Genomic DNA, 56372 nt, shown 5'->3' on the forward strand with positions numbered 1-56372 from the left:
CGCCTCCCCTGAGGCACAATTCCCACTCCGGCATGCGACACCACATGCGGCGCCTTGGCGGTGACGTCTTTGCCATCCACCCGAACGTGGCCGTCCATGGCAGTCACCATCCCCATGATGGTTTCAATAAGCGTGGTCTTACCGGCGCCGTTGCGCCCCAAAAGGGCCACCGCCTCGCCAGCACCGACCGACAGTGACACTCCGTCCAACACTCGGCTACCGGCATAGCCGGAGACCAGGTCCTCGACCTCGAGCAGCGGCCGGCCGGTCATGATGCCGTCCCGAAGAGAGCCTCGGTACTGGTACTACCCAAATAGGCTTCCTGGACGGCTTCGTTGGTGCGCACTTCCTCTGGCGTCCCATCAGCGATGAGCCGTCCGGCCGCCAGCACGCTGACGCGCTCGGCCAGGCGGAAGACAATATCTAGATCATGCTCGACGACGACCACGGTGACCTTTCTTGGTAGTGATTCCACGATCTCAGCGAAGCGGTTGGTCTCGGCCACGGACATTCCTGCTGTCGGCTCATCGAAAAGGACCAACCGAGGCTCACAGGCCAGAACCATGGCCACCTCGACCTGGCGCCGCTCGCCGTGGGAAAGCGTGCCGCACAGCGAGGAGGGCCGGTCCAGGAGTCCCACACTCTCCAAATGGGTCATGGCGGCATCGGTCACCGCACGGTCCGCGCGTCGGCTTGGCCAGGGCCGCTTTGGCTGGCTCGTGGTTCGCTCCACCGCGAGGCGGACATTGTCCAGCACGTTCATGTCGAGGAAGAGGCTGGAGTGCTGGAAAGTGCGCACCAGTCCGCTTCGTGCTCGGCCCGCCTCGCTCAGCCCCGTGACGTCCTGCCCATTGAAGAAAATTTGCCCGCTGGTGGGACGAAGACGCCCGGCGAGTACCCCGAAGAGCGTGGACTTGCCCGCACCATTGGGGCCAATGAGCGCGTGGCGTGCGCCCTCATTCACCCGCAACGTGACTCCGTCCACGGCCGTGAGCGAGCCGAAGGACAATGTGAGATCGCGGATATCGAGTATCGCGTTATCCGATGTGTTCGTCATGATTCACTCGACTTTCGTCGCAGAGCGCGCCATTTGATGCCCGCCACGCCCCTGGGTAGGAGATAAACCGCAACAACAAAGACAACCCCGAGCAGAAGTGTGCCGCGGCCCTCAATGTAGCCGCCCAACCAGTCGCGGACAAAGATGACCAGCCCGGCGCCAATGACCGGCCCCCACAGGCTCCCGGCACCGCCGAGAACAACACTGAGGAGTGCAAACGCGGCCATATCGAAGCCCAGATCGCCGGGCGAAATGAACTGTGTTTGAGCGACCCAGGCCGTCCCGGCAGCCCCCGCGACGCCGCCGGCGATGGTGTAGGCGATGAGCTTGATTGAGTAGGTGTTCTGCCCCAGAGCTCGCAGCCGGAGTTCACCGTCTCGTACCCCGCGCATCGAGCGGCCCAGGGGCGAGCGATTGACGATTGTCGCAGCAACGAAGCCAATGACGAACACCGCCAGAACCCACCAGTAGATGTAACCGGGCACGATCAGAGGTTCGCCGCCGGGGAGCACACTGACCGGCGGGATTCCTGCCAGGCCATTACTCGCGCCGACCACGCTGAGAGAGCCCACACTGATATGAGCCAGTTCGCCGATGGCAAGGGTGATCATGAGGAACACGATGCCCGCTGTCCGAACGGCGACGGCGCCGGTCACCAACGCAAGCGCCGCTCCTGCCAGCGTGCCCACGGCCAACTGAACCAGCCCACTGCCGGAGACATGGATTCCGACCAGGCCCGCGGTGTAAGCACCGGCACCAAAGTAGGCCACCTGGCCAAGAGTTGGCATGCCCATCACCCCCGTGAGCAGATCGACGCTGACCACGAGCAAACCGAAGGCCAGTGCCCGCCCTGCGAGGCTGAGTGGATACGGCGCCAGGACGAACGGCAGCGCCACCAGGACCACGAGGATGATCACGGCCACCGCCAGCCGCAGCATCGGGTGCTGCGCACTGGGGTGCAATAGTTTTTGTGTTCCTAACCGTCCAGCGGTCATGCCCGAGACCGTGTTTGTCGCGCTCATGTGTGCGCTCCCTTTCGTGCTGGAAGTAAGCCCTGCGGCCGGAACAGGAGAACCGCCGCCAGTGCTGCGAAGAGCAGGAAGGATGCGAACTCGTTGACCATGGACACGCCAATAGTTTGTACTTGCCCCACCACGAGGGCACCGAGCAACGCTCCGCGCAGGGACCCGAGGCCACCGATGACCACGATGACGAGAGCGAGCAGGAGAATCTGATTATCCAGCCCGGGCTGAGCGCCCAGGATGGGTGCGGCGAGCAGGCCGCCGACCGCGGCCAATGCAGCGCCGCCGCCGAAGACGAGGGCAAGCACCACCTTGGTACGAATCCCAATGGCCTCGACCATGGCTCGGTCCGCAACCGTGGCCCGAACAATGGCTCCGGCACGGGTGCGTTCCAGAATGATGTAAAGCAGGATCGCCACAACAATGCCTGCGGCGACCATGGCAAGCCGGTACACCGGGTAAGGATTTCCTAGCATTGACACCGTGCTGGACAAGAATTCCGGCACGGGCACAGAACGTACGTCTGCGCCGAACATTTCCTGAAGAAGCTCAGCAATGATCAGCGCCATGCCTAGGGTGAGCAGAGCTTGCCTGAGGTGGTTCCGCACCGGAGAGACCATCGCCGCCAGTATGCCGCCAGAGGCGAAGCCCACACCGGCGGCGATAGCTATCGCCAGAAGGAACATGCCTGTCGAGGGAGCGGCGCCGTACAGCGCCACCCCCACGTAGGCACCCATCAACGACACAGCCCCGTGCGCCAGATTCAACACATCCATCGTCCCAAAGACCAGTGACAGCCCGACGGCGATGAGGAACAGTACTGAACCTAACGCCAAGCCGTTGAGGATGGTTGCGGTGTTCGCATCGAACCATGCCAGCATTTTAGATTGCCCTTCAGTCCTGGAGCTCGCGGAGAACCACATTCGCGAGCTTGCCGTCTACGTCCTGCACCTCGCGAAGGTAATAATTCTGCTCCGGGTCATGGTTCTCGTCGAAGCTCCACGGACCGCGCGGGCTATTGGTGAACTCCCCGACCTCCGACAGTGCCTCGGCGATCCCCGGTCCATCGGCTGACTTGGTCGATTCCAACGCGGCCTCGATCGCAGCTGCCGCGTCATAGGCCTGCATGGCATACACGGTGGGGACCTCGTCATAGGCTGCCTTGTAGTCCTCGACGAATTTGTTATTGACCTCGGAGTCAATCAAGTGGCTGTAGTTCAGCGAGGTTTGGATGCCGAGTGCGGCTTTGCCCTGAGCCTCCAGCACATCGCCTTCTACAATGAATCCGTTGCCATAGAGCTGAGCCTCTTTTGCCAAACCGAAGGTGGAGTACTGCTGGACAAAGTTTGCCGCTTCCGAGCCTGCATAGAAGGCGAAGACGGCTGACGCCCCGGAGGCACGGATCTTGCTGAGGTAGGGCTGCCAATCGCTCGTTGTACCGAAGGGCGTGAAGGTCTCACCGGCGACCTTGCCGCCAGCGGCCTCGAACTCCTCCCGGAACCCGTCAACGTGCTCTTGTCCGGCGGCGTAGTCGGCGGCAATGAGGTAAACGGAACCATCTCCGACCTCCTCCGCGACGTGCTTGCCGATGGCGCCGCTGACCGCGCTGTTGCGGTACGAGGTGCGCCAAATGTAGGGGGAGGGCTCAGCAGTGATGTCATCCGCGCCAGCATTGGCAATGATGAGCGGTACCTCGGCCTGCACAAAAATGTCCCGCACTCCCAGCGCGGTTGCGGAGCTGACGATCCCGGTGACGACGTCGGCCTTTTCCTGCTTGATGAGACGTGAGACAGCTGGGATGGCTGTCTGGGGGCCCTCACCAGTGTCACCACTGACCACCTTGATGTCGTAGCCGCTGAGCTTGTTATCTGCCTGGTCCAGGTAGAGCTCGAAGCCCTGCGTCATGTCCTCGCCCAGACCTGCGTACACGCCAGATTGGGGGACAGCCAGGCCAACAGTCACGGTATCGCTGGAGCCGGTTGCCCCGCCGTCGCCGCCCTCGCCGTCGTCGGTACCAAGGCTCCCGCCACCGCAGGCGGTGAGCATCATGAGTGAGCCAGCTAATAGGGCGGTGGTGCGGCGTGCCGCGCGGCCACCCCGGAAGAAGGTTTCAGACATTTTTACATCCCTTCTGGGCACACAAAGCGCGTGCGTTTGGGTGAATGAGATCTCGCCGAGGAACCTTTGAGGGCTGCTGCGCCGAGTGCACGCTGGTTCACGGTGTTGTACTTCCCCAACCGCGTGCCATGCATTTTTGCCCTCGTCCTCATTGATGGGTCTTACGCAGATCAGCATCGCACAATCGAAGACGGTATACAACGGTATTGACGACCGTAATCAAACAGTGATACCCACCGAGGGCAGCGGTGTGGGCATCCCTGTGCCGGTTAGATCGCAAACGAAAACACCACCACACCCTTGAGGATGTGGTGGTGTCGGTGGGGATGGTGGGGCTAGAGGCCGCGTGCTACGGAATGGGCTGCCGCTTATTTGTCTCCCGCTTATTTGTCACCCCAACCAAGGTTCCTTGCCATCCGTTCGAGGACGGCAACAGTCGTCTCATAGTCCGCGTGAGTGACGCCCTCGGTAACTTGGGCCCGATTCTCTGCGACCACTTCACTGAGGACGGCCATACTGTTGCGGCCGAGTTCTTCCAGCGAGTACGTGCCATCAGATTGAGAGACCCAGCCGCTTTCGGTCAGTTCTTCCAGGTGCTCGGGAATGGTTTCTCCGCCCGGCAAACTGAGGAACGGCTCGAGCTCGGACTCCAACTCCGCTACCGTCGTCGGCCTCTCCGCCAACAGGTTCAGGAGCTGCCACTGCCGGCGAGTCACGCCGTGCTCCTCCAACATGGACTCAAACCTCGAATCCACGAGTCCATCAACGAGCTTCAGCCAAAAACCAATAGGTCGATTGTGTTCCATGACACAACCCTACAAGGGACTGTTGTTCCTCAGACGCGTTACCGCTATCCCAAGGCGCCCATGAGTTGCTGGAAGGTGCTTCGATTACCCGTGTGCCCGTTGCTCGTCATGGAATGAATCATGGCCCTGGTTAGCCACTCTTCGGGCAGCCAATCTCGTCCGATCAGTTGAGGGTGAGTAGGGCTGCACGTCGAGGCCCAGAGTAGGAAGACCAGTTCTGCCCAGTCTGAATTGAGCACCCACGACACGGGGCCCGTCGCCGATTGTCCCTGAATGTTCAATGACGAAGGGCCAGCGAGCGACGCCAAATGGACGCTCGAGAAGTCCCAAGCGAGGATTGCGTGTGGAGTATGCATGTAAAACCCGTAGTTACCCACGTTCAACGTACCCTGATCAATTTGCATCCACTGTGGCTGGGCCATAGCCCGTGCTCTTGAACGGCGGGAAGCATTTCCCATGGCTCGTACTGCCGCGAAACCGACCATAGCCGGAAGTGCTCCCCGGCCAACGGCAACGAAAGAGCTCGAGTTGTGCATGTAGTAGCCGTCTTCAGGGGCTCGCCACTCAAGAAGTTTGAAGGGTCCGTGAGCAAAGATCCTTTCGTCGGTGCCGCCAAACTGCATCGAGAACGGAACTGCTTTTGGAACGCGCAAATGCAGTTGCCCGCGCTTGAGTAGAACACCTATTTCCGCCGTAGCCCAAAGGGCGTCGTCCCTGGCCGTCCAGTCTTCATTGTCGGATTGTTTCTTATTTCTCATGGAGTCAACGTTGCCCAAGCCAAAAACCAATAGGTCGATTGTGTTCCATGACACAACCCTACAAGGGACTGTTGTTCCCCCGAGCTTGTTGCCCCTCGACGTCGGCCGCAACCATGGCAATACTGGACAGTGTCGCCAATCCATCCGGCGAACGGAGGGGCCATGAACCTGAACAGAGACGAACAGGCACGCAAAATGCAGCGGGCCGCAGAGTATCGTGCCGCGCGGAAAGCCGGCTGGGAGCCCGACGGCGAGGCAACCACTCCTGGTCCGGCGTCGCACTATGTGGGTGACGTTGCCGCCAAAGCTGAGGTCGCCGTTCAGGAGGCACAGGCCAGCGGGGCATTCGACAACCTCGAATACGCCGGTAAACCCCTTCCGGAACTGACCCGGAGTCTGGACCCGGATTGGTGGGTCAAAGGGCTCATCGAGCGTGAACAACTCACAGGTCTTGCGCCGGCACCGTTCCTGCTGCGCAAAGAAGACGCCGAACTCGACGAACTCCTGGACAAGCAGTACTCAGAGGCGAGAGTCCGCGAAACCCTCGAAGAGTTCAACGCGCGCGTCATCGAAGCCCGCCGACAGCTACTGGGTGGCCCACCCGTGGTGACCAAGCTGCGCGACCTTGAGCAGGAACTCATCCGCTGGCGGGAAAGACGCGCAGCGCGCAACGCTGCAACCAGCCCGCCCGACCAAAAGAGCCCGGAACGTCGTCGCCCCTGGTGGCGGCGTCGTGCGTCGTGTGTAAACAACAGGACCGCACGGAACCTGTCCCACTTTGAGCCGGCCGTCCGGCGAGTCGCGTCGCTGACTAGGGCAGATGCCCGCCCACGGATCCAAAGTGGGACGGACGCCGTGGCCACAGACAATGGGACAATTGAGGAGTATAGTTTACGTGTAAACAACTCTGAGTGAGGTGCATGATGACTGTTGCTGTGAGATTGACGGTTGAACAGCAAGACCGACTCGACGCTCTGGCCGCACGAACAGGGCGGTCCAGGTCGTTTTACGTCAAGGAGGCAATCGAGCAACATCTGGATGAGCTCGAAGAGCGGTACTGGGCCGACGAGGTTGTTGCGCGGTACGAAGCCTCCGACAAAAAGACCAGACCATGGAATGACGTCAAGGCAGAACCGGATCTGTGATTCCATGGCAGTTCGAAACAACAGCCGACTTTGACAAGGATCTGAAGAAGCTCGATAAACCCGTGCGACGACGAGTTGTGGCTACCCTGGATGACATTCTTACTTTGAACGATCCTCGGGACCACGGAACCTGTCCCACTTTCAGGCTGCCATCCGGCAAGTCGCGCCGCTGACTAGGGCTAATGCCCGCCAGCAGATCCAAAGTGGGACGGACGCCGCGGAAGTCGGCGGCCAAGGGCTCCCACTCGACATCGCCGAGCGGTCCGCTCCTGGGAACCGCGAGTTCAAGCGCGCGGCACAGCGGGGGCCCCGACACTGGAGCAAGACCTACCCAAGCCGCTGCTTGAGATACTTGGCCGTCGCGCCCGTTTTCGATGCGGCAATGTCCGACGGCGTCCCCTCGGCCATGAGGCGTCCGCCCGCGTCGCCACCTGAGGGCCCCAGGTCGATGACCCAATCCGCTGCCACAATAACGTCCATGTCGTGCTCCACCACAACCACGGTGTTGCCCGCATCCACCAACCGGTTCAGCTGTTTGAGTAGCAACACCACATCGGCAGGGTGAAGTCCCGTGGTGGGTTCATCGAGCAAATACAGGGTGTGTCCGCGCCGGGCACGCTGCAGTTCGGTAGCCAGCTTGATGCGCTGCGCTTCACCGCCGGAAAGCTCCGTCGCAGGCTGTCCGAGCCGCAGGTAGCCGAGCCCGACTTCGCGCAGTGTTTCCAGACTCCGAGCAGCGGCCGGGACGTCGGCCAAAAAGGTAGCGGCGTCCTCAACACTTAGGGCCAGCACGTCCGCAATAGACTTCTCGCGGTACGTGATCTGCAGGGTTTCCTCGTTGTAACGGGAGCCGTGGCAGGTAGGGCATCGGCCGTAACTGCCGGGCAGGAACAGCAGCTCAACGGCCACGAAGCCTTCACCCAAACAGGTCTCGCAGCGTCCACCGGCAACGTTGAAGGAGAACCGCCCGGCGCCATAGCCGCGCGCCCTGGCCTCATCCGTGCCAGCGAAAACCTTGCGCACGGCGTCGAACAATCCCGTATACGTGGCCAGGTTGGACCGGGGTGTGCGCCCGATCGGCTTCTGGTCCACCCGCACCAAACGGTCAATACTGTCCAAGCCCTCAACACTGTTGACGGCGGTCACGTCCACGTCGTCCGAAGCCGCAGAGGGGTCGGAATCCGCGCCGCCCGCAGCAGAGTCGGTGACGTCGGGCGTGGTTTCGATGAGGGAGGGAACATGACGGCCAACGACATCGGGCAGCACATGGCTGACCAGTGTGGACTTCCCGGAACCAGACACGCCGGTGACGGCGGTCAGCACGCACAGCGGGACGTCGACGTCGAGCCCCTGCAGATTGTGCCGGGTGATGCCGGTGAGACGAAGCCAGTTTTGTGGCGACCTGAGCGTACGTTCAGGCTCGGAGTGCGCCGCATCCGGGAACAGGAACGGCCTGGTCGCCGAAGCGGATACCTCCGCCAATCCGGCAACCGGCCCACTGTAGAGAACGCAGCCGCCACCGGTACCAGCGCCTGGGCCGACGTCGACAATCCAATCCGCCCGCGCCACAACGTCCATGTTGTGCTCCACCACGAAAACTGAGTTCCCGGACACCTTGAGCTGATCCAGCACGGCGAGCAGCGGTTCCGCATCCGCGGGGTGCAGGCCAGCGGAGGGCTCGTCCAGCACATAGATCACGCCGAAAAGCCCCGACCTCAGCTGGGTGGCAATGCGCAGCCGCTGCATTTCGCCGGGGGAGAGGGTGGGAGTGGCACGGCCCAGACCCAGGTAGCCCAGGCCAAGTTCCAGCAGCACCTCAATGCGCTGCAGTAGATCGCGCGCGATGGCCGCGGCCACGTCGGTTCCCTCACCGGAGGAAGCCGATGCCCACGCGGTCTCCGTCTCGACCAGCTCAGCCGTGGGACGCAGAATATCCGCGAGGTCGGTCATGGAAAGCTGGTTGAGCTCAGTAATGGTGCGCCCGGCGAAGGTGACGGCCATAGCCTCCGGTTTGAGCCCGTTCCCTCCACAAACGGGGCACGGACCTGAGTGCATGTAGGCAAGGGCTTTGTTGCGCAGATTCTGGCTCTTGGTATCGGCCAGAGTGTGCAGGACGTTGGCCTTTGCGCTCCAGAATCGGCCCTTATACGGTTTGGCGATTCTGTCCCGCTGCGGCGTGACCTCAACAACGGGCTGCTCATCAGAGAACAGGATCCAGTCCCGGTCCTTCTGCGGCAGCTCCTGCCAGGGGAGGTCGATGTCGTAACCGAGAGTGGCGACAATGTCGCGCAGGTTCTTTCCTTGCCACGCACCCGGCCAGGACGCAATGGCCCCCTCCCGGATCGTGAGCGTTGGATCGGGAACGAGTGAGGACTCGGTGACGGTATGCGCCGTGCCCGTCCCATGGCATTCCGGGCAGGCGCCCATCGCTGTATTGGGAGAGAAGGAGTCTGATTCCAGCCTTCCTTCAGCATCCTCTGGGTAGGTTCCGGCCCGCGAATACAGCATGCGCAGCGAGTTGGAGAGCGTGGTCACCGTACCCACGGTTGAGCGGGAACTGGGCGTTCCCCGGCGCTGTTGAAGGGCGACGGCGGGTGGTAGTCCGCCAACATATTCCACCTTGGGCGTGTGCCCCTGTTGGATCAGGCGCCGCGCGTAGGGCGCCACCGACTCCAGGAACCGACGCTGAGCCTCGGCAAAAATGGTGCCGAAAGCCAGCGACGATTTCCCGGAGCCAGACACCCCGGTAAAGGCGACTATCGCATCCCTGGGGACGTCGACGTCGACGTCGCGCAGGTTGTTTTCACTGGCGCCGCGGACCTGGACAAAACCGTCCTTGACCTTGGACTGATTTTTTTGGGAAGGCATCCCTCCAGTCTAGTTGTGACCTATGGTGTTGCGCTCTCCGACCGCGCCGGCTGCTCAGGCTGCCAGGTAGCCGTTGGGATTCAGGACGTACTTCGTGGCCGCTCCGGCGTCGAACTCCGCGTAACCGCGAGGCGCGTCCTCGAGGCCGATTGCCTTGGCATTGACGTTCTTTCCAATACTCACCCTGTCATGCAGGATGGCTTGCATCAGCTGCCGGTTGTACTTCATCACGGGACATTGGCCGGTGGTGAACGACAGCGATTTCGCCCAACCAGTACCCAGACTCAAAGACAGCGAACCCTTCTGGGCGGACTCATCCTCCGCGCCCGGATCACCAGTGACGTACAGACCCGGAATCCCCAGCCGGCCGCCTGCGGCAGTAATGTCCATCAGCGAATTCAGCACGGTCGCGGGGGCCTCTTTCGCATCCGCGCCGTGTCCCTTGGCCTCAAAACCGACTGCATCCACACCGCAGTCCACCTCCGGGACTCCGAGGAGCTGCTCAATCTGATCCTTCGGGTCTCCCTGTGAAACATCAACCGTCTCGCAACCAAAGCTGCGTGCCTGCTTGAGCCGGTCCTCGTTCATATCGCCGACAATGACGACGGCGGCGCCCAGCAATTGCGCGGCCGTTGCCGCAGCCAGCCCCACCGGGCCTGCCCCGGCGATATAAACAGTAGAACCCGGCCCGACTCCCGCCGTGTAAGCACCATGGAAACCAGTAGGGAAGATGTCAGAGAGCATGGTCAGGTCCATGATCTTCTCCAGGGCCTGATCCTTGTCCGGGAATTTCAGTGCATTCCAATCCGCATAGGGCACCAGCACGTACTCGGCCTGCCCGCCGATCCAACCACCCATATCCACGTAACCGTAGGCGCCACCGGGCTGAACAGGATTGACGTTCAGGCAAATACCGGTCTTCTGCTCCTTGCAGTTCTTGCAGCGGCCGCAGGAGATGTTGAAGGGAACAGAAACCATGTCTCCCTTCTTGATGAATTCCACGTCACGGCCAACCTCAACCACCTCTCCGGTGATCTCGTGGCCCAGAATGAGGTTCTTTGGCGCATTGGTGCGACCCCGGACCATATGTTGATCCGAGCCGCAGATGTTCGTGGCCACGGTTTTCAGGATGACGCCGTGATTCACCTGGCGGCCGACGTTGTCCGGGTGGACTCCCGGACCGTCCTTGAGTTCGAAAGTGGGGTAGTCGATGTCGATGACCTCGACCTTCCCGGTTCCCTTGTACGCAACTGCTCTGTTCCCGGACATCGGTATGCCTTTCAGTTTCAGTTGATCCCGGCCGGATAACCGGGGCCGTTACTCAAAGTCTGACTCCGCCCAGGACACTCCAGAAGGAATAGCCACGGGTGGGTAGGGCTTGCCCTCACGCTACACCGAAGCTTCATGATTGTGTATGGAAATTCTTTGGATAACCGCGCTCCTTGTAAGACTGTTCCCGGCAAAAGAAATTGCGGTGAGGCCACACACCTGAACACCAATGAGATGGAGCGAGCATGAATTTCCTTGCCCGAACAATGGGTACTGTCCTGGCCTACTCCCTGCTGCACCCCAAACGCAGGAAGCCCCACAGAAGTCCTTCTGACTTCGCCGTCGAGATATGGGACAGAAAAACGGTGCCAACCTCGGATGGCAAAAAGCTCAGCTGCTGGTTGCTGCACGGCGAACCGCAGAAACTGGCCGTCGTAGGGCACGGAATCGGGCTCTCAAAGTCGGCGTCGCTCGGCCAGGCCGCGTACTTGAATTCGCAGGGTTTCACGGTTCTCATGTTCGATCACCGCAACCACGGCGAATCGTCCTTGGACTTCAACGCCATGGACATGGCACGCAGATTCACGCTCGACGTCGAATCCTGCGTCTCATGGCTCCGAACCAACGCCGGTGAACCGGATGCCAAGATGGTGGTCTTTGGCTACTCCTTTTCAACGTTCCCCAGCGTGTACTCAGCCTCGCGAGGGCTGGTGGACATCGACGCCGTCGTCTGTGACAGTGGCCCCGGGCTGACTCTTGAGTCACTTTTCCAGGGGTTCATGAAGGCCGGCAAGTTCCCCCGAATCCCTGGCTTCACGTCTCCATCCTCGGAAGCGGCGCTCAAAGAATCTACTGCGGCAGCGGCGGTCAAAATGCTGGGGGCAACGTGGCCACCCCCTCCGAACGCAGGGTTGATGTCTACCATCCCCATGATGTTCATCTCAGGAGCCTCAGACGTCGTGATTGAGCCGCAGGAGGTTCAGGCGCTCGCGGACCACTACCCGAACGTGCAGGTCGCCGTACTTGAGGGAGCGCACCTGGGTGCTTTCAAGGAGAGCAAGGACGCTTACCGTCAGACACTGTCGCAGTTCCTACAGGCGGTCAACGCGTGACAACTAGTTCGCGGGATTCCCTTCCGCGGCGAGCTCCCTGGTGGTGGTACCCGGACGCATCCTCTGAGGGCCCTACTCCGCGGGAATTCGAGGTTGTTAGCCCGGGGCAGCACTGGGTCAGGGCCATCGACGTCGAGGCGACGCCAGAGGGTCTGTTCGCCTGGGTTACACAACTACGCAGGGCGCCCTACAGCTACGACTGGATCGATAATTTCGGCCGGCGCAGTCCACAATCTCTTGACCGCAGCATGGTCAACGTTTCCGTTGGCGACTCCGTCATGACCATTTTCACGGTCATCGCGGTGGAGCCTGGAACGTCGATGACCGTCAAAATGAAGGCGGGACGGCCAACCTCACTCTTTGGTTCACTGACGGTGCACTACGAGGTCGAAGCCAGGGGAGGGAAGTCCCGTCTCATCGTGGAGATGGTTGTTCCGCAGTCTCCAGGACCGCTGAAAACAATGCGGCGCTACGTACTCGCGTGGGGTGACCTCCTCATGATGCGCAAGCAGTTGAAGGAGCTGAAGCGGCTCGCGGAGTCGACTGCGCTCTTGAGTTGAGCTGAGCTGACGCAGCCGACGCCGGTCACACGCTACGCGGCAGCCTCCAGCTCCTCGTAGGTTGCATCGTCGATCACTACGTCCAACGCGCCCATGTTATCTTCCAGATGCTCCACGGAGCTGGTCCCCGGGATCGGCATGATGACGGGAGACCGGCGCAGCAACCAGGCCAGGGCCACCTGCGACGTCGTCGCACCGAGCCGTTTCGCGGCGGCGTCCAGCGGGCCACCTGGCTGAGCAAGTTCACCCGCGGAGATCGGCGCCCAGGGGATGAACCCAATGCCGTTTTCGGTGGCGTAGCTCAGCACGTCTTCGGACTTACGGTCCGTCAGGTTATAGCGGTTCTGAACAGTAGACACGGTGAAGAACTTTTCGGCGTGCTTCAGCTGCTCCACGCTGACTTCGGACAGGCCAAGTGCTTTAACCTTGCCCTCCTGCTGCAGATCGCGCAGAACGGAGAACTGTTCCTCGGCGTCGACCTTGGGATCAACGCGGTGGAGCTGCAGAAGGTCCAGCGAATCAACTTTGAGTTTGCGCAGGCTCAATTCTGTCTGCTGCCGCAGATACTCGGCGCGGCCCACCGGAACCCAGTCGCCCGGCCCGGTGCGCGTGAAACCCACCTTCGTTGCAATCCGCAGACCGTCTTTGTACGGATGGAGCGCCTCAGCAATGATTTCCTCGCTGATATTGGGGCCATAGGAATCCGCGGTGTCGATGAAATCGACACCCAACTCGACGGCGCGGCGGAGCACCTTGATGGCCCCGGCCCTGTCCTTGGGCTCGCCCCACACTCCCTCGCCGACAATGCGCATGGCGCCGAATCCGAGCCGGTGCACCTCGCCCAGGTCCTTGAGAGTGATGGTCGCGGGGGCAGTTGCTGTGTTGTCTTCGCTCATGGTGGCCGTAACCGCGGTCTCATTGGAGTTATTCCGCCGTCATCTCTCACCCTTCGCCTCTCACCCCACGGCGCGAGATCGGGGTTTGCCGCCGAGGTCACCCCCTGCATGGGATATTTCGTCGGCACGGGGTGACGTCGGCCAGACGGTGCCGCGCTACCTCACCGTGACCTGCCCGCCGTCGACGTCCCACCGCGAATCCAGCCGGACATTCTCAAGCAGCCTGCGGTCGTGGGTGACCAGTAACAGTGTGCCCGAGTACTCCTCAAGCGCCTCCTCCAGCTGCTCGATGGCGGGCAGATCCAGGTGGTTGGTCGGCTCGTCAAGAACCAGCAGATTTACCCCGCGCGCCTGCAACAGGGCCAGCCCTGCACGAGTGCGCTCGCCGGGAGAGAGGCGGCCCACCAGTGACCTCACCTGATCGGCCTTCAATCCGAACTTCGCCAGCAGCGTTCGTACCTCTGCTTGCGCCAAGTCAGGCACCGCAGCCTCGAAGGCCGACGCCAGATCCTGGCCCTCGGCCAGCTGCCCACGCGCCTGGTCAATCTCGCCCACGGCCACATTGGCACCCAGCGCGGCGCCGCCGTCGTCCGGGGCCTGATGCCCTAAAAGCAGCCGCAGCAGTGTGGACTTACCAGCACCATTTGGCCCCGTGATACCCACGCGCTCGCCGGCATTGACCTGCAACGACACGGGTCCCAGCGTGAAATCTCCCTGCCGGGCCAGAGCACCGTTCAACGTCGCTACAACCGAGCTCGAACGCGGAGCACTGCCGATCGTGAACTGCAGCTGCCATTCCTTCCGCGGCTCCTCCACCTCATCCAGCCGGGCAATCCGGGACTCCATCTGCCGCACCTTCTGCGCCTGCTTCTCGGAAGACTCGGCGCTGGCCTTGCGGCGGATCTTGTCATTGTCCGGGCTCTTCTTCATCGCGTTCCGCACGCCCTGGGAACTCCACTCACGCTGCGTCTGCGCTCGCGATACCAGATCCTGCTTCTTGTCCGCGAACTCCTCATAGGCCTCCCGGGCATGGCGTTTCGCCACGGCACGCTCCTCCAGGAAAGCGTCGTACCCGCCGTCGTACACGTCCACCTTGTTCTGGACCAGGTCCAACTCCACCACGGTTGTCACACAGCGGGACAGGAACTCGCGGTCATGCGAGACCAGCACAGCGCCGCCGCGCAGGTTCCGCATGAACCCTTCCAGCCTGGCCAGTCCATCCAGATCCAGGTCATTGGTTGGCTCATCCAGAAGCACGACGTCGAACCGGCTCAGCAGGAGCGCAGCCAGGGCCACGCGGGCCAACTGTCCGCCCGAAAGGCCGGTCACTTCCGTGCCGGGATCAATGCCGGGGGCGACGTTGGCCAGTACCGCCGGCAGACGATCCTCCAGATCGGCGGCACCGGAAGCGAGCCAGTGATCCAGCGATGCGGCATAGTGGTCTTCGGCCATTTTGGTTCCGGACGCCAGGTCTTCCGCAGTGGCCTCCATGGCCGCGGTAGCCGCCGTCGAACCCGTACGACGCGCAATGTATTCGCCGACCGTTTCGCCGGGAATGCGCTCGTGTTCCTGCGGAAGCCAGCCGACAAAGGCGTCTCTGGGAGAAGCCATCACCGAACCGGCAAGCGGTTCATCCACGCCAGCGAGCAGCCGAAGTAGCGTCGTTTTCCCGGCACCGTTAGCGCCGACCACCCCAACGACGTCGCCGGGGGCAACAGTGAGATTGAGGTTGGCGAAGAGCGTGCGGTGGGCATGGCCGCCAGAGAGAGCCTTGGCCACGAGAGTTGCAGTCATTGGACCAGTTTAGGAGAAGCAGCTGCCGTCCCGAATCCAGCAACATTGACATCAAGTCGGCGCAGAATTGCGGTGTGTCGTGGCAACACTCCCAGAGGGCCGGTTCAAAGTTGCTGGTTAAGGGACGGCTACCCGCGGGGGATGTTGCGGATGTTGCTGCGCGCCATACTCACGGCTTCGCCGGCCCCCCGGTTGAGCACCACCTTTGACATGGCGGAGGCGAAGCCCATCACTTGTCCGCCGGAGATCTTTGGCGGAATGGAAAGGGCATTGGGGTCCGTGATGAGTTCCACCAAGGCCGGCCCCTTGTGTGCAAAAGCCTTCCGATAGGCCTTCTCGATGTTTCTGGGATCCGTGACGCGTTCGGCGTGGAAGCCCATGGCGGTCGCGACGGCGGCGTAGTTGGTGTCCGGGACGTCCACGGCAAAATCGGGAAGCCCATCCACCAGCATCTCGAGTTTGACCATGCCCAGCGTCGAGTTGTTGAACAGCACAATGGTGAGCGGCAGTTTGTAGGCGGCGGCCGTGATCATTTCGCCGAGCAGCATCGACAGCCCACCATCACCGGAAACCGACACAACCTGCCGTTTGGGGTAGGCCAGCTGGGCGCCGATGGCCTGGGGGAGCGCGTTGGCCATGGAACCGTGGAGGTAGGAGCCAATCAGCCTGCGGCTACCCAATGGGTTGATGTAGCGGGCCGTCCACACATTGCACATACCGGTATCCGCCGTAAAAATGGCGTCATCATCCGCCACCTGATCTAGTAGCGATGCCGCGTATTCAGGATGGATGGGCGTGAGCTTCTCGGCCTTGCGCGTGTAGGCGCCCACGGCCTTGTTCATCAGCCGATCGTGCTTCTTGAGTATCTGATCCAGGAACCGGGTGCTCTTCTTCGCCTTGATCAAAGGCATGAGCGCAGCGAGCGTTGGCAGCACATCGCCGTGAACGGCAACGTCCACGTCTGTTCGCCGGCCAAGGACCGCAGGGTCCCTGTCCACCTGTGCCGTGCGGGTAGAGGGGAGGAACTGGTCGTACGGGAAGTCGGTGCCCAGCAGGATTAGCAGGTCCGCGTCCTCGATGCCTTCCGCGGCGGCGCCATAGCCCAGTAGCCCGGTCATGCCGATGTCGTACGGGTTCTTGTACTGAATGAAGTCCTTGCCGCGCAATGAGTGACCAATGGGCGCTGAGATCTTCTCCGCCAGCGCGATCACCTCATCATGGGCGCCCTTCACGCCATAGCCAGCGAAGATAGCGACCTTTCCAGCGTCGTTGATGGCGTCGGCGAGTTCCTGGAGGCTCTCCGGTGCCGGCGTCACACTTCCCTGGGTAACGGGGGAGTACAGCGGCGAGTCCGCTTCTGCGTCCAGGTTCGCTATGTCACCGGGCAGGGTCACGACGGCGACGCCGCCCCGTCCGACAGCGTGGCGCATGGCACTGTTGACAACGCGCGGGGCCTGTTCAGCGGTGCTGACCATCTCGGAGTAAACGGAGCACTCATTGAAGAGACGGTCCGGGTGGGTTTCCTGAAAGAAGCCGCTGCCGATCTGCTTACTGGGGATGTGGGAGGCGATGGCCAGTACCGGCGCTCCGGAGCGATTGGCGTCATAGAGCCCATTGATCAGGTGGAGGTTTCCCGGACCGCACGAACCTGCACAGACGGCGAGTTCCCCGGTGAGTTGTGCTTCTGCCGAGGCAGCGAAGGCTGCAGCTTCCTCGTGCCGGACATGCACCCAGTCGATGCCGCCCTTGCGTGATCCACCGGAGCGTCTGACGGCGTCGACTATTGGATTGAGGCTGTCGCCGACAATGCCGTAGATGCGGCGGACGCCTGCGCTGTGTAGTTGTTCAATCAGCTGGGTGGCGAGTTCCTTGGCCATGTTTGAGGCTCCTGACCTGTCGAGGGAAGGGCAGCATGCTTAGGGCGTGTTGCCGTCAGTCTAGCCCGACGGTGCCGGGCCCGTTTTGTCTTCTTTGATAGTGCGCCGTTACAGCCGCACGTACGCCCACGTTTGCCACTGGCGTTGCGCCAAGTGCGCCACCGCAGCAGGCACCGACACGACGCCGGGGAGTAAGTCGGACGGATTTATCTCGGAGGTCCTCATGCTGTTTCCGCAACCAACAACAGCTATCCCACCCTCGATCGTTGCGCCGATAACCTCGGCCATAGCGCTGTTGTGAGCCAGGAGCGCCACGGCAGGGCCTTGAACGACGACTTCTATTGCAGCTTCAGGCATCGCGACGAGCGCATTCTGGGCGCTTCGGAAAGCTGGCGCTAGTTTCTCTTCATCCGCGGCTCCGAAATAATGAATGAGTAGACCCTGCCCGGCAACTGATTTCGAATTCAACGCCTAACTGGCCTTACTCAGAGCTGAGCCCTTGTGCATCGCCAAGTGATCGGTCTTATCGCTCTTGATCTCATATTGCGGTTCATCCTCGCTGCAGCGACGAGTGCGGCCCTTGAACTCGGTGTCTTTGGTATAGACCTTGGTGATGGTCCCCTCGACGTGGCCAGCCTCGGAGTTCCACCGGACGTGGTCGCCAACCTTGAAGTTACTCAACTGCTGCTCCTCTACATCGTGAAGTGCTCGTGGGAACAGTCTTGCACTGCGCCGAGCCACAGACCAGACTCGTGCTATCTAGAGTTAGGAATTCACGATGACGTTTTCGGTGCCGCTACCGTCTGATTTGCGGGCTGAGGGCTTGCACCTACGGGCGCTGGAGGACACTGGCTGGCGCCTAGAGTACGACCTCAGTCGTGTTCCAGACGTGCCCCGCTGGACTTTTTATCCCGTGGACATCGATGAGGAAACCGCTCGTCGTCGGATTGTCCGCAGCAAGGAGCGGGATCGGGAGCGTGTGACAGCCAGATACGCGGTGATTGTCGACGGCGTTGCGCTGGGGACGGCGGGTATGGCGTGCGTGGAAGACGCAGAACCCGAAGTGCTTTACGTGTTGTCGCCCAAGGGCGGGATTTCAGCGCGCAGGATCGTCGTCGGGTAGTCAACGGCGCGAGGCGGTTGTGCTGAACCGCTGGATCTGCAAAGCCTCAGAAGGCCGAGCCGGCGATCAGCCGACGATTCGCTTGGCCCGATGAACCGCGTTGCTCAGTTTTGATTGCATGGCGTTCCTGGACATGGCTTGCCTTCCTACCCCGGGTGCATCGAGGACGGTGGCACGCGGTACACGGCCACCAAGGTGGCTCGTTTTCCAGGCCTGCTGTACGTCGGCGCTACTCAGGATGACAACTTCTAGTCGCGGCAGTAACCGAAGTACTGGTCCGAGCGCCTTGATGCCCGCCATTTTATCGCCGGCGGTTGCTTTCCCCTCGACAAAGTAGGGAATCATATTCCACATGAGGACGCCATCGCACAGTCCCGCTTCGTTGCGCTCGTGCCAGCACCGCTCCGCTGCATTGTCCGGGTTATCCACGGAAACGAACCCCGTGCCATCGGATGCGACGACGGCGGCAGGGGGCTGATCCAGGAGCCACAAGACACGAGCCTGGTCACCGGCGTCGGCTGGATCGAAGTTGGGGATGGAAACTGAACGAGTGGAAGCATAGTCCGCTCTCCACTCCTCCAGGCTCTGAATGTGGGGGGCTGTTTCCAGCATTGACCGGCGATTAGCTAGCTCGTCTTCGGATTTCAGGCTTTGGGGAATCGTTGCAAACATATATTCAACACTACCCCGGCTGCGTTATCAGACAATTTCGTAGGGCGGAAGACTCGGGCGTGAACGAGACAGAAATTCTGCGGTGCCCGATCGCGGTTCAGCCATGAATCCAGTCTAGGAGTATCGGTCTGCAGCCCGTGGGCGGCAACAGAACCCGATTTTGTCGGGCAGATCACGGACCTTCTGGTGCCACGCGGGCACTTGATCTGCACGATAGGCGGGGTTCCGGGCGGGTGGGGCCCTTGATCTGCACGATAGGAGGGGTTCCGGACGGGTGGTCACCCGCATAGGTGCTCAACGTCACCGCCACGTCCTATAGTTGTCGATCATCGAACGAAGGACGGAACTGTCATGGTTAAGGTAGTGCTGTTTCATCATATTCAGGGGCTCACGCGGCACGGTCGGGTTTTCGGAAACCATGGAACGCGGAGTCCAGCTGGCAGCTGAGCTACCGGACGACGTCGTCTACGCGGGCTTTTCGCTGGGGGTGATGCCCGCGCAGCAATTGGCGCAGACCAGTCCGGGTGCGCAAGGCGCACTCCTTTTTCATGCGTGCGCTCCGACCAGTGAATTCGGCACTTGGCCAGAAGGAATGCCGGCGCAGATCCACGGGATGAACGCGGATCCGTTTTTCGCCGACGGGGGAGACATTGACGCCGCCAGAGCGCTCGCGGCGGAGGAATCGAACGTCGAGTTGTTCGTGTATCCGGGAAATCAGCACCTTTTTGCAGACAGCTCGCTGGCAGTTTACAACAAAGAGGCAGCGGACCTCGTGAAGCAGCGAATCCTGGCCTTCCTCGATAACCTGTAGATCCGCGACATCGGTCTAGTCAGATGAACGGTGCAGGACAAAAATCCCACCATATGCGGGCTGATCAGCTCGCTGCTTGTCGCTGTCGGTGTAGTCGCTCAACACCTGGTGGATGCGGCCTACGACGTCTTTGAGGTCTTCCTCAGAAAGATGCAGTACAAAGCGCGAAAGGCTCGCGAGCGCGTCCGGTCCAGCGTTGTTCAGCTCTTCCCGAAACGCCTCGACCGGCGCGAGTGGCCCGCCAGAGTTGGCCTTACCGAGGGCGCCCCTGAGATTCCAAGACCGTCCCGTGGACCGGTAGGGTTTCTCCAGGGCCCCGCTGTCTCCCTTGCGGATGTCGGCGGGTTCAAGGAAGCCTGTAGCGAGCAACTGCCGTACGTGGTAAAGCACCGTGCCTGGATCCTGCTCCAGGCGGTCGGCGAGTTGCTTGTTGGTGAGTTCGTGGAGTCCGCACAGGCGCAGGATGCGCAGACGCAGTGGATGCGACAGGGCCTTGATCTCCTGGGCGTTCGCAGTGGGGTTGCGGATCGCTGCGTCCTTCGGTTCCTTAGCCGTCATGCAGCCAAGCGTACGCTGATTTACTGAATTCCATCACCTTGAAAATACTAAATCACTGTGCAAAGGTTCATTTATGACACATAGCGCTGCACGGGCAGCAGTCCAGACTCGTGAGCCTCTCGGGACCCCCTATTGGAAACTGTGGTCGGCTTCCGGGCTATCCAACCTCGCCGATGGCGTCTTCAAGATCGCGCTGCCGCTGATGGCCATTCAGCTCACCCAGTCGCCCACGCTGATTGCCGGCTTGTCCTTCGTGGCATCGCTTCCGTGGCTGCTCTTTGCGTTGACTGCCGGCGCAATAGCTGACCGGCTGGACCGGCGGAAGATCATGCTGGTGGCCAATCTCAGTCGCGCAGTGCTGCCAGCGCTACTGATGGCGGTGATCCTGCTGGATCTCGGCTCTCTCTGGGCCCTCTACGTTGTCGCGCTGATGGTGGGTGTGGCCGAAACGCTCTATGACACGTCCGCACAGTCGATCCTGCCGCAGGTGGTACACCGGGACCAGCTGTCGCGCGCCAACGGCAGGCTCTACGCCGTCGAGCTCACCACCAACCAATTCGTAGGCCCGCCGCTGGGAGGACTGCTGGTGGCTACCGGCGTCGTTGCAGGCCTTGCAGTACCAGCCGCCCTGTGGCTTGCAGCGGTCGGCGCCCTGTTCCTGGTTCCGGGGTCTTTCCGCATAGAGCGGATGGAGAAGACCACGCTGCGGTACGACATTGCAGAGGGGCTACGTTTCCTCTGGAACCAGAAGGTCCTGCGCACCTTGGCGGTGATGACGGGGACCATCAACTTCGCCACCAGCGCGGCGTTTGCCGTATTTGTACTTTTTGCCGTCGGGTCGACGTCGGTCATGAAACTCTCCGAGGTGGGTTTCGGCGTGCTCTTGACGACCACCGCGATTGGCGCCCTGGTCGGCTCGTTCATGGCCGAATGGGCAGAGAAAAAGCTCGGCCGGTCAAAGTCACTGGGGCTCGCGATTGCCAGTGGAGGATTGTTTGTGGGGGCGCCAGCCTTGACCGATAATCCGTACATCCTTGGCGCCTTCTTCTTTGTGGGCGGCGTGCTGATTGTCCTCTGGAACGTGATCACCGTATCGCTTCGTCAACGTATCGCGCCGGCTCGTCTGTTGGGCAGGGTCAACAGTGCCTACCGGCTGCTGGCCTGGGGCACCATGCCATTGGGAGCAGCCGCCGGAGGGCTCCTGGCCCAGTGGCTGGGGCTGCAAGCCATGTTTGGGATCATGGGCGTGCTGACGCTGGCACTGCTCGGGTTGATGCCCCTCCTCACGGACAAGGCGATTGACGCGGCCGACGTCGAATCCTAGGACGGTGGACGGTGGACGGTGGCGGGGCTAACGACCCGCCTTGGAGCGCCGGGCCGCGAGTTTAGCGGCCAGATGTTCTTCGGCGTCGGGCCCTGGCTGAACGCCGGCAGGAACTCTGAAGAAGAAGACGGCACCCAGTACCCACCACAGACCAAAGAGCAGCCATGGCGCCGGGTCCAGAGATGCGGGCATGCCGGGCAGGTAAAGGGCTGTCAGGCCAAGGCAGAGGACGGCCGCGAGGACCCCGATAATCAATCCACCGTTTCCGTTTCCACCGATGCGCAGCGGCCGGTCCATGTCGGGCTCGCGGCGGCGGAGAATCAGGAACGCAACAGCAACCAGGAAGTACGCGATGACAATACTTGGTGAGCCTGAATCCACGAGCCAACCGAGCATTGCCTCGCCAAAGAACGGAGCCAGGATGGACAGCGCACCGATGAACACTACAGCGTTGGCTGGTGTTCTGAAGCGCGGATTTAGCTTCCCGAACCAGGCTGGTAGCATTCGCGAGCGCCCCATCGCGTAGACCAGACGGGACGCGCCGATGAGGAATGAGTTCCACGAGGTCAAGATGCCGGCAAGCCCGCCGGCAACCAGCACTTTGGCCATGATGTCTGTTCCCCAGAGCATGCTCATGGCGTCGGCCGTGGCGAGGTCGGCGCCGGCGAGCCCCGCTACATCCATCGATGACGCGGTGGTGATGACCACCATGATGTACCAGAGGGCCGCCAAGATGACTGAGACCACCACCAGCTTGCCCACCTGCCGTGCCGGGATCTTGACTTCCTCCGCGGACTGCGGAATGACGTCGAATCCCACGAACAGGAACGGTACGACGACGAGGACCGCTATGAAGCCAGCGAAGCCGCCGCTGAACAATGGCTCGAAGTTAGCTGCTTCGCCGCCCACAAATGATCCGGTGACGAGAAGCGCACCGATGACAAGGAGGAAGATGACGGCGAAGGTCTGGGCGGCACTTGCTAATCGGATGCCGAGGATATTCAGCACGGTCAAGAGCACGGCGGCCCCTGCTCCCACCAGCGCCCAGCTCAAATAGACTTCGGAGCCGGCAATCTCCCAGAGCCTTACTTGCTTTAGACTGGGAAACAAGTACAGCGCGGTACGCGGCAGGGCCACGGCCTCGAACGCGACAATGGTGATGTACCCACCGGTAATCGCCCAGGAGCAGATGAAAGCCCAACGCGCACCCATGGCTCGCATGACGTAGTTGTGTTCCCCTCCGGCCAGGGGCATGGCCGAGACGAGTTCTGAGTAGGTGAGACCAACAAGGGCCATGATCACCCCGCCTGCGACAAAAGCTCCGACGGCGCCAAACGTTCCCGCCGATTCCAGCCAACCCCCGGTGAGGACTACCCAGCCAAAGCCGATCATTGCGCCGAAACCTATTGCAAGGGTGTCCCAACTGCCCAGCGCTTTGATCAGAGAAGTGTCCTGCTCACCAGAAACCCTTGGACCGGCTTCACTTTTGCGTTGGGACATGTCCTTCTCCTTGCTCACGGTGGTGGTGGTGTGAAGCCTACTCGTGAGGTAGCTCACGCGCGAGAGGCCGAGCACGAGCAAGGCCATATTCCACTGGTTGGTTTGTTGTTCAACGTGCCGTCGTGACCCGTTGGTACCCCATTGTCGGAGGGGTAACTCCGGGCTTCTAGGGTCGGACACGTCGCGCAAAAAAGCGCGGCACGGAATCTCAACTCTTGGAGATACTAGTGTCTGAAAAAGATCAGCGATCCCACCGCGGGCGTGCCTGCCTCGCGGTGGTCGCCGGAACGGGCCTTCTACTGACATCTCTGCCGGCCATTGCCCATGCGGAAACTGTCGTGGAATCCAACACCTCAGTGCCCGACGACGTCCCCAACCTTCCCAGTGCCGCAAGCCTCGTTACGGAAACCACCATTGAAGCCGAAACCCTCACAGGTTCTGTCAAGGATTCCACAGCCAAGGTCTCCACCGCCGGCCAGTTGGGCAACATCGGATTCTCAGGCGATGAGCGTTTCGTCATTGGCACTGAGAAGGAGCCTGCCAAGGTGGGGCAGAGCGTCACAGCGAGTTTCGACGTAGCGGCAGCGGGAACTTACGCACTGGCTATCGACTCCCTGACAAGTCCAGAAATGGGGGCGTACGACGTGGCGATCAACGGTCAGAGGATCGGTTCCTTCGACGGTTACGGGGCCACGACGAAGGCAACTGCCCAGTTATCGCTTGGGTCCGCGGAGCTCACAGCCGGTGCCAACACCGTGACGTTCACGGTCACTGGGCAGCATGCAGATGCGAGTGCGGCCAAGGCGTCCATCGACGTGATGCACCTGTCCCCGCAGGTCACAAAAGCCGTGATCTTCCCTGGTGAGGAAGCCGTCGTCAAAGGTACACAGAAGATCAGCGCTGCCGGTCCGGCTACTGGCGCCGTTAGCGTTGACGGGGGCCCTGCCACAGAGGTTCCGCGGAACCTCGGCACCGGGTCCGTGGGCCTGGTATTCGACAGCTCCGATTTTCAGGGCAAAACGTTCCCCAACTACGTGGAGGTGGGCGGTGAGCAGATCATCGTGAACAACACCGCCCGCACGGTTGGCGGCCAGTACACGCGTACATCCGCAACCATTCCCGCAGCGCTGTTGACGCCCGGCGAGAACACCATCCGTATCGCAGCAGGGGGATCTCCGGCGAATTGTGGAATCAACTTCGACGATTTCGGTTTGAAGAACGTCGCGTTGCAGTTGGGATCTGGCAAGGTGTTGGATGACAACGCTCAAACCGGCATGGTCGCCATCGGGGATGGTAGCTGCGGCTCCAACACCTCGATCCCCAAGCACCACGACTACACCTTCACCCTCCCCGGTGAAGGAACGGGCATCAACTGGGATCTGGACACCACGAAGCTTACCGACGGCCAGCACACGCTGTCAGTGAAGACCGACGGCGGTGGTGCTGTGTCCAGCCGCATCACGGTGGACAACACCGCGCCGGTCATCGACTCCGTGTCGTTCTCAGAAGGTGAACTGCTCAAAGGTGCCAAACGGCTGGACGTCAAGGTAACCGACGCCGTCACCAAGGTGGACATCACTGCTGAACTGGATGGCGAATCGGTTGAGCCCGGTTCCGTGCTGGACAGCGACGCGCTGTACCTGGGCTCGCACGAACTCGTGGTGACAGCAACGGACGCCGCGAATAACACGACGTCGCACACCATCACCTTCAACTCCGTACCTGAGCGCCCGGTGATTGACGGCGAAGGGTTCCCGCTGGACGGGGCCACCGGCATCAGCACCCGGCCCACCCTGCGCAGTACATGGATGGACCCCACCCGTGAGGACATCACCGTGGACTTCCACGAAGCTCGGCTGAGCGCGCCGTCGTCAGTGATAAACGGTGAGGCAGAGGATCCGGAAAGCGTGAACCCCGGCACTGAAACTACCAAGGCCGGGGCGGCGAAAACCGTGGACGGGAAGTTCGTCGATAGCGTTTCCTCGTCGAAAGTTCCGTACCAGCAGTTTGATCTACCGGTAGCGGGAAAATCGGGTGAATATCTGGAGGCCCGCTGGGACGGTGTGATTGATCCGGAGCGCGACGCCGTCCTGCTTGCGTGGAACATGGCGGACAAGGCGTGGGAGGAGATTGGTCGCGAGCAGGGCCAGCCCGAGGGCAATACGACGGTGCGCGGCACGGTGTCCCGTGATTTTGTTGACACCGGTTCGAATAGTGTCCACCTCATGGTCAAGGGTGCGGACCCATTCCGTATGGTGGCCTCAGATCAGCCGGACAAGGCGTTCAAGGATCCATCGAACTACGCGTTCGCCATGTCATGGATGACGGACACACAGTACCTCAGCGAGGGGGCAACGGATCCCGGCGAGGACAACCAGGTGCCGTACCAGAACGCGTTTGCGGGCATGACGAGCTGGATCGTGGACAACGCAGAGAAGCGCAAGATCGCCTACAGCGCGCACACCGGTGACATTGCGGAGAACTGGAACAACGGCGATGGCACCAATGAGGAGCAACAGGCGCAGGCGACCCGCGAGTTTGAGTTCGCTAGTACTCAGATGAAGAAGCTGGACGACGCTGGCATTCCCAACGGCGTGCTGCCCGGTAACCACGACAACCTTCGTGGTGCGAACGCCGATCTGTACAACACCTACTTCGGTGCCTCCCGCTACGAGGCACTATCGCGGACCACGGACGCACCCTTCTATGGCGATAACCAAGGAGCAGGCGATGACAACACTAACCACTACGATCTGTTCACCGAGGGCGGCCAGGACTTCATCGCGCTCTACCTTGGCTACAACGTGAACCAGACCGAGATGGACTGGGCCAACCGGATCTTGAAGGCTAACAAGGGGCGCAACGCGATCCTGCTGACTCACGACTATCTCAAGCCGAGCCAGAAACCGGACGGCAGCGACGCCCCGCACACCGACGAGGGCGAACGCCTCTTCAAGAATGTTGTGGCGCCCAACGAGAACGTTTTCCTTGTCCTGGCCGGCCACACCCACGGCAATGGCCTGAACATCAAGAAAGATGTCGGCGTGAAGAACCGCAACGTTGTGGAGATGCTCGCAGACCGCCAGTTCTTCCAGATCGACGGCGAGCGGCGTGCCGGTTTTCTCCGGCTGCTGCAGTTCGACACGGACCGCGCAGAGCTGTCAGTCAACACGTACTCGCCTTACCTGGACAATCACAATGCCATTGAATTCGATACCCAGGCCGGGCGCGACTACACGGAATCCGTTGATGAATTTACAGTTCCCATAGATCTGAATTCGCGGACGACAGCGTTCCGCACCGACGCACTTCAGCTCGCCACGGAAGTTCCTCGCGCTATCGGCTCGGATGCAGTGCAGACAGGTGAGGAAGCAACGACACAGTGGAAGGGTCTATCGCCCAATACCCGTTATGGCTGGTTCACACGGGCCTCGGATCAGGACACTGGCACGCAGGTTTCACCGGTATTCACGTTCACCACGGGCGAGCGTGGGAATGGCGGAAAAGACGGCGGCAAGGACCAGTCGCGTCCGGGAATGGACGATCCCCGCTACAAGAACACGAAAGAACGCTTCCGCGTAGCCTCGCAGGACGGCTAGGAAGAAGCGACTCACAAAAGCGCCTGGCCGAGCACCACTTGGCCAGGCGCTTTCGCGCGTTGACGGGTCGACGGCAGCCAGGCCGAGCAATCAGGGCGCCACGAACTCGCCCTGCACCACCCGTCCCAGCAGTTCGGTAAGCAGATCGACGCCGGCGAGCATGTCCTCATCGCTGGTCAGCTCGCGCTCGTTGTGTGAGATCCCATCTACGCTGGGGACAAAGAGCATGATCGTTGGCACCATGTCCTTCATATTGGTGGAGTCATGGCCCGCCAGAGTGCGAACCACTCCATGGGAGAGTCCGAGTGCATCGGCGCTCGCCGCGGCCAGAGTCATGCCCGCTTCGTCGTAGGCTTTGGCCGCCCAGATGTGTTCGGCTCCGCGCTCGATTCGCACGTTCGCAGAGGCTTCGATGGCGGCAACCCGGCGATGCAGTTCGGCATCCGCGGCGGCGAGGACTTCGGGGTCCGTTGATCGGAGATCCACGAGCAGGTTGACGCGGCTGGCAACGACGACGGGGGAGTTGGGGAACACGGTGAATTCACCGCAGGACGTGATGACCATGTGCTCTTCCGTGCTGAACTGGTGGGCAATATCTCGCGCGGCAACCACCAGTTCCGCGGCGCCGAGCAGGGCATCATGGCGGTCCGCGATCACCGTGGCGCCGGTGTGCGCCTGCTCTCCGTGAACTATGAATTCGTACTTGTTGGCACCCCACGTGGATTCGACGAGACCAATGCTCAGTCCGTTGTCCTCCAGCGAGCGGCCCTGTTCAATATGAATTTCCAGGTACGCCGCGACGTCGAGCCGGTAATCGCCCCGGGTTCCCAGGGCGTTCAACGCAGTCTCCACCGTGACCCCGTTCGGGTCTGTGGTTTCCAACGCCTGCTGGGCAGGGATCTTCCCCGTAAATACTGAGCTGCCCATCATGGACGGCTTGAACCGACAGCCCTCCTCATTGAACCAGTTGATGACGACGATGTTGAACGCCGGTTCCGCGCCTCCGGAATTCAACAAATCCCGAAGACGAAGGGCGGCATGTGCCCCGGCCAACACGCCGTAGGCACCGTCGAAACGGCCGCCCAGAGGCTGTGAATCCAGGTGCGACCCAACGGCTATATACGGCGCACCGGGCACTGTCTCCAGCAGTGCAAACTGATTCCCGACGTCGTCGTAATGGACCTCGAAGCCGTGGCCTTCCACCAGTCCGCGGAACCAGTGGCGGGTCTGGCCGTCAGCGATCGTTCCGGCCTGCCGGTCCACACCGCCACCGGCGGTTGCACCGATAGCGCTCATGGAGCGGAAATCTGAGAGGAAGTTCGGCGTGCTCATTCTGGTACTCCGTTGGTAGCGCGGTAGGTGAACTGGCCTCCCATGATGGTGGCGACGACGTCGAGGTCGGCAATATTGGAAGCCGTCAGCGGGTCACCGGACAGAATCGCGAAGTCCGCCAGCTTCCCACACTCCAGAGTGCCCTTCTCAGCGAGCAGCCCGGTCGCTTGAGCGGCCCACTCGGTGTACGTGCGCAGCGCCTCCTCGGGGGTGAGTCCTTCGCTGGGATCTCCCAGAACCGCGCCGTCGTCGGTGGTTCGGTCAACCCAGGACTGCAGGGCGCGTCGAACGTTGTTATCCGCCACGGGAAGATCCGAGCTGCCAGCGACGGTGATGCCAGCGTCCACCAGAGACCGCCCGCGGTAGAGCCACGAAACACGGTCGGGACCGACCAACTCAATGAACTGATCACCGAGCGGCCCAATGAAGGCGGCCTGAGGCGCGACGGCGATCCCCGCCCGGGCAACCGGCTCCAGCTGGTCCGGCCGTGCGATGCCGAAGTGCTCGATCCTGTTCGGCAGGGCATTGAGTCCGTATCGATCCTGGCAACCGGTAATAATGTCTGTGGCGAGATCGATCGCCGCGTCGCCGATAGCATGCAGTGCAATCGGCCAGCCCGCCCTATAGGCCGCGTCCACCCGATCGCGGAAGTTCTGCGGGTTGCCCAACAGGTAACCGCTGTTGTGGGGGTGACCGCAATAGTCCTCCGTAACAGCCGCGGTTTTGCCCAGCAGGGAACCATCGAGGAAGACCTTCGCCGGGCCCAGAGACAACCATTCGTTCCCGAATCCACTGGGCAGGCCGAGGTCGAATCCGAGTCCCTCTCCCCGGCCATGCATATCGGCTTCGTTTCCATGGATGGGCCGCAGGGCATCGAGCGCGGGCATGAGTTGCGCCCGGCAATGCAACCGACCGTCGGCCTGTGCGGTTTGGTACGCCTGCAGCTCTATGGGGCTGTGGCCAATCCAACCACCGCCGATTCCGGCTTCGGTGAAGCTTGTGATGCCCTCGGCGGCGTACCGGGTGGTGGCGTCGTCGAGCGCTGTCACAATCTGCTCCGTGGAGTAAGGAAGCAGGAGGTTCTGCACTAGTGACTGCGCGGCCTCCTCAATGATTCCCGTCGGTTGGCCGTCGGCGTCGCGCAGCACGGCCCCGCCTTCCGGGTCCTCAAATCCCGGCTCAAAGACGCCGGCCAGACGCAGCGTGGCCGTGTTCGTGATGGACAGGTGACCAGAAACATGACGCAAATACAGGGGCCGGTCACCAGTGATGGCATCCAACCTGTCGATACTCGGAAACTTTCCACCGTGGTTCTTGTGATTGAACCCCGTTCCCTTGATCCATGCGCCCGGCTCATCGTGGAGCCGTTCAACTTCGGCCTCCAGCCGTGTGTACAGCTCGTCGAGTCCACGGGCAGTGTCCAGATCGACGGCGCTCAGACCAAGCCCCCACCACGTGGTGTGGCAGTGGGCGTCAATGAAACCGGGAACCACGGTGGCACCGTTCAGGTGTTCAACCTGGTGAGCTGAGCACCCCTCGAGGTCCTGATCAAAGCCCACGATCCGGCCATTGAGCACACCGACGCTGCGAGCAGTGGGGTGCTCCCGGTCCATCGTGAGGATATTGGCGTCCTTGAGGATCAGGTCCAGTTTCATGCGGTTACCCCCTGATCGATGGTATTGGCGGACGACGGCGGCAGGATCTCCGGGTCGAGGAGGATATGCAGCAACGATGGCACCCCGCTGGCGAGTGCCCGCAGGAGCGCAGCTTCGACGTCGGCCGTTGCCTCCACCGTCTCGCCGTGGCCTCCGAAGGACCGCATGAGTGCAGCGAAATTCGGGTTGGTGGCCGCTGTACCGGAGGGTCGTCCCGGGTAGTGGAGGCGCTGGTGGGCAGCGATAGTGGCGTAGATTCCGTTATCGACGACGACGATCAGCGGTGCTGTCCCGTAGGCAAAGGCAGCGGTAATTTCTTGTGGGTTCATCAGGAAATCGCCATCACCACAAATGGCGACGGACTGCCGCTGCGGAAAGATCAGGGAGGCGGCGACGACGGCCGGAACCCCAGCGCCCATGGCCCCGTTTCGTGATCCCACGAGTGAATGGGGAACGTTGTGGCTGAGGTAGCGGTGTCCCCACAGCGTCGCGTTGCCCGCGCCATAGGTGACGACCCGCTCTTCGGGAACCACCCGGTCCATGATCTGGAACGCTACGGTGAGGTCCATCGGCCCGTCGTTTGTCCCGGTGGTTGCGTAACGTTGCTGGTCGTGCGCAAGTTGCGTCATCCACTGAGCGTCGCGGTCCCCGTGAATCGAGTCGGCGGACGGGAGCGCTGCCACGAACGACGCCGGCGTGGCAACGATCTGCAGGTCGATCCGGCCAGCGTGCATCACGGCATCTGGGTCTGGAAGCACCAGGATCGTTTCGACGTCGAAACCGCGCGTATAGCTATCGCTCATCACATCCGACCGCCCACAGCCGATGAACAACAGCAGGTCAGCTTCATCCAACTGCGCGGCAAGGGTGTCTGCCCGCCCATACCCGAGCCAGCCGGCCCACGCCGTCGAGTCTTGAGGAACGGCGTCGTGCGCTCGCCAGTCAGAAGCCACAGGAATGTGCGAGGCTTCGGCCCATCGCATTAGCCGTGAGCCGGCGTCGCCGTCCCAACCGTCACCGCCGACGATCACCAATGGTTTCTTCGCCTCGGCCAAACGCGTGGCGGCGTCCTGGACCAGCGTGTCTGCAACAGCGACCGGGGCAACCGGGAGAGGAGCCACCGGCTCGGCATCGGTCATGCGGCGCAGCACATCTTCGGGGAGCCCAACGACCACGGGACCGGGCCGGCCGGACGCGGCTGTGCGCATCGCATCGGCAACCACCTCGGCGGCACGGTGTTCGTCGTCGAGCATCAGTACCTTCTTGGCCGTGGTCCCAAACCAGCCTGAAAGGTTGAATTCCTGAAAGGAATCCCTACCCCGGTCCGCCACCGGAATCAGTCCCACAAAGAGGACGATCGCCGTCGCATCCTGCCAGGCAGTGTGAACGGAAATCATGGCGTTCGCGGCGCCGGGACCACGCGTCACCATGGCGATGCCAGGGGTTCCCGTCAGCCGCCCCTCGGCCAGAGCCATGAACCCGGCGCCACCCTCGTGACGGGCAACAACCGTTTCGATGGGCGAGTCATACAAGCCGTCAAGAACGTCCAGAAAGCTTTCTCCAGGAACCGAATAGACACGCAGGACGCCGTGCGCTTCAAGTTCCCGGACGATCAGATGGCCAGCAGACTGCGGCATGGAATCTCCTCTACTTACGAAAATTGTCAGTGCTTGAAATCGGGTAGGTCAACGCTCATACGCGGTGCGATGACGCCGGCAACAGCGGTAAATAGGGAGAGGAACACCAGAATGGCAGCTGCGGGCCACCAATGGTCTCCCGCCGCAGCAACCAGCGCGATGGCCAGCAGGGGAATGAACCCGCTCACCATGCCGGCAACGTTCTGGGCAAAGCCCACACCGGTGTACCGGGTGGACGCGGGGAAGAGGCCGGTGAGGACTGTGCCGGACGCAGCATACGGGAAGGACAGGGTGGCGACGGCGAGGGTCATAGCGAGCACTACCACTACCGGATTGCGGCTCTCCAGCAGCATGAACGCGGGGACGGCCACCGCTGCGGAGAGGAGCCCGCCGTAGATGATGACCTTGCTCGCACCGAAGCGTTCGGCCAGTCTGCCACCGGTGATGAGTACAGGAATTTCGACGACGGCGGCCACCAGAGTACCGAAGAGCATCAGAGAGGCACTGTGGCCCAGAACTGTGGTGCCGTAGTACACCACGAAGGCGGTCACCAGGTAGAAGCCGCCGACACCGAGCAGAGCCGCAGCCATACCAACGATGATGTGCTTCCAACTATCCCGCAGTACGGTCCTGATGGGGGTAGGTTCCGTTTCACCTGACTCCATCAGTTCCTTGAACACTGGCGATTCATCCAACCGCGATCGGATGTACAGGGCCACGAGCAGCATGGGGAACGCGGCAAGGAACGGGATCCTCCAGCCAAAGGAGCTGAAGTTCTCCTGTGAGAAGTACAGGGTCATCAGGAAAAATCCACCCGAGGACAGGATGGTGCCGATCGGGGATCCGATCTGGGGCAGGGCCGCGTACCGTGCACGCCGTTTAAGCGGAGCATTCTCGACAACGATGGTCATGGCGCCAGACCATTCACCGCCCACAAACAGGCCCTGGAAGATGCGAAGCAGCACCAGCAGAATCGGTGCCGCTATGCCGATGGCCCCGTAATCGGGCAGGAGGCCGATCAGCCCAGTGACTGCACCAATGCCGACGATGGTGATCAGGAGCGTCTTCCTCCGGCCGATTCTGTCGCCCATGGCACCGAAGAACATGCCCCCGAGCGGGCGGGCAACGAGCCCGACGCCGAACGTGGCGAAGGAGGCCATCGCTGCTGCTGTTGGGTCGTCGTTAATGAAGTAGTGGACGTTGAAGATCAGTGCCGCTGCTGCGCTGAACAGGAAGAAGTCATACCATTCCATCGCAGTGCCCACGAGGGCGCCGACGGCAACCTTGGTGGCTTCTTTGTCTGAGAGGGTACGGGTTGTCCCGGCCTCTATAGTGCCGCTGTTCTGGTGCGGCCGGGTGCTCGCGTCGTGGTTACTCATGGTGCCTCCGCGTGGGGGACGGCCGGGCCAAAACGATCCGGACCGTGGGACCATTCCATCATGACAAAGTGACGCGGGTCACGGGGTGTGAAAAGAAAACGAAAAACACCCTCATTTTGGGCAAATGCACATAAAGTAGGCAAATGACTCCACTTTCTGGCGTAACCAACAGTTGTTTGGCTCAATCTGAGGACGCGCGCTGGCATCAACTGCTCAACGGGCTCGACGTTGCCGAGCTCACCGAGACATTCCTCGAACGTGTGCTGACCGTGGCGGACTACAGCGACGCGATCCTGCCCGTCAACGAGATCCGTCGCACTGGGACGGCTTCATTCAGTGCGCTGATCGACCGGCTGCACGGACCTCACGGTCCGACGCAGACGCAGAGCCCCGGCTTCGATCAAGCCGCGGATGTCGGCGTCTCCAGGGCCCGCGCCAACATTCCCATCGAATCACTGATGACCGCCATCCGCCTGGACTTCTCCATTCTCTGGGCTGAACTGACCGCACTGGCCGATCCTGGGGACGCCGCCCTCCTGGTGGACCACGCCGAACAGGTATGGCTCGTCGTCGACTCCTACGCCAGTCAGACCCAAGCCGCCTACGTTGCCGAACGGCAGCGCATGCTCACCGAAGCGTCCTCCATCCGGCAGGGCTATGTCGCGGCCATCTTCGGGCAGGAACAATCGGGGCCGGACATGCTGGCGCGGATTGCTGAAGGGATCGGGATCGACGTCGACTCACCACTGGGAGTCGCCGTCGCCCTCGGGGACGTGGCGCCGGCCCTCCGCGTTGCCGTCGCGCTCGCTGCCCGCAGCGGCAACGAGCCGTTGACGCACCCGCTCGGAGACGGCCTGGTGGCTTTCTGGGTTGCTGATCAGAGTCCGGGGTCTTCCGGGCAGAAGACAGTCGCGGCCATGCGTCACCTGAGGTGCGGGTTGGTGGAGCGCACGGAAGGTTTGGCATCGCTGGCTGCTGCGGCGAGGTTCGCGCGGGAGCTTGCAGGCCTACTGGAGGAGCGGGATGAGGGCGCGCTGACCCTTGAGCGGTCGTGGACCCGGATTGCTCGGCTACGTCTGGCCGACGCCGGCATGCCGGTTGTTGCCGACGTCGAGCGCGCGCTGGCGGGCTGCGGCCGTACCGAGCGGGACCGTCTTGTTGACGCGGTGCGCGCGTACCTCGCCACGGGCAGCGTCAGTGAGTCCGCGCAACAGCTGTACTGCCATCGCAACACCCTCATGAACAGGCTGCGCCGCTTTACTGAAGTGACGGGAATCGACCCGACCATTCCTGCGCAAGCGGCGCGGCTGGTGGTTGCTTGGTTCTAAGCGGTGCCTAGTGTTCAGTGCTGCCTACGGCTGCCAGGTCATGAGCACGACGACGACCACCAGGAGGAGGTTTAGCACCGGGGCATCGCCGATATCGAAATCGACTACGCAGTAGTTGCTCTTCTCACGTCGTGAAAACCGCATCTACTGCACAGTCGATCCAGCGGTACGGAAAATACTTGACAAAGTGGAAAGTACTTTCTAGGTTTGAGGTAAGAACAACCGAACCACAAGAATAAGGAGCAGGACCATGAATGAGTCGATGAGTGCGGAGAACGCCAGAGGAATGCTCCAACAGGCGGACCAACTCGGTGCTTCAGCTCGAACGGGAGCAGGCTGGCCGCAGATCACCATGTTGTTGGGGATAGGGGCCATTTCATCCTTGAGCCTGATTAGCTTCGGCTTGGCGGCGCGTATCTCGGATGCAGCGGTAACGGTTCCCCTGATCGCGATGATGATCTGGCTCGGCATCTTCATGGCAACCGGCCTGTTCTTCGGCAGAAGTGTCAAGAAGGGGTTCGGGCCGCGATGGATCACCTATATCGCTATCTGGGGCGTCCTCTGGGTGTTGAGTGTCTCGCTTGGAGGGTTCGTCTTCCAGGACCAGATGTGGTTCTACGTACTGTGCGCCGCACTGATTGCCGTGGTCACAACAGCCTGCTCCTGGTATGAGGCCCGGCGATGAGCACTCACAACAGACCAGCCCCCGTGCATCCGCGGCATCAACTGAACAACGTCCTCATGCATCCGGTGCGGTTCTCCATCATGGCGGCATTGGCACATACCGAAACAGACTTTCGTACCCTGCGGGATCATCTGCAGGTCAGCGATTCCGTGCTGAGCAAGCAGGCCACAGCCCTTGAAGCTGCTCTGCTCATAAAAATCCGAAAGGGTTACATCGGCAAGCGCCCCCGGACGTGGCTGCGCACAACGCCGGAGGGGGACAGTGCTTGGACCAGTCACCTTGCGGCGCTCCGGGAAATCGCGGGCGCCGACGCGCTACCCCCGGGCCTCTAGCCTCCGCCCTAGCCACCACCTCATCGACTCTGCAGTAGATGCTCTTCTCATGCCTCGAAAACCGCATCTACTGCAGAGTCGATGCGGACGCAGCGAGTTTCGTCAACGTGTTGATGTTGCGGACGGTCATGGGACCCGCGGCGCGGGGGAGCGCAAACTTCGACTGCCCCATTCCGTCCGGGTAGTGAGTGTAGATTTCGCGTCTGCCCGCGACCACCTCTTCATGACCGGGGGTTCGGATGCCTTCCAGGATAGTTGAATCCACGGGTGTCCCGCTGAGCGCAACACCAACTCTGGCTCCGGGTGCGTCCGGAAACGGATTCGCATCAACAATGTGGCGTAGCTCTTCTGCGGAGCGGATGACTACGTCAACGGGTGTGCCCAGATGGGCGGCCAGCGCATCTTCGAGCAGTACCCGGATTTCTTCCTCAGGAAGGTCCGAAGAAAATAACAGGTTCCCGCTCTGGATATATGTCCGCACATCCTGAAAGCCGATGGTCGTAGCGATCTCACGCAGCTCGGCCATGGGCAGTTTTCCCGTGCCGCCCACGTTCACTGCGCGCAGTATCGCCACCCAGGGGTGGTTCACGCTTCCTTCGGCGGCAACGCTTCGTGGTGCCGCCGTCCATGGGTGCGGCGGTCTTCTTTCATCTCCGCTTCGAACAGATGCCGCTTCCCATCGGCGAGCTGATGACGCGCAGCTTTCTCCGCGGCTTTGAACTCCGCGTAGTAGCCGTCGTCATAATCTTCAACCATCTGGAAAGTCCAGCGGCCGTGGATGACGTTGCGGCCCACGATGTCTTGCTGCAGTGTGTCAGCTAGCTCGTGGTGCCCCGCTTCGCGGAAGAGATCCACCGCCTCGCCGAGGGCCAGGTCAGCCATCCCGGTCAGCCGATGGAAGCCGTATAAGTAGCCGCGTGCGTGTTCCACCGTTTCGAGCGCTTCGGAGAGTTTACCCAGAGCCTCGACGGATCTATCGGTCAGCGCGGCTGGACGCTGGTGTTCGGCGTCGGGCCCGTCTTCTGAAAAAGTTGCCATGCATCAAACACTAGGCGTTCGGAACAACATTCTGAATAGGTCCCTGCAGATGGCCGTCGACGGCTCGTACCGGCACAGTCCGGTGGATGGCGCGGCGGTCTGCCATGCGAACAACCAACCACCCGTAGGCACCCAGAGTCAGTACTGATACGAGGAGCGCGATTGGCTGCACGGTGGTGGCGTTGACGTCCGCGAGTCCCACGGAGCCGAGAAGGAAAATTGTCACATTGTTGATCACATGGGCGGCGATCGCCGCTTCAAGGCCGCCCGTCCGCCAGGTGATCCAGCCCGCGAAAATGGCGAAAAGTGCGATGTCGATTTGTCCGAGCGGCTCATACGCGTGGCCAAGGACAAACAGGGGGACAGGCAGCAAAATCGCAAAGGCAGGATGCTTCAGCCATCCACCGATGGTCTGCATCAGGTACCCCCGAAATACGTACTCCTCGGCGGTCGCTTGGATGGGCACCAGTAGCAACGTCATGATCAACAGTGGCAGGAAGGTCCCGGCATCGAAGCCTGGAGCTGAGAGTTCCTCCCCAGCACCCGAGGGCAGCATCAGCGTGAGGCCGAAACTGAGACCGTAGATCACGACGGCGAGGCCTCCACACCGCATCAACCATTTCCAGCGAAGCCTGCCGACAACGGAGGACAGGGTACCGAGCGGACGTGGACCCGTGATGAGGGTCGCGAGGATGATCGACGGAAGCATGAGGATCACGGAGACCATGGCGAACCCGAAGGTCAACGGATCGCTGAGATCCAGTTCTGCCATGCGCTCCAGAGCGGAAAGCCCTTCGCCTGTGGTGAAGGCAATGGCCAGCAGTGTGCCGATGAGCAGAAGGGTGAAGGCCAAGAAGAATGTCACGGCCAGCGCAGCGGTGAGTAGCGGTTTCCACCAGCGGTAGCCGGGCCAGGACCTGGCGGCGCGGTGATACGGGGTGGCCGAGACAGCGGCGATGTCCGTGGATTCCGTTTTCAGTTCAGGTCCTTGTCCTCATGAGGGGGGCGGATCAGGGTGTACTTTTTCGTGGGGGTGGCTCGGCGACTGCTTTCTTTGTCGACGCAGGAGAAACAGGGCAACGAGACCAATGAGCAGCACCACCGCGACGGCGATGGTGCCCCACACCAACAACGCTTTGGCGTTTTCCCCATTGGCGTCCGCCAGCGGGAAAGCGTAGACGTTGGAGTCTTGGCTACCCACGATGACCGAGTTGTTGACGATGATCGGACCGGCCGGTGCCAGTTTACCCTCGAGCTGATGGGACCCCTGCTCTTCGCCGCTTTCTGCGCTGAGGCCATGGATTTCGCCGTCGGTGTTGCCGAAGTACACCACACCGTCTTTGGCTACCGGTGCGCCTTTGACGGTGCCAGAGTCGAACTGCCACAGCCTTTCGCCAGTCATCAGGTCGTAGGAGTAGAAAGTTTTAGTGGTGGGGCTGCCCACAAAAACGTTGCTGTTATAGATCATTGGTGCCCCGGACTTGTTGTTCGGTTTGGGTTTCCCCTTGCCCAGGGTGTCTTTCCACAGGACGCTGCCGTCAGAAGTGTTGACGCCGTAGATCGTGTGCGTGAACTCGCCTTCCTCCCGGTTCTGGTCTTCCGGCACGGCTTCAATGGCCGTGGTGACCAGCACGCTGTCGTGCACCGCCGGTGGAACATCGTCCATGCCGTAGAGCGTCTCTGGAAAGTCGGATTGCCAGAGGATCTTGTTGGATCCGGTGTCATAGGCGGTGATGCTGAAGCCGGGCGGCGGATGCCCTGCGCCGAAGTACAAGATTCCGTCTTTGAGAGCGGGGGAGGACATGCTCACCGCGGAACCGATGTCGGTCCGGCTCTGCTCCTTACCGGTTTCAGGGTCGATTTGGTACAGGTTGTGGTCACCGGTGACCACATAAACGGACCCGTTGGCGAATGCGGGTGTCGGCATCACCTCGCCGTCGGTCTTGAAGTCCCAGATGATGCGGCCGGTTTCTGCCTCTAGTGCCAGAACACCGCTCTCTCCCGTGCCGCGGAACTTCTTGTTCTCCTGGGGGAAACGGTTGCCGTACCCAACAAAGACCGTCCCGTCCCGGTAGATCATCTCCGAATGTACCCAGTTGGGCGCCTGGTTGTGCCAGATTTCCTCGCCCGTCGTCAGATCGAACGCAAAAAGGTCACCCGAATCGTGATTTCCCACGAAGAGCCGGTTTCCAACCACAACAGGTGTAGCACGCACCTGATCGTTCGTTGCGTACGTGACCTCGCCAAGATCTTTCAATGCGGTATTGACGACGACGGCGTTCTTATCTGCGCTCAACCGGTACTGTGTCCATTCCTGCGACGACGACGACGGCGACGGCAGCGGCGCGCTAATGATGGTGGCCGGTGCGAAAACCATCAGCAGGGCCAGAATCACAGACGCGGTTCGTTTGATCATGAGACTATTTTTTGGACTTCTTATGCTTGCGGTTAAAGATCAAAGCGAGGGCGATGGCCGCCATCCAGGAGTCCTTCGCTACGGCAATCCCGTCCTGAGAAGGGCGGATGCCGTCTTCCTCGGTCAGTTCTGGTGTCTTGAAGTACATGGTCAGCAGTCCACCGGAGAACGCTGCGAGCGCGAGCCCCGCGAGCCTGCTGGGCACAAATGGTGCCAGCAGCATGGCACCGACCGTTATTTCCGCCGCACTGAGCGCCTTGCCAAATTTCTCCGGTTCCAGCTTGCCTGCCTGGGGGAATGCGTTGCTGGCCATGCCTTGTAGATATCCGGCGGTGTCCTTGTCGAGGTTCAGCTTCGAGACCCCCGAGTTGAGGATGAATGCGCCGGTGGCCAGTCGGAGTGGGAGGTGGGATAGCTTCATGGTGTTCCCTTCGGTTTTAGGAGAATTCCCTTCGAGCGTACGTTCCTGGTGCAGGTTGGTCCAGCGCCTGTGAAAAGGTTCCGTTCGATAGTTTCCCGACTTGCCGGTTGTTGTACACCAAGAATTTACCGTGCTCTGGTTGTATGTGACGTACAGAGTGCCAGAAGACCAGCTATCGAGAAGGTCACCATGGAATACCGGACGGCCGAGCATCCACGGTCGCAGCATTTTCTTCTTCACATGTCCGATACTCATTTGCTCGCAGGAGCTGCGCCGTTGTACGGCGCAGTGGACAGCGAGGCAAGGCTGCGGCGCATCTTTGAGGAGCTAGAGGCTTCCGGGGTCCATCCGGAAGCCATTTTGTTCACCGGCGACCTTGCGGACAAGGGCGAGCCGGAAGCCTACGCAAAACTTCGTTCTATCGTTGAGCCTGCGGCCCTGAAGCTCGGGGCGCAGGTCATCTGGGCCATGGGGAATCACGACGACCGCAGTGCCTTCCGTGTTGGGCTGCTGGATGAGAGGGCCAGCACAGGTCCTATTGACAGGACGTATTGGGTGGGGGGCCTTCGCGTTATCACCCTTGATTCCACGGTTCCAGGCCATCATCACGGTCATCTCTCCGGTGCGCAGCTGTCGTGGCTGGCCACCGAGCTGGCCATGCCGGCTCCCATGGGCACCATTCTGGCGCTGCACCATCCTCCGGTGCCGAGTGTTCAGGATCTGGCTGTCCTCGTGGAGCTGCGAGATCAGGCCAGCTTGGCCGACGTCGTGCGGGGAACCGATGTTCGTGGCATTTTGGCTGGCCATCTCCACTATTCGACGTCGGCCACATTTGCCGGTATTCCGGTGTCAGTTGCCTCAGCCACCTGCTACACGCAGGATCTCACGTACGACGCCGGCGGCACCCGAGGTCAGGACGGCGCCCAGTCTTACAATCTGGTGCATGTTTACCCAGAAACCATTGTCCATTCTGTGGTGTCAGTTGGTTCTTATGGAACAGTGGGCACTGCCGTGAGCCGCGAGGAGACTCAGCGGCGCCTGGAGGCGCACGGTGTGCGAATTCCAGGTGCATCCGTGCTGATACCGGTTTAGACTATTTTTCCCAGGGAGCTTTGAGCGGGAAATACTTCTCCAGGAAATCCGTCACGAGATGAGCCCGTTCCTCCGCGGCAACCTCCGGAAAGCTGCCGTCATTGAGGCAGAAGCAGTCGCGGTGCCGCTTTGCCAAAAGCTTCCGCAGACTCTTGAGCCCCGAGTAAGTGGTGGTGTCCACATAGCCCACCTTCGCTGATTCCTGGGTGACTGCCCTGCCTGTGAGCAGTGCGTAGTAGTGGTACAGCGAATTGGTGACCGAGATGTTGTCTTTGGCACGGAAGCGCGAGGCCGCCGTGGAAGCAAACTCGGCTGCGAACTCTTCTTCCATCTCCAGCAGCACGCTCTTGCGCAGAGGAGCGGCGCAGTGCTCCAGATGGCGCGTGGTGATCCGGCCGAACCTCTCGTGCAGTAGACGGCGATTAACGCGGGCCGCGTTTTCAAAGCCGCTCCGTTCGGCGTCATTGTCGCCAAGCCCAATGCGCGTCTCTGCCTGAATGAACTTGGTGATTCCGCCGGGGGAGAAAAACAATCCGGGGCTGACGGGCCGGCCAAAGAACATGTCGTCGTTGGAGTAGAGGAAATGCTCGGATAATCCGGGAATATGCTGCAGCTGACTCTCGACGGCCTGCGAGTTATGCGTGGGCAGCACCGATGAATCTCGGAAGTGCTCTTCGGAGGGCACCAGAGTCACTGCTGGATGGTCGGCGAGCCAGTCCGGCCGAGCGGAATCGGTGGCAATGAAAATGCGCCGGATCCACGGAGCGAACATGTACACCGAACGTAGCGCGTATTTGAGTTCGTTGATCTGGCGGAAACGCGCCTCGTTGTCGTCTCCCTCGCCCACGATGACGCCCTGCATGCGTGCTGCCCGTGCTGCCTGATACTCCGGGGAGCTTCCATCAACCCACGAGAACACCATGTCGATGTCGAAGTCGATGTCTGTTGCATGGTCCGCGAACATGTTGTCGATCGTTGGCCACGTGAGGCCGTGGCGCTCTACGGTTCCCCGGACCATTTCCGAGGCATCAATCGAGCGGCGCGTCAGCGAATTTTCCATGGGCAGGATCATCAGCTCACCGGCCCGCTCCCAGAACTCCACCTGTACCCCCGCAGATGGGCCGTAGACCAGTTCACCAAAGGGCTCAATCCGTGGCCGAAATAATCTGAAGATGCGTGCCATGCCACTTCGTGAGAAGATTCCGTCGGCCACCAAGCGGGTGGAACGGCCCTTGGTGTCCACGGTCCGGACGTAGAACGGCTCGTTGGCGCAGGCCGTGACGAGCGCGTCGCGGAACGCATCTGATTCCTGAAGGTCAACCGCGATGACGGGACGCGCATCGTTGCCGCGGACCAGAAGGTAGCCGATTCCGGCGTTGTCGAGGACGGTGCGGATGAACAGCAGATCCTCCACCATGGCATCGTTCGGTGTCAGGTCACGATTGATGAGGGCAAAACGGCCTTTGACCAGCATCAGGTCACTGCGACTGCGGAACCGTTGTTCCGCTGCGCTGGACACTGTCTCGAAAGCCTCTTGCTCTGGCCCTGGTTCCGGGGCTCCAAAGTAGGCGTCCTGCTGCGCGACTGAGTTCGTGATGGATGCCTCCAAAATATGTGGGTGTACGTCCTTCCAATGGTAAAGGCACGCGCAAAATCCTGGGCTGCGCCAACACACAGACGCGTGGCCCAAGTGCAGGTGCGTGGTGCGGAAACCACGTACCTGCACCTAGGCCACGCGTTTGCGTAGGCTAAGCGCCGCCGGCCTAGGTCAGCGGCGGTCTCTGCCGTCGTCGTCCACGCCCTCTGCTTCGATCCTTTCCTTGCGAACTTCCTCGTTGACGTGCGCTTCATCGGTCACGGTTTCCTTGTCCAAGCGCACTCGCTCCGCGGGGACAGTCTCCTTTTCCACCACGGGGCGTTCCTCGTTCAGGACAACCTCATGTTCCTCTTCGCTGAGCTCTGCCCCGGATGAGGCGTTCCCACGGTTGGCGTCAGTGATCGGTTCACGCTCCACCCGGACCTCTTCGTGGCTGACCGGTACGGTCGTCTCCACGTCTTCCGTCACCACGTACTTGCGCAGTCGCGCCCGGCCGGTCTCGTGTTTCTCTGTGCCAACATGCAGTTCCTCTTCGGACCGTGTCATTGCCTCGTCGGTGTTGGGCCCAGATGTGTCATGTCCGTCATCGCGGTTCCGGTCGTCGGCGTCGGTGCCGAAATCGTCGTCGCTCAGGTGCGTCCCCGTGCGTTCGCCGCGCATATCGTCCGTTCCGGTTGTGACGCCGGAGTACGTTCCGGCGGCTGCCGAGCGGGTGTCGTTGCCGGTATCACTGTCGGTGTCAGTACCAGTGTCGGTGCCAGTACCAACACCATAGTGCTTGTAGAGTCGGTCTTCCTCTTCGGGGGAGAGCTGTGAATCAGCTTCCATCCTTGGAGCGTCCTTCACCTGGTCCTTGTCATACGGGACACGAACGTCATTTCCGTCCACTGTGGCCTCTGACAGCGGAACAAAGGATTCTGAGGAGCCGAAAAGTCCAGTCTTGGCGGTAACCCAGCTGGGGTTTCCGGAATCGTCGTCGACGTAAAACTGGCCGATGGAACCGATCTTGTGACCGTCGGTCCCGACCAGATGTCCACCATTGTTGAGAATTTCTTCAATGTTCTGTTGGGTAATCATTGTCTACTCCTGACTCAGTGTGACGGCGTGGCTGATGGTGGGACCAGCATAGACACGATCAACCAGCAAATAACAGCATACTTAGCAAACTACGTCGATGGTGTTCTCTTGTTACTGACCACGTTCATCCACAACTGACAGTCGCCTGCGAGCTAGGGTAAACAGGTGACAACAGGACTGCTCATCGCCATCATCGTGGCCATCTTCCTGGGATCCACCACTCAGCGCATCGCCGGAATTGGCTTCGCCATGCTGATCGTGCCCTTCCTCGTCCTGATGCTTGGACCCCACGAAGGCGTGCTGCTGGTGAACATCTGCGGCGTTGTCTCCTCCGCCATCATCACTGTGCGCGTCTGGAAAGACATCGACTGGAGCATGTTCCGGTGGTTGACGCTACCCTCAGCGCTCGGATCGATACCGGGATCATTCGCGGCCGTCTACCTGCCCGCCGCTCCGCTGGCCGTGACCGTCGGCGCTGTGGTCCTCGCCGCCCTGACTATCTCGCTGCTGTTGCAACGCTCCACCATCGTCCTGACCGGTAACCTCCCCAAGGCGACGGCGGGCGTGGCCGCGGGACTGACCAACTCCATGGCAGGCGTCGGCGGTCCGGCCGTCAGCGTCTACGCGCTCCTGGCCCGCTGGCCTCAACGCCCCTTCGCGGCCACCCTGCAGCCGTTCTTCGTTGTCATAGGACTAGTCACTCTCGTCACAAAAATTACGCTGGCACCCGGTCAAGTGCCGCCCATCCCGCCATGGGCATGGATTGGAATTGCGCTTGCCATTAGCGCCGGCATCTTTGTCGGCGAAAGGCTTGCCCGCCACATCCGTGATAACCACGCACGCTTCGCCGTCATCGTCATAGCCTTCATCGGCGCGGCAACCGCATTCGTCAAGGGCATCACCGACCTCCTGGCTTGAACTTGCCCAAAGGGGCGCGTGCGTCCTCACCGCGTGGCTGGCCAAAGCGCCCGCGCGGGGGTGCGACGATAGAGCAGATGAGACTTTCAACGCGCCCAATGCCCGCCATGCCGCTCTGGCTGCAAGGCGTCTTTGAATTCGGGCAAGCCGCGCTACTGTCCGCGCTCGCCGTTGTCCTTCCTCTCGCCGGCGTCTGGTTTGCCAACGGTTTCACCGACCGCGGTTTCCTCTCCGTGGCACGCCTCGCCGGTCAGGCCTGGTTGCTGATTCATGGCGTACCCCTGACACTGAAATTTCCCGAGGATGTGTCCTCTGACGGGCAGAGCACCGGTGTCCTTTCACTGATCCCACTTGGTCTGAGCCTGATTCCCTTCGCGTTGGCCTGGCGTTCGGGGCGGCGGCTCGCACGCGCGTCCTATACGGACCAGTTGTGGCAGGGTCTGCTGGGAGCGCTTGGAATCTACGCTGCGCTCGGCCTGATGACGGCGTACCTGTGCAGCACCTCCGAAGCCTCGGCATCCCTGCTGGCTGGCGCGCTGATCCCGCTGATCCCTGCCGGTGCTGGGCTTGTTGTCGGTGCCTACCGCGAAGCGGGGTCCTGGCCGCGGCTGATTGGCATGGACCTCACCGTTTGGATCGCAAAAACCAGTCAGCACTCACGATGGGCCGGCTCCTATGTATGGTCAGCCATCCGTGCGGGCCTGTTGGGCATCACCGCAGCCACCGGACTGGCCGCGGTGCTGCTGGCAACTACTATCGCCCTTCACTGGGCGGACATCGTTACCCTCTACGAACGGTTGGAGCCGGGCATAGTGGGCGGTAGCGTCCTGACCATCGCGCAACTGGGGTTCCTACCAAACTTGGTGGGCTGGTCATTTGCCTGGTCCACCGGTGCGGGTTTCGCGCTCGGGACGGGCAGTTCCATCACTCCGCTGGCGACGAGTGCGGGACCACTTCCGGCCGTGCCCATTCTTGGCGCTCTCCCAACAGGGACCCTCGACTACGGTTTTGCCGTGCTCATCCTGCCCGTGCTCGCCGGCGTCATAGCAGGCTGGTGGTTCTTGCGCGAAGGTGAAAACCACTTTGATGAGTGGCTGGCCATCAAAATTGACGTCCGCTGGCTGACGTCAACCGTTTCCACACTCGTACTGGCAGTGTTCATTGGTGTAGTCAGTGGTCTCTGTGGCGCGGTCATAGCGTGGCTTGCCCAGGGATCCGCCGGGATCGGGCGGTTCGTGGATCTTGGCCCGGCCCCACTGGAAGTAGCGCTCTGGCTGGCTCCGGAAATAGCGATCGGCGTCGTCATTGGCTACGCACTCGGCCCGTGGCTGGAGCGCGAACGCTCCGCTTGAGGCCAGGCCCTACGGAGTGGGGAGCAAACCGTTCAGGGAGAGATAGTTTTCCTGACATTCCGCTTTAGTCTCGATCGTCAGAGCCAGTTCCATGCACTGCTCATAATCAGCGGTGAACGGCCAGAGCGCGACCATGGCCCCAGTGCCCAGCGTTGAGAGCAAAGTGATGACCAGGCCCAGTACGGTGGTTACCTTCAAAATCCGCGAACGCTTGAATCTGAACAGGTGAACGAGGGTGAAAATACCCATGACGACGGCGGCAATACCGGTGGCCAGCCCCAGTACCTTCCACGGGAGCGGCAGAGTGCCCGTGATGAGCATGAGCACAAAGAAGACCATGAACCACCGCAGTAGGGTCCTTCCCCTGAGAGCCTGCTCCTGGTCGGGGGAGGGCGATGTCTTCTGATCCATTGTTTCAGCCTAGAGGGTGCCGACGCCTAAAGTTGACGCATGCGAATAGTAGTCCTGGTCTCAGGCGCCGGATCCAACCTGCAAGCCGTTATCGATTCCGTGAGTAGCGGTGCGCTTCAGGTGGAGATTGCGGCGGTGGGCGCGGACCGCCCAGGAACCGGTGGCGTTCAGCGCTCTGCCGACGCCGGCATCGATACGTTTGTGGTGAACTTTGCTGACTATCCCAACCGAGCGGACTGGAACACTGCGCTAACGCAGGCGGTTGCCTTCTACCAGCCTGATTACGTGGTGTCCTCGGGCTTCATGCGCATAGTCGGTGAAGAGTTTCTGGATAGTTTCCCCAACAGGTACCTCAATACACATCCTGCTCTTTTGCCTTCTTTTCCGGGTGCACATGGGGTGAGGGATGCGCTGGCCTACGGGGTCAAGGTCACCGGCTGCACCGTCATGATCGCCGACGCCGGGGTTGACACCGGTCCCATCCTCGCTCAGCAAGCAGTGGAGGTCCTCGACGATGACACCGAAGACTCCTTGCACGAACGGATCAAGGTTCTGGAGCGTCGCTTACTGATCGAGACTCTCGCGAGCCTCGCCGAAAGGGCAGACCATGCCACTCGTTGATAACGCTGTTTACGTAGACGGACGACGGGCACTGGAGCCGGACAGCCTAGATGAAACGTTCGAGCTGATGCGGGACGTCAAGGGCATGGCGTGGATTGGACTGTACCGTCCGGACGACGACGAAATTCATGCGATCGCCAATAAATTTGGTCTTCACCACCTCAGTGTGGAGGACACATCCAAGGGACATCAGCGGGCCAAGCTCGAGAGCTACGAAGACACGTTGTTCGTCGTGCTGCGCCCTGCCCGCTACCTGGACCGTGAGGAAAGAGTGGAGTTCGGGGAAGTTCATGTTTTCGTGGGGCCGGATTTTGTGCTGACCATCAGGCATGCGGAGGCTCCTGATCTGGGCAAGGTACGCCACCGTCTCGAGGGCATGCCGGAGCTGTTGGCCATGGGACCGGACGCGGTCCTCTATGCGATTCTGGACGAGGTGGTGGACGGTTATGAACCGGTGGCCAACGGGCTGGAGAATGACATCGACGAAATTGAGAACGATCTCTTCGGCGGAAATCCGGGTGTGGCACGTCGTATCTATAAACTCCACCGTGAGGTACTCCAGTTCCAGCGCGCAACACAGCCGCTGCAGAATATGATCGAGACCCTTCAACGTGGCGGAAGCCAGTACACCATAGACAACGAGCTGGGGCGCAGACTCCGAGACGTTCATGACCATGTGATCCGAGTCGTGGACCGGGCCAACACTTTCCGCGCCCTGCTTCAGAACGCACTGACAGTACATTCCACCCTTGTAGCGCAGCGGCAGAACGCAGAAATGCAGCGGATGACGGAGACATCGCTGAAGCAGAACGATGAAGTGAAGCGAATCTCCTCCTGGGCAGCCATCTTGTTCGCACCAACGCTGATCGCTTCGATCTACGGCATGAACTTCGACGTCATGCCGGAGCTGCACTGGGCCTTCGGGTATCCGTTCTCCATCGGACTCATGCTCATGCTCGGAGTGGGGCTCTATTGGACGTTCAGACGAAACAACTGGCTCTGAGAGTGAAGTACGCCACAAGAAGCAGGATTCCGGGTCTCGTCGCTCCGGGCCGCGGATAAGGTGTGCAAAGACGGTTGATTCACCGTTCACGCGCGCAGACTCCCAGGGACCAAAAAAATGACTCACACTTTTGCCAAATTTGCGGCTGTGACCGCTCTTGCCGCCATGGTTTTGACCGGTTGCGGTAATGACGCAGCACCGGGCACCGTGGCTGCTGAAGAGGGCCCGCAGCCGGCCAGTTCAACCGCCCCTGCGATCAACGTTGAGCGCCCCGAAACCAATGAACTAGCCGGTCAGCCAACCCTGGACGGGGCAAAAGCCTTCCTGTACTACTACTTTGAGCTCGAGTCCTATGCACAGCTCACTGGTGACACCACTGCGATGCTGGAGTCCATGGATAAGGCGCCGCAGCCTGCCGCTCAGGCCAAGCACATCAACGCCGTTTACGACGACGGCGGTTGGATTCTTGGCGGAACGGAGAACATCCAGAACGTCTTTGTCATTGATCCTGACGCGTCGAAGATTGGCGAAGGGGTGGAGGTCACGGTCCTTTTGCCTTCGATTCCCACCGCTTACTCGGAGTTCACTAAAGATGGCAGCGTATCGGATACCCGTGAGTGGAGCAGCAAAGGCACCATCCACACAGCCAAACTGATTTTCCGTGGTGGCGAGTGGAGGCTGACGTCCTTGGAAGAGACCCCGGGAGTCGAGCTTCCCGAACAGTAGTCACCGGCCGTTAAGCTAGAAGTACACACCCGTCTGAAAATCTCTGGAGTAGCTGCGTGAGTCTTCTGAAGCTTGATCGTGTCCCCATCCGCCGTGCACTGATTTCTGTTTACAACAAGACCGGGCTTGAGGAACTGGCCGCGGGGTTGCACCAGGCGGGAGTCAGTATTGTCTCAACCGGTTCCACCGCTCAGCGGATCGCTGCCGCCGGGGTACCTGTCACCGAGGTCTCAGAGGTGACCGGTTTCCAGGAGTGCCTGGACGGGAGGGTGAAAACTCTTCACCCCCGTGTCCACGCCGGAATCCTGGCAGACCGACGTCGGCAGGAACACATAGATCAGCTGCGTGAGCTGGACGTCGAGGCGTTCGATCTCGTGGTGGTGAACCTGTACCCGTTCGTGGAGACCGTGAAGTCCGGCGCCGCGGAGAACGACGTCGTGGAGCAAATTGATATCGGCGGACCAGCGATGGTCCGGTCTGCCGCCAAAAATCATCCTTCGGTGGCCGTCGTGGTGGATCCGGCACGCTACACGGACGTTGTGAACGCAGCTTCTCAAGGCGGCTTTGATCTCACCGCCCGACGCCGGCTGGCAGCCCTCGCCTTTGCGCACACAGCTGCCTATGACAATTCAGTGGCGGCGTGGACTGCAGCGCAGTTCGGCGACGATCAGGGCGATTCGTTGGCGGTCCCCGCGTTCCCGGCTTACGCCGGATTGTCGCTGGAACGCTCAGAGGTTCTGCGCTACGGAGAAAATCCGCACCAAGCTGCTGCCCTCTATGTTGAGCAGGGAGCAGCGCCGGGTATTGCCCAAGCCGATCAGCTGCACGGTAAAGCAATGAGTTACAACAACTTTGTGGATGCGGACGCAGCGTTGCGAGCCGCCTTCGATTTCGCTGAACCAGCGGTCGCCATCGTCAAGCACGCCAATCCGTGCGGGGTCGCCGTTGCTTCTGCGGACGCCAAGGACCTCATGGCCAACGCCCATGCCAAGGCCCACGCCTGCGATCCCGTATCCGCCTATGGCGGCGTGATCGCTGCCAACCGCGAGGTCACCGAGGGCATGGCACGGGCCATCAAGGACATTTTCACCGAGGTCGTCATCGCGCCCGGATTCGAGCCGGCTGCCCTGGAGATCTTGAAGACCAAGAAGAACATCCGATTGCTCACCCTCCCCGACGGCTATCGCCGAGAGCCTGTGGAAATGCGCCAGGTATCTGGCGGAGTGCTCCTCCAGATGGCGGATACCGTCGAGTCCGATGGCGATTCCGTCGAGAACTGGACGCTTGCTGCCGGTGAGGCGGCAGACGAAGCAACTCTGGCGGACCTCGCTTTCGCGTGGAAGGCCTGTCGTGCTGCAAAATCGAACGCGATTCTGCTGGCCCACCATGGCGGCGCCGTCGGGGTAGGTATGGGGCAGGTCAATCGGCTGGACTCCTGCCGGCTCGCAGTGGAGCGCGCCAATACTCTGGGCGGCGAAGGTCAGGAGCGTGCGCGCGGTTCCGTAGCGGCGTCGGACGCGTTCTTCCCCTTCGCGGACGGCCTGCAGATCCTCATCGACGCCGGTGTCCGCGCCGTGGTCCAGCCCGGCGGTTCGGTGCGAGATGAGGAAGTGATTGCGGCTGCGAAAGCCACCGGAATCACCATGTACTTCACCGGATCGCGGCACTTCTTTCACTGAAATTTTGATCCAACTGGGGTGCGGAGCGGACACTAGCGCATTTAGAGGCATATTAGGCCTTGTGGCATAGTTGGGTCAGGACACAACCCGGAAATAACAGGGGCTCACAAGGCCCTGACGATGCAAGGAGAACGTGTGGCTGACACACAGAAGATTAAGGTCCAGGGTTCGGTTGTAGAGCTCGACGGCGACGAGATGACGCGCATCATCTGGCAGTTCATCAAGGAACGCCTCATCCACCCTTATCTGGATGTTGATCTGTTGTACTTCGATCTGTCGATCCAGAACCGCGATGCCACCGATGATCAGGTGACCATTGATGCTGCGAACGCCATCAAGGAGCACAGTGTCGGCGTCAAGTGCGCCACCATCACCCCTGATGAGGCGCGCGTTGAAGAGTTCGGCCTGAAGAAGATGTGGGTTTCGCCCAACGGCACCATCCGCAACATCCTCGGCGGCGTGGTCTTCCGCGAACCGATCATCATCTCCAACATTCCGCGGCTGGTCCCGGGCTGGAACAAGCCGATCATCATTGGGCGCCACGCGCACGGTGATCAGTACAAGGCCACGAACTTCAAGGTTCCCGGCGCCGGTACTCTGACCCTGACCTACACGCCCAAGGACGGCGGCCAGGAGATCAAGCATGAAGTCGTCACCTACGGTGAAGACGGTGGCGTTGCGATGGGCATGTACAACTTCAACGATTCAATTCGTGATTTTGCCCGTGCATCCTTCGCCTACGGCCTGCAGCGGAACTACCCGGTATACCTGTCCACCAAGAACACCATTCTCAAGGCTTATGACGGCCAGTTCAAGGACCTCTTCCAGGAAGTCTTTGACGCCGAATTTAAGGACCAGTTCGACGCCGCCGGCCTCACGTATGAGCACCGTCTGATCGATGACATGGTGGCTTCGGCAATGAAGTGGGAGGGCGGTTACGTCTGGGCGTGCAAGAACTACGACGGCGACGTCCAGTCGGACACTGTGGCGCAGGGCTTCGGTTCGCTGGGCCTCATGACGTCCGTGCTCATGACGCCTGACGGCAAGACCGTTGAAGCGGAGGCTGCCCACGGTACGGTGACTCGTCACTACCGGCAGCACCAGCAGGGTAAGCCCACCTCCACCAACCCGATTGCGTCGATCTTCGCGTGGACTCGTGGTCTGATGCACCGTGGCAAGCTGGACAACACCCCGGAGGTCACCGAGTTCGCTCAGACTCTGGAAGACGTCGTCATCAAGACTGTTGAATCGGGCAAGATGACGAAGGACCTGGCTTTGCTGGTTGGCGCGGACGCACAGTACCTGACCACCGAGGAGTTCCTCGCGGCGCTTGACGAAAACCTTTCGGCGCGCTTGGCCAAGTAGGGCGCAACGTTCCACCTCATGGGCCATTCTCCGGGCAGGCCGCCGCGGAGAATGGCCCATGAGTGCTTTAAGGGGTGGTCTCTGCGGCGTCGTCGTTCGCGTAGTGGACACCAAGTTGCTTCCGAACGTCGTCGAAGATTTCCATGGTGGCGAGCGAGTGCGCTAACGGCATGGTTGCGCTTTGCGTCCGCCCGTCCTGGACGCAGCGGGTAACCTCGCGTAGCTCGTACGTGTACCCGTTGCCCACCGGGGCAAAGCGTTCCACGCGCGGCTGAGCGTCACCCGCCGCCATGATGTTCAGTTCCAGCGGATGATGGAGCGGGGCGCCGGTTCGCAGCCACCCGAGACTTCCACACACTGTGGCGGTGCGGGGCGAGGAGGCCACCAACGACGTCGTGAGCTGTGCGTGGGAGCCGGAGGCGTAGCGAAGTGTGAGTGCGTTCTGGACGTCTACGCCGTCGTCGTTGAGATGGCCTGAGGCACGAACCTCGTCTGGAAAACCGAGGGTACCCAACGCCCAGGTCAGCGGGTAGACAGCAAGGTCCAGCAACGCACCGCCACCGGCGGCTGGGGCCCAGATACGACTTGCCGGATCCAGCGGTGCCTTAAAGCCAAGATCCGCCTGAACCCACTGGATGTCGCCAAGCTCACCTGAGCGGATGATCTGCCATGCCCGGTTGAGTGAGGGGAGGAAACGGCTCCAGACTGCCTCCATGAGGAAGACCCCCTGTATGGCTGCGAGCTCAGTGAGTGCCCGTGCCTCCCAGGCGTTGATGGTCAGAGATTTCTCGCAGAGGACATGCTTTCCCGCTTCAAGTGCCGCCTGGACTATCTCATAGTGCTGCCCGTGGGGCGCAGCAACATAGACAATGTCCACGTCCGGGTCCTGACACAGCAGACGGTACCCGGAGATGGGACCGGTATCTGAGTAGGCGCGGGCAAAGCCAAAGCGTGCCGCGAACGCCTGGGCCTTATCGGCTGTGCGGGAACTGACCGCGTGGAGTACGGCATCTTCGAGGAGGGCAATGTCTGCGCTGACGGTTGCGGCAATCTTCCCGGTTGCCACGACTCCCCACCGGAGGGATTGCCCAGTGGGCGACGTCGGATTTTCCTGTTCGTTCAGCGCTGGGGCATGGATGGGCAGGCGAGAATCATGGTCCATGAAGCGTATTTACTCACACGTTCTACAGCGTGTCAACGAATCGTGTCCATTTTGGGACAACTTTGCGCAAACTCTCATTCATTTCACAGATTTGTGGCAGAAAGCTGCCAAGGGTCTCTACCTTTGGAACAGCCCGCAGAAATCAAACGATCGTTTGGCTGACAACGGGCCGCCTCAATAACACCTCCGGATAGCGCAATGGAGCGCCCACCGGACGTAGCAAAGGATGAACATGATCAGGAAGAAACTACTGGGCGGCGCAGCAATCGTAGCGCTGGCCCTCATGGGAACTGCCGGAGCGTCAACCGCTGCACCGAGCCCAGACCAGGCAAGCCCGAACATTGTCGGTGGCGACACGATCCCCATCAGCAGTGCTCCGTACGCGGTGCAGATCCACGTGAACTCCACGGGAAATGCGTTCAACTGCTCCGGTTCCCTCATCTCCTCCCAATGGGTATTGACTGCACGCCACTGTGAAGGAACCAAGTCAGTCCGTCTGGGCTCCAGCTCACTGAATCAGGGAACACTGCGCACCGTGGCTGCTGACTATGCATGGTCCGGCGGGGACGTGCGGCTGCTGAAGCTCAGCACCCCGTACTACGGAACAACAGTGACGCTGAACAAGGATCGCGTGTCAGTCAACCAGGCCGCGGACGCGTACGGTTGGGGCCGCACGTGCGGAGCCTGTTCGGCGTCGTCCCTCCTCAAGCACGCCAGCGTGAAGATCACCGGAGGGTCCTACGACGCCTACAACGGTCCCGCCGTCGAAACCTACGGTGTCGACGGACAGGTCTACAAGGGCGACTCCGGCGGACCTCTCATGGTCGGCGGCCAGCAGTCAGGTGTTCTGTCCACTGGTGGCGGAAACCCGGACAGTATCTACCGTTACGCCAATTACGCCTACGTTTACCACGCCATGCCGTGGATCACGTCAGTCAGCGGAGTTACCGGACAATAAGTAGTAGGAGAATAAACGATGAAAAAGAACTTGAAATTTGCAGGCATCGCAGCAGTTGCAGCCATGGCGCTAGCCGGCCCGGCAGCAGCAAACGCTGCTCCCAGCCCCGACACAGCATCGCCGAACATTGTTGGCGGCAATGAAGTCAGCATCAACGCTGCTCCCTTTGCCGCCCAGGTGTACTCCAATGGCAACTTCACCTGCTCCGCATCGCAGATCTCCTCGCAGTGGGTTCTCACCGCGAAGCACTGCGTAGGGGGCAACATGTCCGTGAACCTTGGCTCGGGCCGGCTCGGCAGCGGTACGAACGTGGCAGTTTCCACCTACTACTCCTACAATGGCGGTGACTTGGCACTGCTGAAGCTGCGGAGCCCGTACTACGGCAACTACGCCAGTCTGGAAGCTGACAAGCTTCAGTACACCACCGGTGGCAGCATCTTCGGGTGGGGCCGCACAACACCGGACGGACCAGCATCGTCCCAGCTGAAGACCGCCAATGTCTACATTGACGGTCTCGCAACGGATGCCTACAACGGCCCGGCCTACCGTAATTACGGCGTGAACGGTCAAGCCTGGAAGGGCGACTCAGGGGGCCCTCTGGTGATCAACGGGAAGGTTATCGGAGTTGCGTCCACCAGTGCGAGTGGCGGAAGTGACACGAGTGCTTACTCCTGGTACTCGTCCGTTCCCCACGGCATCAACTGGATCACCTCGGTGTCGGGAGTCAGTGGATCCTGATTTCGCACCAGTGACCAATGGTCGCTCGTGGTTGCCCCAAACAGGGGATATCCAGCCACGAGCGGCCATTGGTCATTTAAATGCTCAGCCCTTGACGGAGCCGCTCATGAGCCCGCCGACAAAGTACTTGCCGAGCAGGATGTACACGATCAGCGTGGGAATGGACGCAATCAATGCGCCCGCCATGGACGCCCCATAGTCCGTCAGCTGGCCACCGGCCAGGAAGCTCAGGGCGATCGTCACGGGGCCGTTACTTCCGGAGGAGAAGAACGCTGCAAAGAGATAGTCATTCCACACTGCTGTGAACTGCCAGATAATCACGACCACGAACCCAGGAGCGGACAGCGGAATAATGACCGAGGCGTAGGTGCGCAGGAGTCCGGCGCCGTCCATCCTCGAGGCCTCAATGAGCTCGGTTGGGATGGACTCATAATAGTTGCGGAAGATCAGCGTGCAGATGGGGATGCCGTAGACAATATGCAGCAGGAGCAGCGATGGTATGCCGCCGGGAACACCGAGGTTCTGCAGCAACTGAGTTAGCGGAATCATGACGGCCTGGTAGGGGATGAACATGCCAAACAGGATCATGGTGAAGACCAGATTGGCGTAGGGGAAGCGCCAGCGGGAGAGGACAAAACCATTCATGGAGCCCATCACGGCTGAAATGATCGACGCCGGTATGACCAGTGCAAACGTCCTACCCAGTGAGGGAGAAAGGGTTTCCCAGGCCTTGACCCAGCCGTCGGTGACCCACTCCGTGGGGAGGTACCACGCCGTGGACGGATCGGCGTCGGATGCTCCTTTGAAACTGGTCACCACCAGAACGTAAGCGGGAATGAGCACAAAAATCACGCCGACCAGCAGTAGCGCATACTTCAGCGTACGGTTCAGCTTTGGCCTGGCAGATCGCTTGCCGCGACGGAGATCTCCAGCGTCGACGTCGGCCGTGGCCGGAACGGTTGCTGTAGTCATCAGCGCTTCTCCTGACGTGAGGTGTAGACGAGGTAGGGGATGACCACGAGGGCTACGAGTACAAGCATGATCATGCCGATAGCGGCGGAGTCCGCATAGTCGCCGCCGATGTATTTGACCCACATCTCAGTGGCGGGCACCTGAATCGCGTAGGTGTTCGCGTCCGGGACAATGGCGCGGATAAGGTCAAAGAGTTTCAGCGACATGTGACCGATGATAATGACGGCCGAGAGCATTACGGGGCTGAGCTGCGGAAAGATGACATGCCGGTAGAGCTTCCATTCACTGCACCCATCGATGCGGGCAGCTTCACGCAACTCGTCGGGAATTCCACGGAACCCTGCGAGGAACAGCGCCATGACGTATCCGGAAAGCTGCCATATGGCGGGAACCGCAATGGCCGCGATGCCCCAGTTGGGGTCCGACCACCACGAGTTCTGTAAGAACCCCAGCCCGACGTCATCGAGCAGACGATTGAGCCCGGACGCTCTTTCTCCACCAGGCTGGTCGGTCTGCAGGCTGGACAGGAGCCAGCGCCAGACAACACCCGAAGCGATGAACGAAACGGCCATGGGTGCCAGATATACGGAGCGGAAGAAGCCTTCGCCGAAGGCGGGACGTTCCAGTATCCAGGCCCAGAGGAAACCGAAGATCAGCGTGCCCGCGAGGAAGACAACGGTCAGCAGACCCAGGTTTCGCAGCGAATGCTGGAAATCATCGTCTTGGAGCAGCCTGATGTAATTGTCAAAGCCCACGGATTTGGTGGCAGGCGCTGCCGTATGTTTGTTCGTCATCGAGATCTGCAGGTTCTGTCCAATCAGAACATAGACGAACACCGCCACGAGAATGATGGATGGCGTCACGAGGAGCAGCGGCGGCCCCCAGGATTTGATGCGTTTAAACATGGTTTTCTCCGTTGGCCCGGCGGACGGGCAGTATACGTAGGGAAGGGCGAACGGGCCTTTCGCCTCGTCCGCCCTTCCCTACGTTGACCAACTTTACTTGCCAAACTTCTCGGCTATTTCGGCGGCCGACTTCTGCAGTGCGTCGACATCGCCGGTGCCTCCGAACTTATTGACAGCCGTGCTCAACTCGTTCATCCAGGAGACGGGTACAGCCGCACCGTGCGCCAGCGAGGAGACAATCGTGTTCTCCTTGAAGTCTGCGATTGCGCTTTTCTGATACTCGCTGAATTCTTCAACAGGAACGTCGGTACGGGCTGGGATCGATCCCTTGGCCGCGTTGAAGGCCTGCTGGCCCTCGACACTTGAGATCGTGTTCAGCCAGGCCTTGGAGCCAGCTGGATTCTCCGCTCCGACGGGCAGCGTAAAGGAATCCGCCAGGAAGTCGAAGATGCCATCAGTGCCCGGGGTGGGGAAATAGACATAGTCCTCGCCGGCAACTTTGCCGTCTTGCTGGAACTTTGCTTCAGCCCAGTCGCCCATTACGTTGTACGCGGCGGAGCCGTCTTCAACCAGCTGGGTGGCCGGCCCCCAGTCACTGAGCGTGTTTCGGTCCGAGTTGCTGTAGCTGAGGGCCTTCTTGTAGTTCTCGATGCCCTCCGTGACCTCAGATCCGGACCAGTCGGTACTGCCGTCCCAGAGCCCGT

54 protein-coding genes (2 of these 54 running past the window's edge) are annotated in these 56372 nt (G+C 61.0%); 21 read left to right on the forward strand and 33 right to left on the reverse strand.

Annotated features, from left to right (window positions below; genetic code table 11):
- From JOE65_RS05480 to JOE65_RS05510, 7 genes are all read right to left on the reverse strand, one after another.
- A protein-coding gene (locus JOE65_RS05480; RefSeq protein ID WP_205162275.1) for an ABC transporter ATP-binding protein crosses the window boundary here: on the reverse strand, window positions 1-272 show its start. It extends 439 nt beyond the left edge of the window; 272 of the gene's 711 nt are visible here — the first part of the coding sequence; it begins with the start codon at window positions 270-272; its stop codon lies off the left edge, out of view.
- Window positions 269-1057, reverse strand: a complete 789-nt coding sequence (locus JOE65_RS05485) for an ABC transporter ATP-binding protein (RefSeq protein ID WP_205162276.1) — start codon at window positions 1055-1057, stop codon at window positions 269-271. Before JOE65_RS05485 ends, JOE65_RS05480 begins: the two co-directional genes overlap by 4 nt.
- Window positions 1054-2079: a branched-chain amino acid ABC transporter permease gene (locus JOE65_RS05490; RefSeq protein WP_205162277.1), complete on the reverse strand. Its 1026-nt coding sequence runs from the start codon at window positions 2077-2079 to the stop codon at window positions 1054-1056. The genes JOE65_RS05485 and JOE65_RS05490 overlap by 4 nt, the downstream gene beginning before the upstream one ends.
- Window positions 2076-2960: a branched-chain amino acid ABC transporter permease gene (locus JOE65_RS05495; RefSeq protein ID WP_205162278.1), complete on the reverse strand. Its 885-nt coding sequence runs from the start codon at window positions 2958-2960 to the stop codon at window positions 2076-2078. Before JOE65_RS05495 ends, JOE65_RS05490 begins: the two co-directional genes overlap by 4 nt.
- Before the next feature lie 13 nt (window positions 2961-2973).
- Window positions 2974-4197, reverse strand: a complete 1224-nt coding sequence (locus JOE65_RS05500; protein WP_205162279.1) for an ABC transporter substrate-binding protein — start codon at window positions 4195-4197, stop codon at window positions 2974-2976.
- Between the two features lie 383 nt (window positions 4198-4580).
- On the reverse strand, window positions 4581-5003 hold the full coding sequence (locus JOE65_RS05505; RefSeq protein WP_205162280.1) for a MarR family winged helix-turn-helix transcriptional regulator: 423 nt from the start codon (window positions 5001-5003) through the stop codon (window positions 4581-4583).
- Between the two features lie 44 nt (window positions 5004-5047).
- Window positions 5048-5761 (reverse strand): hypothetical protein, encoded by a 714-nt coding sequence (locus JOE65_RS05510; protein WP_205162281.1) that lies wholly within the window; start codon window positions 5759-5761, stop codon window positions 5048-5050.
- Window positions 5762-5923: 162 nt separating this feature from the next.
- On the opposite strand from JOE65_RS05510, the gene JOE65_RS15450 reads away from it, so the two are divergent.
- Together JOE65_RS15450 and relB are read left to right on the forward strand one after the other, a co-directional pair.
- Window positions 5924-6676, forward strand: a complete 753-nt coding sequence (locus JOE65_RS15450) for a DnaJ family domain-containing protein (protein WP_338021551.1) — start codon at window positions 5924-5926, stop codon at window positions 6674-6676.
- Window positions 6677-6681: 5 nt separating this feature from the next.
- Window positions 6682-6906 (forward strand): type II toxin-antitoxin system RelB family antitoxin, encoded by a 225-nt coding sequence (gene relB, locus JOE65_RS05520; protein WP_239536626.1) that lies wholly within the window; start codon window positions 6682-6684, stop codon window positions 6904-6906.
- A gap of 327 nt (window positions 6907-7233) precedes the next feature.
- Here the strand turns inward: relB and JOE65_RS05525 are convergent, their stop codons facing one another.
- Entirely contained in the window at window positions 7234-9774 is a 2541-nt protein-coding gene (locus tag JOE65_RS05525) for an excinuclease ABC subunit UvrA (protein WP_205162282.1), read from the reverse strand.
- Between the two features lie 54 nt (window positions 9775-9828).
- The gene (fdhA, locus tag JOE65_RS05530) at window positions 9829-11043 is read right to left on the reverse strand and encodes a formaldehyde dehydrogenase, glutathione-independent (RefSeq protein ID WP_205162283.1); all 1215 of its coding nucleotides are present in this window, start codon (window positions 11041-11043) and stop codon (window positions 9829-9831) included.
- A 245-nt stretch (window positions 11044-11288) separates the two neighbouring features.
- Here fdhA and JOE65_RS05535 point away from each other — a divergent pair, with 245 nt between their 5' ends.
- Complete coding sequence (locus JOE65_RS05535) at window positions 11289-12155, forward strand: alpha/beta hydrolase (RefSeq protein WP_205162284.1); 867 nt, start codon at window positions 11289-11291, stop codon at window positions 12153-12155.
- Window positions 12152-12715, forward strand: a complete 564-nt coding sequence (locus tag JOE65_RS05540; protein WP_205162285.1) for an SRPBCC family protein — start codon at window positions 12152-12154, stop codon at window positions 12713-12715. Before JOE65_RS05535 ends, JOE65_RS05540 begins: the two co-directional genes overlap by 4 nt.
- A gap of 32 nt (window positions 12716-12747) precedes the next feature.
- On the opposite strand, the gene JOE65_RS05545 is transcribed toward JOE65_RS05540, so the two are convergent.
- The 5 genes from JOE65_RS05545 to JOE65_RS05565 all read right to left on the reverse strand — a co-directional run bounded on the left by JOE65_RS05545 (window position 12748) and on the right by JOE65_RS05565 (window position 17963).
- Complete coding sequence (locus JOE65_RS05545) at window positions 12748-13611, reverse strand: aldo/keto reductase (RefSeq protein WP_205162286.1); 864 nt, start codon at window positions 13609-13611, stop codon at window positions 12748-12750.
- A 156-nt stretch (window positions 13612-13767) separates the two neighbouring features.
- Window positions 13768-15405 (reverse strand): ABC-F family ATP-binding cassette domain-containing protein, encoded by a 1638-nt coding sequence (locus JOE65_RS05550; RefSeq protein ID WP_205162287.1) that lies wholly within the window; start codon window positions 15403-15405, stop codon window positions 13768-13770.
- Between the two features lie 128 nt (window positions 15406-15533).
- On the reverse strand, window positions 15534-17282 hold the full coding sequence (locus JOE65_RS05555; RefSeq protein ID WP_205162288.1) for a pyruvate dehydrogenase: 1749 nt from the start codon (window positions 17280-17282) through the stop codon (window positions 15534-15536).
- 108 nt (window positions 17283-17390) lie between these two features.
- Complete coding sequence (locus tag JOE65_RS05560) at window positions 17391-17750, reverse strand: DsrE family protein (RefSeq protein WP_205162289.1); 360 nt, start codon at window positions 17748-17750, stop codon at window positions 17391-17393.
- Between the two features lie 3 nt (window positions 17751-17753).
- Complete coding sequence (locus JOE65_RS05565; RefSeq protein WP_205162290.1) at window positions 17754-17963, reverse strand: hypervirulence associated TUDOR domain-containing protein; 210 nt, start codon at window positions 17961-17963, stop codon at window positions 17754-17756.
- A gap of 97 nt (window positions 17964-18060) precedes the next feature.
- Between JOE65_RS05565 and JOE65_RS05570 the strand changes: the two genes are divergently transcribed.
- Window positions 18061-18405, forward strand: coding sequence for a GNAT family N-acetyltransferase (locus JOE65_RS05570; RefSeq protein ID WP_205162291.1), 345 nt, complete (start codon window positions 18061-18063; stop codon window positions 18403-18405).
- Window positions 18406-18471: 66 nt separating this feature from the next.
- On the opposite strand, the gene JOE65_RS05575 is transcribed toward JOE65_RS05570, so the two are convergent.
- Window positions 18472-19077 (reverse strand): uracil-DNA glycosylase family protein, encoded by a 606-nt coding sequence (locus JOE65_RS05575; RefSeq protein ID WP_205162292.1) that lies wholly within the window; start codon window positions 19075-19077, stop codon window positions 18472-18474.
- A 418-nt stretch (window positions 19078-19495) separates the two neighbouring features.
- Between JOE65_RS05575 and JOE65_RS05580 the strand changes: the two genes are divergently transcribed.
- A complete protein-coding gene (locus JOE65_RS05580) occupies window positions 19496-19888 on the forward strand; it encodes a dienelactone hydrolase family protein (RefSeq protein ID WP_239536627.1) in 393 nt (130 codons plus the stop codon).
- 15 nt (window positions 19889-19903) lie between these two features.
- Here the strand turns inward: JOE65_RS05580 and JOE65_RS05585 are convergent, their stop codons facing one another.
- A complete protein-coding gene (locus JOE65_RS05585) occupies window positions 19904-20446 on the reverse strand; it encodes an ArsR/SmtB family transcription factor (protein ID WP_205162293.1) in 543 nt (180 codons plus the stop codon).
- A 73-nt stretch (window positions 20447-20519) separates the two neighbouring features.
- Here JOE65_RS05585 and JOE65_RS05590 point away from each other — a divergent pair, with 73 nt between their 5' ends.
- A complete protein-coding gene (locus tag JOE65_RS05590; RefSeq protein ID WP_205162294.1) occupies window positions 20520-21770 on the forward strand; it encodes an MFS transporter in 1251 nt (416 codons plus the stop codon).
- Window positions 21771-21797: 27 nt separating this feature from the next.
- On the opposite strand, the gene JOE65_RS05595 is transcribed toward JOE65_RS05590, so the two are convergent.
- Window positions 21798-23270, reverse strand: a complete 1473-nt coding sequence (locus JOE65_RS05595) for an APC family permease (protein ID WP_205162295.1) — start codon at window positions 23268-23270, stop codon at window positions 21798-21800.
- Between the two features lie 227 nt (window positions 23271-23497).
- Here JOE65_RS05595 and JOE65_RS15455 point away from each other — a divergent pair, with 227 nt between their 5' ends.
- Window positions 23498-26869, forward strand: a complete 3372-nt coding sequence (locus tag JOE65_RS15455) for a metallophosphoesterase (RefSeq protein WP_205162296.1) — start codon at window positions 23498-23500, stop codon at window positions 26867-26869.
- A 90-nt stretch (window positions 26870-26959) separates the two neighbouring features.
- Here JOE65_RS15455 and JOE65_RS05605 read toward each other — a convergent pair whose 3' ends face one another.
- From JOE65_RS05605 to JOE65_RS05620, 4 genes are read right to left on the reverse strand one after another with little or no spacing between them, the layout of a single operon-like run.
- Window positions 26960-28201: a M20 family metallo-hydrolase gene (locus JOE65_RS05605; protein WP_205162297.1), complete on the reverse strand. Its 1242-nt coding sequence runs from the start codon at window positions 28199-28201 to the stop codon at window positions 26960-26962.
- Window positions 28198-29856 carry an amidohydrolase gene (locus JOE65_RS05610; RefSeq protein ID WP_205162298.1) on the reverse strand — a complete coding sequence of 553 codons (1659 nt, stop codon included), beginning with the start codon at window positions 29854-29856 and terminating at the stop codon, window positions 28198-28200. The genes JOE65_RS05605 and JOE65_RS05610 overlap by 4 nt, the downstream gene beginning before the upstream one ends.
- Window positions 29853-31493, reverse strand: coding sequence for a thiamine pyrophosphate-dependent enzyme (locus tag JOE65_RS05615; RefSeq protein WP_205162299.1), 1641 nt, complete (start codon window positions 31491-31493; stop codon window positions 29853-29855). The genes JOE65_RS05610 and JOE65_RS05615 overlap by 4 nt, the downstream gene beginning before the upstream one ends.
- A 26-nt stretch (window positions 31494-31519) precedes the next feature.
- On the reverse strand, window positions 31520-32872 hold the full coding sequence (locus tag JOE65_RS05620; protein WP_205162300.1) for an MFS transporter: 1353 nt from the start codon (window positions 32870-32872) through the stop codon (window positions 31520-31522).
- Between the two features lie 143 nt (window positions 32873-33015).
- On the opposite strand from JOE65_RS05620, the gene JOE65_RS05625 reads away from it, so the two are divergent.
- The 3 genes from JOE65_RS05625 to JOE65_RS05635 all read left to right on the forward strand — a co-directional run bounded on the left by JOE65_RS05625 (window position 33016) and on the right by JOE65_RS05635 (window position 35217).
- Complete coding sequence (locus JOE65_RS05625) at window positions 33016-34200, forward strand: helix-turn-helix domain-containing protein (RefSeq protein ID WP_205162301.1); 1185 nt, start codon at window positions 33016-33018, stop codon at window positions 34198-34200.
- Between the two features lie 250 nt (window positions 34201-34450).
- Complete coding sequence (locus tag JOE65_RS05630) at window positions 34451-34885, forward strand: hypothetical protein (protein ID WP_205162302.1); 435 nt, start codon at window positions 34451-34453, stop codon at window positions 34883-34885.
- Window positions 34882-35217 carry a winged helix-turn-helix domain-containing protein gene (locus JOE65_RS05635; protein ID WP_205162303.1) on the forward strand — a complete coding sequence of 112 codons (336 nt, stop codon included), beginning with the start codon at window positions 34882-34884 and terminating at the stop codon, window positions 35215-35217. The genes JOE65_RS05630 and JOE65_RS05635 overlap by 4 nt, the downstream gene beginning before the upstream one ends.
- A 67-nt stretch (window positions 35218-35284) precedes the next feature.
- On the opposite strand, the gene JOE65_RS05640 is transcribed toward JOE65_RS05635, so the two are convergent.
- The 5 genes from JOE65_RS05640 to JOE65_RS05660 all read right to left on the reverse strand — a co-directional run bounded on the left by JOE65_RS05640 (window position 35285) and on the right by JOE65_RS05660 (window position 39092).
- Entirely contained in the window at window positions 35285-35806 is a 522-nt protein-coding gene (locus tag JOE65_RS05640; RefSeq protein ID WP_205162304.1) for a DUF1697 domain-containing protein, read from the reverse strand.
- The gene (locus JOE65_RS05645) at window positions 35803-36255 is read right to left on the reverse strand and encodes a hypothetical protein (RefSeq protein ID WP_205162305.1); all 453 of its coding nucleotides are present in this window, start codon (window positions 36253-36255) and stop codon (window positions 35803-35805) included. The genes JOE65_RS05640 and JOE65_RS05645 overlap by 4 nt, the downstream gene beginning before the upstream one ends.
- 10 nt (window positions 36256-36265) lie before the next feature.
- Window positions 36266-37120, reverse strand: a complete 855-nt coding sequence (locus tag JOE65_RS05650) for a CPBP family intramembrane glutamic endopeptidase (protein ID WP_338021552.1) — start codon at window positions 37118-37120, stop codon at window positions 36266-36268.
- 129 nt (window positions 37121-37249) lie between these two features.
- Window positions 37250-38671, reverse strand: coding sequence for an outer membrane protein assembly factor BamB family protein (locus JOE65_RS05655; protein ID WP_205162306.1), 1422 nt, complete (start codon window positions 38669-38671; stop codon window positions 37250-37252).
- A gap of 4 nt (window positions 38672-38675) precedes the next feature.
- Window positions 38676-39092: a DoxX family membrane protein gene (locus tag JOE65_RS05660; RefSeq protein ID WP_205162307.1), complete on the reverse strand. Its 417-nt coding sequence runs from the start codon at window positions 39090-39092 to the stop codon at window positions 38676-38678.
- 189 nt (window positions 39093-39281) lie between these two features.
- On the opposite strand from JOE65_RS05660, the gene JOE65_RS05665 reads away from it, so the two are divergent.
- The gene (locus JOE65_RS05665) at window positions 39282-40184 is read left to right on the forward strand and encodes a phosphodiesterase (protein WP_205162308.1); all 903 of its coding nucleotides are present in this window, start codon (window positions 39282-39284) and stop codon (window positions 40182-40184) included.
- 1 nt (window position 40185) lies between these two features.
- On the opposite strand, the gene JOE65_RS05670 is transcribed toward JOE65_RS05665, so the two are convergent.
- Window positions 40186-41658, reverse strand: a complete 1473-nt coding sequence (locus tag JOE65_RS05670; RefSeq protein WP_239536895.1) for a stealth family protein — start codon at window positions 41656-41658, stop codon at window positions 40186-40188.
- 294 nt (window positions 41659-41952) lie between these two features.
- Window positions 41953-42858, reverse strand: coding sequence for a YsnF/AvaK domain-containing protein (locus JOE65_RS05675; protein ID WP_205162309.1), 906 nt, complete (start codon window positions 42856-42858; stop codon window positions 41953-41955).
- A gap of 165 nt (window positions 42859-43023) precedes the next feature.
- On the opposite strand from JOE65_RS05675, the gene JOE65_RS05680 reads away from it, so the two are divergent.
- Window positions 43024-43776 (forward strand): TSUP family transporter, encoded by a 753-nt coding sequence (locus tag JOE65_RS05680; RefSeq protein ID WP_205162310.1) that lies wholly within the window; start codon window positions 43024-43026, stop codon window positions 43774-43776.
- Between the two features lie 77 nt (window positions 43777-43853).
- Window positions 43854-45128, forward strand: a complete 1275-nt coding sequence (locus JOE65_RS05685; RefSeq protein WP_205162311.1) for a cell division protein PerM — start codon at window positions 43854-43856, stop codon at window positions 45126-45128.
- A gap of 9 nt (window positions 45129-45137) precedes the next feature.
- On the opposite strand, the gene JOE65_RS05690 is transcribed toward JOE65_RS05685, so the two are convergent.
- Entirely contained in the window at window positions 45138-45539 is a 402-nt protein-coding gene (locus JOE65_RS05690; RefSeq protein ID WP_205162312.1) for a hypothetical protein, read from the reverse strand.
- A 39-nt stretch (window positions 45540-45578) separates the two neighbouring features.
- Between JOE65_RS05690 and purN the strand changes: the two genes are divergently transcribed.
- From purN to JOE65_RS05715, 5 genes are all read left to right on the forward strand, one after another.
- Window positions 45579-46160 carry a phosphoribosylglycinamide formyltransferase gene (gene purN, locus JOE65_RS05695; protein WP_205162313.1) on the forward strand — a complete coding sequence of 194 codons (582 nt, stop codon included), beginning with the start codon at window positions 45579-45581 and terminating at the stop codon, window positions 46158-46160.
- Entirely contained in the window at window positions 46147-47163 is a 1017-nt protein-coding gene (corA, locus tag JOE65_RS05700) for a magnesium/cobalt transporter CorA (protein WP_205162314.1), read from the forward strand. The genes purN and corA overlap by 14 nt, the downstream gene beginning before the upstream one ends.
- Before the next feature lie 117 nt (window positions 47164-47280).
- Window positions 47281-47889, forward strand: a complete 609-nt coding sequence (locus JOE65_RS05705) for a DUF6318 family protein (protein ID WP_205162315.1) — start codon at window positions 47281-47283, stop codon at window positions 47887-47889.
- Between the two features lie 56 nt (window positions 47890-47945).
- Window positions 47946-49568 carry a bifunctional phosphoribosylaminoimidazolecarboxamide formyltransferase/IMP cyclohydrolase gene (gene purH, locus JOE65_RS05710; protein ID WP_205162316.1) on the forward strand — a complete coding sequence of 541 codons (1623 nt, stop codon included), beginning with the start codon at window positions 47946-47948 and terminating at the stop codon, window positions 49566-49568.
- A 135-nt stretch (window positions 49569-49703) separates the two neighbouring features.
- Window positions 49704-50933: an NADP-dependent isocitrate dehydrogenase gene (locus JOE65_RS05715; RefSeq protein WP_338021553.1), complete on the forward strand. Its 1230-nt coding sequence runs from the start codon at window positions 49704-49706 to the stop codon at window positions 50931-50933.
- A gap of 67 nt (window positions 50934-51000) precedes the next feature.
- Here JOE65_RS05715 and JOE65_RS05720 read toward each other — a convergent pair whose 3' ends face one another.
- On the reverse strand, window positions 51001-52095 hold the full coding sequence (locus tag JOE65_RS05720; protein WP_205162318.1) for a Gfo/Idh/MocA family protein: 1095 nt from the start codon (window positions 52093-52095) through the stop codon (window positions 51001-51003).
- 232 nt (window positions 52096-52327) lie between these two features.
- Here JOE65_RS05720 and JOE65_RS05725 point away from each other — a divergent pair, with 232 nt between their 5' ends.
- Window positions 52328-53053: a S1 family peptidase gene (locus tag JOE65_RS05725; RefSeq protein ID WP_205162319.1), complete on the forward strand. Its 726-nt coding sequence runs from the start codon at window positions 52328-52330 to the stop codon at window positions 53051-53053.
- Window positions 53054-53071: 18 nt separating this feature from the next.
- Complete coding sequence (locus tag JOE65_RS05730) at window positions 53072-53791, forward strand: S1 family peptidase (protein ID WP_205162320.1); 720 nt, start codon at window positions 53072-53074, stop codon at window positions 53789-53791.
- Between the two features lie 84 nt (window positions 53792-53875).
- Here the strand turns inward: JOE65_RS05730 and JOE65_RS05735 are convergent, their stop codons facing one another.
- The 3 genes from JOE65_RS05735 to JOE65_RS05745 form a co-directional block, all read right to left on the reverse strand.
- Window positions 53876-54763 carry a carbohydrate ABC transporter permease gene (locus JOE65_RS05735; protein WP_205162321.1) on the reverse strand — a complete coding sequence of 296 codons (888 nt, stop codon included), beginning with the start codon at window positions 54761-54763 and terminating at the stop codon, window positions 53876-53878.
- The gene (locus tag JOE65_RS05740) at window positions 54763-55668 is read right to left on the reverse strand and encodes a carbohydrate ABC transporter permease (protein WP_205162322.1); all 906 of its coding nucleotides are present in this window, start codon (window positions 55666-55668) and stop codon (window positions 54763-54765) included. Before JOE65_RS05740 ends, JOE65_RS05735 begins: the two co-directional genes overlap by 1 nt.
- A gap of 93 nt (window positions 55669-55761) precedes the next feature.
- A protein-coding gene (locus JOE65_RS05745; RefSeq protein ID WP_205162323.1) for an ABC transporter substrate-binding protein crosses the window boundary here: on the reverse strand, window positions 55762-56372 show its 3' portion. It continues 682 nt past the right edge of the window; 611 of the gene's 1293 nt are visible here — the last part of the coding sequence; its start codon lies beyond the right edge, outside the window; it ends in the stop codon at window positions 55762-55764.

The organism is Arthrobacter roseus (assembly GCF_016907875.1).
GTDB classification, from domain to species: Bacteria; Actinomycetota; Actinomycetes; order Actinomycetales; family Micrococcaceae; genus Arthrobacter_J; species Arthrobacter_J roseus.

What these genes read in the sequence shown, in the direction of transcription:
- JOE65_RS05725 (WP_205162319.1), top strand. Translation starts at nt 52,328, where the DNA reads ATGATCAGGAAGAAACTACTGGGCGGCGCAGCAATCGTAGCGCTGGCC.
- JOE65_RS05595 (WP_205162295.1), bottom strand. Translation starts at nt 23,270, where the DNA reads ATGTCCCAACGCAAAAGTGAAGCCGGTCCAAGGGTTTCTGGTGAGCAG.
- JOE65_RS05690 (WP_205162312.1), bottom strand. Translation starts at nt 45,539, where the DNA reads ATGGATCAGAAGACATCGCCCTCCCCCGACCAGGAGCAGGCTCTCAGG.
- JOE65_RS05570 (WP_205162291.1), top strand. Translation starts at nt 18,061, where the DNA reads ATGACGTTTTCGGTGCCGCTACCGTCTGATTTGCGGGCTGAGGGCTTG.
- JOE65_RS05740 (WP_205162322.1), bottom strand. Translation starts at nt 55,668, where the DNA reads ATGTTTAAACGCATCAAATCCTGGGGGCCGCCGCTGCTCCTCGTGACG.
- JOE65_RS05535 (WP_205162284.1), top strand. Translation starts at nt 11,289, where the DNA reads ATGAATTTCCTTGCCCGAACAATGGGTACTGTCCTGGCCTACTCCCTG.
- relB (WP_239536626.1), top strand. Translation starts at nt 6,682, where the DNA reads ATGATGACTGTTGCTGTGAGATTGACGGTTGAACAGCAAGACCGACTC.
- JOE65_RS05660 (WP_205162307.1), bottom strand. Translation starts at nt 39,092, where the DNA reads ATGAAGCTATCCCACCTCCCACTCCGACTGGCCACCGGCGCATTCATC.
- JOE65_RS05630 (WP_205162302.1), top strand. Translation starts at nt 34,451, where the DNA reads ATGAATGAGTCGATGAGTGCGGAGAACGCCAGAGGAATGCTCCAACAG.
- JOE65_RS05655 (WP_205162306.1), bottom strand. Translation starts at nt 38,671, where the DNA reads ATGATCAAACGAACCGCGTCTGTGATTCTGGCCCTGCTGATGGTTTTC.
- JOE65_RS05485 (WP_205162276.1), bottom strand. Translation starts at nt 1,057, where the DNA reads ATGACGAACACATCGGATAACGCGATACTCGATATCCGCGATCTCACA.
- corA (WP_205162314.1), top strand. Translation starts at nt 46,147, where the DNA reads ATGCCACTCGTTGATAACGCTGTTTACGTAGACGGACGACGGGCACTG.
- JOE65_RS05720 (WP_205162318.1), bottom strand. Translation starts at nt 52,095, where the DNA reads ATGGACCATGATTCTCGCCTGCCCATCCATGCCCCAGCGCTGAACGAA.
- JOE65_RS05610 (WP_205162298.1), bottom strand. Translation starts at nt 29,856, where the DNA reads ATGAAACTGGACCTGATCCTCAAGGACGCCAATATCCTCACGATGGAC.
- JOE65_RS05670 (WP_239536895.1), bottom strand. Translation starts at nt 41,658, where the DNA reads ATGCTGGTCAAAGGCCGTTTTGCCCTCATCAATCGTGACCTGACACCG.
- JOE65_RS05675 (WP_205162309.1), bottom strand. Translation starts at nt 42,858, where the DNA reads ATGATTACCCAACAGAACATTGAAGAAATTCTCAACAATGGTGGACAT.
- JOE65_RS05510 (WP_205162281.1), bottom strand. Translation starts at nt 5,761, where the DNA reads ATGAGAAATAAGAAACAATCCGACAATGAAGACTGGACGGCCAGGGAC.
- JOE65_RS05495 (WP_205162278.1), bottom strand. Translation starts at nt 2,960, where the DNA reads ATGCTGGCATGGTTCGATGCGAACACCGCAACCATCCTCAACGGCTTG.
- JOE65_RS05545 (WP_205162286.1), bottom strand. Translation starts at nt 13,611, where the DNA reads ATGAGCGAAGACAACACAGCAACTGCCCCCGCGACCATCACTCTCAAG.
- JOE65_RS05575 (WP_205162292.1), bottom strand. Translation starts at nt 19,077, where the DNA reads ATGTTTGCAACGATTCCCCAAAGCCTGAAATCCGAAGACGAGCTAGCT.
- JOE65_RS05685 (WP_205162311.1), top strand. Translation starts at nt 43,854, where the DNA reads ATGAGACTTTCAACGCGCCCAATGCCCGCCATGCCGCTCTGGCTGCAA.
- JOE65_RS05705 (WP_205162315.1), top strand. Translation starts at nt 47,281, where the DNA reads ATGACTCACACTTTTGCCAAATTTGCGGCTGTGACCGCTCTTGCCGCC.
- JOE65_RS05585 (WP_205162293.1), bottom strand. Translation starts at nt 20,446, where the DNA reads ATGACGGCTAAGGAACCGAAGGACGCAGCGATCCGCAACCCCACTGCG.
- JOE65_RS05665 (WP_205162308.1), top strand. Translation starts at nt 39,282, where the DNA reads ATGGAATACCGGACGGCCGAGCATCCACGGTCGCAGCATTTTCTTCTT.
- JOE65_RS05580 (WP_239536627.1), top strand. Translation starts at nt 19,496, where the DNA reads ATGGAACGCGGAGTCCAGCTGGCAGCTGAGCTACCGGACGACGTCGTC.
- JOE65_RS15450 (WP_338021551.1), top strand. Translation starts at nt 5,924, where the DNA reads ATGAACCTGAACAGAGACGAACAGGCACGCAAAATGCAGCGGGCCGCA.
- JOE65_RS05550 (WP_205162287.1), bottom strand. Translation starts at nt 15,405, where the DNA reads ATGACTGCAACTCTCGTGGCCAAGGCTCTCTCTGGCGGCCATGCCCAC.
- JOE65_RS05645 (WP_205162305.1), bottom strand. Translation starts at nt 36,255, where the DNA reads ATGGCAACTTTTTCAGAAGACGGGCCCGACGCCGAACACCAGCGTCCA.
- JOE65_RS05505 (WP_205162280.1), bottom strand. Translation starts at nt 5,003, where the DNA reads ATGGAACACAATCGACCTATTGGTTTTTGGCTGAAGCTCGTTGATGGA.
- JOE65_RS05500 (WP_205162279.1), bottom strand. Translation starts at nt 4,197, where the DNA reads ATGTCTGAAACCTTCTTCCGGGGTGGCCGCGCGGCACGCCGCACCACC.
- purN (WP_205162313.1), top strand. Translation starts at nt 45,579, where the DNA reads ATGCGAATAGTAGTCCTGGTCTCAGGCGCCGGATCCAACCTGCAAGCC.
- JOE65_RS05490 (WP_205162277.1), bottom strand. Translation starts at nt 2,079, where the DNA reads ATGAGCGCGACAAACACGGTCTCGGGCATGACCGCTGGACGGTTAGGA.
- JOE65_RS05605 (WP_205162297.1), bottom strand. Translation starts at nt 28,201, where the DNA reads ATGAGCACGCCGAACTTCCTCTCAGATTTCCGCTCCATGAGCGCTATC.
- JOE65_RS05615 (WP_205162299.1), bottom strand. Translation starts at nt 31,493, where the DNA reads ATGCCGCAGTCTGCTGGCCATCTGATCGTCCGGGAACTTGAAGCGCAC.
- JOE65_RS05635 (WP_205162303.1), top strand. Translation starts at nt 34,882, where the DNA reads ATGAGCACTCACAACAGACCAGCCCCCGTGCATCCGCGGCATCAACTG.
- JOE65_RS05730 (WP_205162320.1), top strand. Translation starts at nt 53,072, where the DNA reads ATGAAAAAGAACTTGAAATTTGCAGGCATCGCAGCAGTTGCAGCCATG.
- JOE65_RS05525 (WP_205162282.1), bottom strand. Translation starts at nt 9,774, where the DNA reads ATGCCTTCCCAAAAAAATCAGTCCAAGGTCAAGGACGGTTTTGTCCAG.
- JOE65_RS05620 (WP_205162300.1), bottom strand. Translation starts at nt 32,872, where the DNA reads ATGAGTAACCACGACGCGAGCACCCGGCCGCACCAGAACAGCGGCACT.
- JOE65_RS05735 (WP_205162321.1), bottom strand. Translation starts at nt 54,763, where the DNA reads ATGACTACAGCAACCGTTCCGGCCACGGCCGACGTCGACGCTGGAGAT.
- fdhA (WP_205162283.1), bottom strand. Translation starts at nt 11,043, where the DNA reads ATGTCCGGGAACAGAGCAGTTGCGTACAAGGGAACCGGGAAGGTCGAG.
- JOE65_RS05590 (WP_205162294.1), top strand. Translation starts at nt 20,520, where the DNA reads ATGACACATAGCGCTGCACGGGCAGCAGTCCAGACTCGTGAGCCTCTC.
- JOE65_RS05555 (WP_205162288.1), bottom strand. Translation starts at nt 17,282, where the DNA reads ATGGCCAAGGAACTCGCCACCCAGCTGATTGAACAACTACACAGCGCA.
- JOE65_RS05625 (WP_205162301.1), top strand. Translation starts at nt 33,016, where the DNA reads ATGACTCCACTTTCTGGCGTAACCAACAGTTGTTTGGCTCAATCTGAG.